This is a genomic window from Hyunsoonleella flava, from assembly GCF_004310325.1.
Lineage (GTDB): Bacteria > Bacteroidota > Bacteroidia > Flavobacteriales > Flavobacteriaceae > Jejuia > Jejuia flava.
In genome coordinates this window covers 1-57,671 of the sequence record NZ_SIRT01000015.1, presented here as the reverse complement: position 1 = coordinate 57,671, position 57,671 = coordinate 1, and the positions used below count along the sequence as shown (strand labels likewise).

General features: G+C 33.4%; 48 protein-coding genes and 1 tRNA gene. 38 read left to right on the top strand and 11 right to left on the bottom strand.

Features of this window, described 5'->3' with window-relative positions; all coding sequences use genetic code 11:
* Positions 1-59: 59 nt before the first annotated feature.
* Complete coding sequence (gene tatA, locus EYD45_RS14775; RefSeq protein WP_130965334.1) at positions 60-242, bottom strand: twin-arginine translocase TatA/TatE family subunit; 183 nt, start codon at positions 240-242, stop codon at positions 60-62.
* Positions 243-369: 127 nt separating this feature from the next.
* Between tatA and EYD45_RS14770 the strand changes: the two genes are divergently transcribed.
* The 25 genes from EYD45_RS14770 to EYD45_RS14650 all read left to right on the top strand — a co-directional run bounded on the left by EYD45_RS14770 (position 370) and on the right by EYD45_RS14650 (position 28,630).
* Positions 370-1,233 (top strand): M23 family metallopeptidase, encoded by an 864-nt coding sequence (locus tag EYD45_RS14770; protein WP_130965333.1) that lies wholly within the window; start codon positions 370-372, stop codon positions 1,231-1,233.
* Entirely contained in the window at positions 1,234-2,730 is a 1,497-nt protein-coding gene (locus EYD45_RS14765; RefSeq protein ID WP_130965332.1) for a GH3 auxin-responsive promoter family protein, read from the top strand. It begins immediately after the preceding gene.
* A gap of 62 nt (positions 2,731-2,792) precedes the next feature.
* Positions 2,793-3,911 (top strand): GDP-mannose 4,6-dehydratase, encoded by a 1,119-nt coding sequence (gene gmd / locus EYD45_RS14760; RefSeq protein ID WP_130965331.1) that lies wholly within the window; start codon positions 2,793-2,795, stop codon positions 3,909-3,911.
* 3 nt (positions 3,912-3,914) lie between these two features.
* A complete protein-coding gene (locus EYD45_RS14755; RefSeq protein ID WP_130965330.1) occupies positions 3,915-4,964 on the top strand; it encodes a GDP-L-fucose synthase family protein in 1,050 nt (349 codons plus the stop codon).
* Between the two features lie 57 nt (positions 4,965-5,021).
* Positions 5,022-6,710 (top strand): DUF6909 family protein, encoded by a 1,689-nt coding sequence (locus EYD45_RS14750; protein ID WP_130965329.1) that lies wholly within the window; start codon positions 5,022-5,024, stop codon positions 6,708-6,710.
* Between the two features lie 13 nt (positions 6,711-6,723).
* On the top strand, positions 6,724-7,812 hold the full coding sequence (locus EYD45_RS14745) for a hypothetical protein (RefSeq protein WP_165453947.1): 1,089 nt from the start codon (positions 6,724-6,726) through the stop codon (positions 7,810-7,812).
* Entirely contained in the window at positions 7,809-8,855 is a 1,047-nt protein-coding gene (rfbB, locus tag EYD45_RS14740; protein ID WP_130965327.1) for a dTDP-glucose 4,6-dehydratase, read from the top strand. Before EYD45_RS14745 ends, rfbB begins: the two co-directional genes overlap by 4 nt.
* Before the next feature lie 3 nt (positions 8,856-8,858).
* The gene (rfbA, locus tag EYD45_RS14735; protein WP_130965326.1) at positions 8,859-9,728 is read left to right on the top strand and encodes a glucose-1-phosphate thymidylyltransferase RfbA; all 870 of its coding nucleotides are present in this window, start codon (positions 8,859-8,861) and stop codon (positions 9,726-9,728) included.
* On the top strand, positions 9,725-10,270 hold the full coding sequence (rfbC, locus tag EYD45_RS14730) for a dTDP-4-dehydrorhamnose 3,5-epimerase (protein ID WP_130965325.1): 546 nt from the start codon (positions 9,725-9,727) through the stop codon (positions 10,268-10,270). The genes rfbA and rfbC overlap by 4 nt, the downstream gene beginning before the upstream one ends.
* On the top strand, positions 10,264-11,142 hold the full coding sequence (gene rfbD / locus EYD45_RS14725; RefSeq protein ID WP_130965324.1) for a dTDP-4-dehydrorhamnose reductase: 879 nt from the start codon (positions 10,264-10,266) through the stop codon (positions 11,140-11,142). Before rfbC ends, rfbD begins: the two co-directional genes overlap by 7 nt.
* A gap of 53 nt (positions 11,143-11,195) precedes the next feature.
* Entirely contained in the window at positions 11,196-11,744 is a 549-nt protein-coding gene (locus tag EYD45_RS14720) for a hypothetical protein (protein ID WP_130965323.1), read from the top strand.
* Between the two features lie 2 nt (positions 11,745-11,746).
* Positions 11,747-13,381, top strand: coding sequence for a cytidylyltransferase domain-containing protein (locus EYD45_RS14715; RefSeq protein WP_130965322.1), 1,635 nt, complete (start codon positions 11,747-11,749; stop codon positions 13,379-13,381).
* Positions 13,381-14,439, top strand: coding sequence for an N-acetylneuraminate synthase family protein (locus EYD45_RS14710; RefSeq protein WP_130965321.1), 1,059 nt, complete (start codon positions 13,381-13,383; stop codon positions 14,437-14,439). Before EYD45_RS14715 ends, EYD45_RS14710 begins: the two co-directional genes overlap by 1 nt.
* Positions 14,440-14,454: 15 nt before the next feature.
* Positions 14,455-15,483 carry a polysaccharide pyruvyl transferase family protein gene (locus tag EYD45_RS14705; protein WP_130965320.1) on the top strand — a complete coding sequence of 343 codons (1,029 nt, stop codon included), beginning with the start codon at positions 14,455-14,457 and terminating at the stop codon, positions 15,481-15,483.
* Between the two features lie 10 nt (positions 15,484-15,493).
* Complete coding sequence (locus tag EYD45_RS17090; RefSeq protein ID WP_130965319.1) at positions 15,494-16,099, top strand: CatB-related O-acetyltransferase; 606 nt, start codon at positions 15,494-15,496, stop codon at positions 16,097-16,099.
* Entirely contained in the window at positions 16,083-17,345 is a 1,263-nt protein-coding gene (locus EYD45_RS14695; RefSeq protein ID WP_130965318.1) for a lipopolysaccharide biosynthesis protein, read from the top strand. Before EYD45_RS17090 ends, EYD45_RS14695 begins: the two co-directional genes overlap by 17 nt.
* A gap of 1 nt (position 17,346) precedes the next feature.
* A complete protein-coding gene (locus EYD45_RS14690) occupies positions 17,347-18,666 on the top strand; it encodes a CDP-glycerol glycerophosphotransferase family protein (RefSeq protein ID WP_130965317.1) in 1,320 nt (439 codons plus the stop codon).
* 2 nt (positions 18,667-18,668) lie between these two features.
* On the top strand, positions 18,669-19,925 hold the full coding sequence (locus EYD45_RS14685) for an O-antigen polymerase (protein ID WP_130965316.1): 1,257 nt from the start codon (positions 18,669-18,671) through the stop codon (positions 19,923-19,925).
* Positions 19,922-21,391, top strand: coding sequence for an O-antigen ligase family protein (locus EYD45_RS14680; protein WP_130965315.1), 1,470 nt, complete (start codon positions 19,922-19,924; stop codon positions 21,389-21,391). The genes EYD45_RS14685 and EYD45_RS14680 overlap by 4 nt, the downstream gene beginning before the upstream one ends.
* Positions 21,388-22,791 carry a Kelch repeat-containing protein gene (locus EYD45_RS14675; RefSeq protein ID WP_130965314.1) on the top strand — a complete coding sequence of 468 codons (1,404 nt, stop codon included), beginning with the start codon at positions 21,388-21,390 and terminating at the stop codon, positions 22,789-22,791. Before EYD45_RS14680 ends, EYD45_RS14675 begins: the two co-directional genes overlap by 4 nt.
* 306 nt (positions 22,792-23,097) lie before the next feature.
* Positions 23,098-24,192: a DUF1972 domain-containing protein gene (locus EYD45_RS14670; RefSeq protein WP_130965313.1), complete on the top strand. Its 1,095-nt coding sequence runs from the start codon at positions 23,098-23,100 to the stop codon at positions 24,190-24,192.
* On the top strand, positions 24,171-25,379 hold the full coding sequence (locus tag EYD45_RS14665) for an O-antigen ligase family protein (protein WP_130965312.1): 1,209 nt from the start codon (positions 24,171-24,173) through the stop codon (positions 25,377-25,379). The genes EYD45_RS14670 and EYD45_RS14665 overlap by 22 nt, the downstream gene beginning before the upstream one ends.
* Positions 25,380-25,507: 128 nt before the next feature.
* Entirely contained in the window at positions 25,508-26,494 is a 987-nt protein-coding gene (locus EYD45_RS14660) for a UDP-glucuronic acid decarboxylase family protein (RefSeq protein WP_130965311.1), read from the top strand.
* A gap of 64 nt (positions 26,495-26,558) precedes the next feature.
* Positions 26,559-27,851 (top strand): undecaprenyl-phosphate glucose phosphotransferase, encoded by a 1,293-nt coding sequence (locus tag EYD45_RS14655; RefSeq protein WP_130965380.1) that lies wholly within the window; start codon positions 26,559-26,561, stop codon positions 27,849-27,851.
* On the top strand, positions 27,851-28,630 hold the full coding sequence (locus tag EYD45_RS14650; RefSeq protein WP_130965310.1) for a glycosyltransferase family 2 protein: 780 nt from the start codon (positions 27,851-27,853) through the stop codon (positions 28,628-28,630). Before EYD45_RS14655 ends, EYD45_RS14650 begins: the two co-directional genes overlap by 1 nt.
* On the opposite strand, the gene EYD45_RS14645 is transcribed toward EYD45_RS14650, so the two are convergent.
* On the bottom strand, positions 28,611-29,900 hold the full coding sequence (locus EYD45_RS14645) for a phenylacetate--CoA ligase family protein (RefSeq protein WP_317127941.1): 1,290 nt from the start codon (positions 29,898-29,900) through the stop codon (positions 28,611-28,613). The genes EYD45_RS14650 and EYD45_RS14645 overlap by 20 nt on opposite strands.
* Before the next feature lie 106 nt (positions 29,901-30,006).
* Here EYD45_RS14645 and purD point away from each other — a divergent pair, with 106 nt between their 5' ends.
* Positions 30,007-31,278, top strand: a complete 1,272-nt coding sequence (gene purD, locus EYD45_RS14640) for a phosphoribosylamine--glycine ligase (protein ID WP_130965309.1) — start codon at positions 30,007-30,009, stop codon at positions 31,276-31,278.
* Here the strand turns inward: purD and EYD45_RS14635 are convergent.
* On the bottom strand, positions 31,273-31,500 hold the full coding sequence (locus EYD45_RS14635) for a DUF6341 family protein (RefSeq protein ID WP_130965308.1): 228 nt from the start codon (positions 31,498-31,500) through the stop codon (positions 31,273-31,275). The two genes, purD and EYD45_RS14635, sit on opposite strands and share 6 nt — an antisense overlap.
* Positions 31,501-31,541: 41 nt before the next feature.
* On the opposite strand from EYD45_RS14635, the gene EYD45_RS14630 reads away from it, so the two are divergent.
* Complete coding sequence (locus EYD45_RS14630; protein ID WP_233702667.1) at positions 31,542-32,465, top strand: DUF6427 family protein; 924 nt, start codon at positions 31,542-31,544, stop codon at positions 32,463-32,465.
* Here EYD45_RS14630 and upp read toward each other — a convergent pair.
* Positions 32,454-33,113, bottom strand: a complete 660-nt coding sequence (gene upp / locus EYD45_RS14625) for a uracil phosphoribosyltransferase (RefSeq protein WP_130965306.1) — start codon at positions 33,111-33,113, stop codon at positions 32,454-32,456. The two genes, EYD45_RS14630 and upp, sit on opposite strands and share 12 nt — an antisense overlap.
* 70 nt (positions 33,114-33,183) lie before the next feature.
* Here upp and EYD45_RS14620 point away from each other — a divergent pair, with 70 nt between their 5' ends.
* Together EYD45_RS14620 and EYD45_RS14615 are read left to right on the top strand one after the other, a co-directional pair.
* Positions 33,184-33,789, top strand: coding sequence for a DUF4254 domain-containing protein (locus EYD45_RS14620; protein ID WP_130965305.1), 606 nt, complete (start codon positions 33,184-33,186; stop codon positions 33,787-33,789).
* 121 nt (positions 33,790-33,910) lie between these two features.
* A complete protein-coding gene (locus tag EYD45_RS14615; RefSeq protein WP_130965304.1) occupies positions 33,911-34,948 on the top strand; it encodes a glycosyltransferase family 9 protein in 1,038 nt (345 codons plus the stop codon).
* On the opposite strand, the gene EYD45_RS14610 is transcribed toward EYD45_RS14615, so the two are convergent.
* Positions 34,945-36,009, bottom strand: a complete 1,065-nt coding sequence (locus EYD45_RS14610; protein WP_130965303.1) for a ferredoxin--NADP reductase — start codon at positions 36,007-36,009, stop codon at positions 34,945-34,947. The genes EYD45_RS14615 and EYD45_RS14610 overlap by 4 nt on opposite strands.
* 113 nt (positions 36,010-36,122) lie before the next feature.
* On the opposite strand from EYD45_RS14610, the gene EYD45_RS14605 reads away from it, so the two are divergent.
* The 6 genes from EYD45_RS14605 (at position 36,123) to EYD45_RS14580 (ending at position 41,952) form a co-directional block, all read left to right on the top strand.
* Complete coding sequence (locus EYD45_RS14605; protein ID WP_130965302.1) at positions 36,123-36,464, top strand: PadR family transcriptional regulator; 342 nt, start codon at positions 36,123-36,125, stop codon at positions 36,462-36,464.
* 116 nt (positions 36,465-36,580) lie between these two features.
* Positions 36,581-36,982, top strand: a complete 402-nt coding sequence (locus EYD45_RS14600; RefSeq protein WP_130965301.1) for a DUF2059 domain-containing protein — start codon at positions 36,581-36,583, stop codon at positions 36,980-36,982.
* A gap of 13 nt (positions 36,983-36,995) precedes the next feature.
* Positions 36,996-38,477 carry a DUF5687 family protein gene (locus tag EYD45_RS14595; protein WP_130965300.1) on the top strand — a complete coding sequence of 494 codons (1,482 nt, stop codon included), beginning with the start codon at positions 36,996-36,998 and terminating at the stop codon, positions 38,475-38,477.
* A 9-nt stretch (positions 38,478-38,486) separates the two neighbouring features.
* A complete protein-coding gene (locus tag EYD45_RS14590) occupies positions 38,487-39,182 on the top strand; it encodes an ABC transporter ATP-binding protein (protein WP_130965299.1) in 696 nt (231 codons plus the stop codon).
* 221 nt (positions 39,183-39,403) lie between these two features.
* Positions 39,404-41,353 carry a YgiQ family radical SAM protein gene (locus EYD45_RS14585; protein WP_130965298.1) on the top strand — a complete coding sequence of 650 codons (1,950 nt, stop codon included), beginning with the start codon at positions 39,404-39,406 and terminating at the stop codon, positions 41,351-41,353.
* 71 nt (positions 41,354-41,424) lie between these two features.
* Positions 41,425-41,952, top strand: coding sequence for a hypothetical protein (locus EYD45_RS14580; RefSeq protein WP_130965297.1), 528 nt, complete (start codon positions 41,425-41,427; stop codon positions 41,950-41,952).
* Between the two features lie 297 nt (positions 41,953-42,249).
* On the opposite strand, the gene EYD45_RS14575 is transcribed toward EYD45_RS14580, so the two are convergent.
* The 4 genes from EYD45_RS14575 to EYD45_RS14560 all read right to left on the bottom strand — a co-directional run bounded on the left by EYD45_RS14575 (position 42,250) and on the right by EYD45_RS14560 (position 50,960).
* Positions 42,250-43,404, bottom strand: coding sequence for an iron-containing alcohol dehydrogenase (locus tag EYD45_RS14575; RefSeq protein ID WP_130965296.1), 1,155 nt, complete (start codon positions 43,402-43,404; stop codon positions 42,250-42,252).
* Between the two features lie 103 nt (positions 43,405-43,507).
* Positions 43,508-46,297, bottom strand: a complete 2,790-nt coding sequence (locus EYD45_RS14570) for an alpha/beta hydrolase family protein (protein WP_130965295.1) — start codon at positions 46,295-46,297, stop codon at positions 43,508-43,510.
* A 77-nt stretch (positions 46,298-46,374) separates the two neighbouring features.
* Positions 46,375-49,224 carry a DNA polymerase I gene (polA, locus tag EYD45_RS14565; RefSeq protein ID WP_130965294.1) on the bottom strand — a complete coding sequence of 950 codons (2,850 nt, stop codon included), beginning with the start codon at positions 49,222-49,224 and terminating at the stop codon, positions 46,375-46,377.
* 65 nt (positions 49,225-49,289) lie between these two features.
* Positions 49,290-50,960, bottom strand: coding sequence for an MFS transporter (locus EYD45_RS14560; protein ID WP_130965293.1), 1,671 nt, complete (start codon positions 50,958-50,960; stop codon positions 49,290-49,292).
* 162 nt (positions 50,961-51,122) lie between these two features.
* Between EYD45_RS14560 and EYD45_RS14555 the strand changes: the two genes are divergently transcribed.
* Positions 51,123-52,355: a metallophosphoesterase gene (locus EYD45_RS14555; protein ID WP_130965292.1), complete on the top strand. Its 1,233-nt coding sequence runs from the start codon at positions 51,123-51,125 to the stop codon at positions 52,353-52,355.
* Positions 52,356-52,497: 142 nt separating this feature from the next.
* Positions 52,498-52,794, top strand: coding sequence for a thioredoxin family protein (locus tag EYD45_RS14550; protein WP_130965291.1), 297 nt, complete (start codon positions 52,498-52,500; stop codon positions 52,792-52,794).
* Positions 52,795-53,078: 284 nt separating this feature from the next.
* Here EYD45_RS14550 and EYD45_RS14545 read toward each other — a convergent pair whose 3' ends face one another.
* Both EYD45_RS14545 and EYD45_RS14540 read right to left on the bottom strand, forming a co-directional pair.
* Positions 53,079-53,768, bottom strand: coding sequence for a polysaccharide deacetylase family protein (locus EYD45_RS14545; RefSeq protein WP_317127940.1), 690 nt, complete (start codon positions 53,766-53,768; stop codon positions 53,079-53,081).
* Between the two features lie 3 nt (positions 53,769-53,771).
* On the bottom strand, positions 53,772-57,179 hold the full coding sequence (locus EYD45_RS14540; protein WP_130965290.1) for a DUF2723 domain-containing protein: 3,408 nt from the start codon (positions 57,177-57,179) through the stop codon (positions 53,772-53,774).
* Positions 57,180-57,385: 206 nt separating this feature from the next.
* Here EYD45_RS14540 and EYD45_RS14535 point away from each other — a divergent pair.
* Positions 57,386-57,458: transfer RNA gene (locus EYD45_RS14535), tRNA-Gln, on the top strand.
* Positions 57,459-57,671 lie beyond the last annotated feature (213 nt).

Here is a 57,671-nt window from a genome sequence, read left to right as displayed (position 1 = left end):
AAAACAAAAAACCAACACATATCGTGTTGGTTTTTTAATTTTTTATAAAGATCTAAAGCTTATTCAGCTTTATCCTTTTTTGGCTCGTCTTCTTTACTTGCGTCTTTAAATTCTTTAATCCCGCTTCCTAAACCACGCATTAATTCAGGAATTTTTCGTCCACCAAACAACAGTAATACCACAACTACAATTAAAATAATTTGTGGGGCACCTATAGCCAATGGTAATGTGAATAAACTCATAACAAACATATTTAGGATACAAAGTTAATAATTAAAGTTTAATAAAACCGTTTTTAACACTATTACTAAGTGTTTCCTGAAGAGAAAACCAAAACCTTGAAATTATTTAACTAATTTTGCGTGCAATATGGCGGATAAAAAACCCAAAAAGATAAAAAAAAGACTGCTGGACAAATACCGTTTGGTAATACTTAATGAAAATACTTTTGAGGAAAGGTTATCATTAAAACTTACCAGATTAAACGTATTTGTTATAGTTACCCTTTCTAGTATTTTATTGGTAGGATTTACCATTTTGCTCATCGCCTATTCGCCTTTAAAGGAATATATTCCAGGGTATTCATCAACGGCACTAAAGAAAAAAGCAACGAATTTGAGCTTTAAAACAGACTCTCTGCAGCAAGTCTTGATAGCAAACGAGCGCTATTTTGCATCAATAAAAAAGGTGTTAAAGGGTGATGTAAGTTCAGAGGAGTTAAATAGAGATTCAATAGTTGAAGCAACTAAACTGGAGATTAGTGAAGTAGATTTAAACCCTACTAGAGAAGATTCTTTATTACGCGCAAAAGTGGAAAAAGAGGATAAATACAATTTATTTGAATCTGCCACATCCGTTACTAATTTCGTGCTTTTTCCACCAGCAACGGGCACTATTAGTGAACCTTACAACGTCAAAGAAAAGCACTACGCTGTAGACATTGTTGTGCCAAAAGACACACCTATTAAAGCTACCGCTGATGGTATTGTAATTTTTGCAGAATGGACTGCGGGTACAGGACATGTTATTATATTAGAACACAGTTACGGGCTAATTTCGGTATATAAGCATAACGCAACATTAACTAAAAGCCAAGGTGATTTGGTAAAAGCAGGAGAGGTAATTGCCACTTCTGGAAATACGGGAGAATTATCTACCGGTCCGCATTTGCATTTTGAACTTTGGAGTGATGGCTATCCAATCAACCCTACTAATTTTATAGATTTCGAATAAATGATTTCATTAAAATCGCTATTGGCAATTCCGTTTGCCAAACGAGTTTATAAAAAAACACAGAAATGGGCAAATAACCCCATTGAAACCCAAGAAAAAGTTTTTCAAAACCTTATTAAAAAAGCAAGTAAAACGGCGTTTGGGAAAGACCATCATTTTGATGAAATTTCTTCACATTCAGATTTTATAAAGCATGTGCCGATAAGAGATTACGAAGCCTTAAAACATTATGTTGAAAGAGTTGTGTCGGGAGAAGAAAATGTGCTTTGGAAGGGGAAGCCCATTTATTTTGCTAAAACTTCTGGAACCACTTCGGGTTCAAAATATATTCCAATAACCAAAGATAGCATGCCAACACATGTTGAGGCTGCAAGAAACGCTATTTTACTCTACATTAATGAAACTGGGAATTCTAAATTTGTTAATGGTAAGATGATTTTCCTTCAGGGTAGCCCTATTTTGAATGAACAAAATGGCATTCAATTGGGAAGGCTCTCCGGAATTGTAGCACACTATGTGCCAAAATATCTTCAAAAAAACAGATTGCCGTCATGGGAAACCAATTGCATTGAAGATTGGGAAACTAAAGTAGATGCGATTGTTGAGGAAACTCTCAAGGAGGATATGACGGTTATTTCTGGAATACCATCTTGGGTACAAATGTATTTTGAAAGGCTTCAGCAAAAAACAGGAAAAAAGGTTGGAGATATTTTTAAGAATTTCAACTTGTTTATTTTTGGTGGCGTTAATTATGAGCCCTACAGAGCAAAATTTGAAAACTTAATTGGTCGCAAGGTAGATAGTATTGAACTTTACCCTGCAAGTGAAGGATTTTTTGCATTTCAGGATAAGCAGGATGATAAAGGAATGCTACTGCAGTTAAATTCAGGCATTTTTTATGAGTTTGTAAAAGCAGAAGAGTTTTTTGACGAAAATCCTAAGCGTATCACTATAAAGGATGTTACCATTGGTGTAAATTATGTAATGATAATTTCAACAAACGCTGGTTTGTGGGCGTACAATATTGGAGATACGGTTCAGTTTACTTCAACAAAACCTTACCGCGTTATAGTTTCAGGCAGAATCAAACATTTTATTTCAGCATTTGGTGAACATGTTATTGGCAAAGAAGTAGAACAGGCTATGCAGGAGGCTACAGAAGGGACTGATATTCAAATTTCAGAATTTACCGTGGCGCCACAAATTAATCCAGAGAAAGGATTACCCTATCATGAATGGTTTATTGAATTTGAAAATGAACCTAAAAATATAGGAGCACTAGCCTCTAAAATAGACCAATCTTTACAAAATCAAAACTCATACTATTTCGATTTGATAGAAGGCAAGGTACTACAACCTTTAAAAATCACCCAAGTAACCAAAAATGGTTTTCAAGAGCACATGAAATCTTTGGGAAAATTGGGAGGTCAAAATAAAATACCACGGCTTTCAAACGATAGGAAGATTGCTGATTTATTAGCAAACCATTTGGTTTAGTTGATTAAAAAGCGCACAATTGTATTACATTTGTTGATAATTATTCAAATAGTTATAAAAAAATGCCAAAAAAAGTTGCATTAATTACTGGAGTTACGGGGCAAGACGGCGCTTATCTTAGTGAATTTTTGTTAAAAAAAGGGTATGAAGTTCATGGTATAAAACGAAGAGCATCATTGTTTAATACTGATAGAATAGACCATCTTTATCAAGATCCGCATGAGGAAAACAGAAACTTTGTCTTGCATTATGGAGATTTAACCGATAGCACTAACTTAACAAGAATTATTCAACAAGTGCAACCAGATGAAATTTATAATTTAGCTGCGATGAGCCATGTTCATGTGTCGTTTGAAATGGCTGAATACACAGCAGACACTGACGGTATTGGTGCGTTAAGGATATTAGAAGCAGTTAGGTTGTTGGGTTTAACCAAAAAAACTAAAGTATATCAAGCATCAACTTCAGAATTATATGGGAAGGTTCAAGAAATTCCACAAACAGAGAAAACTCCATTTTATCCTCGAAGTCCATATGCTGTAGCTAAGTTGTATGCCTATTGGGCAACAGTAAATTATAGAGAGGCCTATGGTATTTTTGCTTGTAACGGAATTTTGTTTAACCATGAATCACCTGTACGGGGAGAAACCTTTGTCACTAGAAAAATAACACGTGCTACGGCGCGAATTGCCTTAGGGCTTCAAGATAAAGTGTACTTAGGAAATTTAGATGCACAAAGAGATTGGGGACATGCTAAAGATTATGTAAGAATGATGTGGATGGTTTTACAAACAGACATTCCGGAAGATTGGGTAATTGCAACAGGAAAAACAACTTCCATTAGAGATTTTGTAAAAAAATGTTTTGCACATATTGGAGTGCAGCTAGAGTTTGAAGGAAGAGGAGTCAATGAAAAAGGAATTATAAAAAAATGTAATAACCAACAATATCAAATTAAAATAGGAAAAGAAGTAGTAGCAGTTGATGAAAGATACTATCGCCCAACTGAAGTAGACCTTTTAGTAGGTGACGCCACAAAAGCCAAAGAGAAACTAGGGTGGGAACCAAAATATCAATTGGTAGATTTGGTGAACGACATGATGCAAAGCGATTTGAAATTGATGCAGAAAGAACAGTATTTAAAAGAGGGTGGTTACACAATAAATAATTATTTTGAATAACGGTTGAACACAAATTCTAAAATATATCTAGCGGGTCATAACGGTTTGGTGGGATCTGCAATTTTAAAATGCCTACGTAAAAAAGGTTACAATAATATTTTAACCAAATCTCATATTGAGTTAGACTTAAGTCAACAAGCCTCTGTTGCAAGTTTTTTTGCTGAACAACAACCAGAATATGTGTTTTTAGCCGCTGCAAAAGTTGGTGGTATAATGGCAAACAATACTTACCGAGCAGATTTTATTTACGAAAATTTAATGATTCAAAATAACATCATACACCATAGTTATTTGAATAACGTAAAAAAGCTTTTGTTTTTAGGCAGTACCTGTATTTATCCCCAAAACGCAGATCAACCCATAAAAGAAGAGTACTTGTTGACAGACACTTTAGAGTACACCAATGAGCCTTATGCCATCGCAAAAATAGCAGGAATAAAATTGTGTGAAAGTTATAATTTGCAGTATAATACTAACTTTATTGCCGTTATGCCAACGAATCTATATGGGCCAAATGATAATTTTGATTTAGAAAAATCACATGTATTACCAGCATTAATTAGAAAAATCCATTTAGCTAAATTATTAGCCGAATCTAAACACGAAGCTATTTTAAAAGATTTGAATTTGAAATATATTGAAGAAGCTAAAAGGTATTTATCAAAATTAGGAGTAACAGCAAAAAGCGTTGAAATTTGGGGGACGGGTAAACCAATGCGTGAATTTTTATGGAGTGAAGATATGGCCGATGCTTGTGTTTTTATTATGGAGAATACAAATTTTAAAGAGATATCTTCAAAACTGAAAAAGGAAATTAGAAACACCCATATAAATATCGGTACAGGAAAGGATATCTCAATTCGGGAGTTAGCAGAATTGATCAAAAAAGTGGTTGATTATCAAGGTAGTTTTGTTTTCAATACATCCAAGCCAGATGGAACTTTAAAAAAGTTAACAGATACCTCGAAAATTAATAACTTAGGTTGGTACCATAAAGTTGATTTAGAAGAAGGAGTGACTAAACTTTATAATTGGTACTTAAACAGTTTGTAAAAAGAAATGCACAGATTTACTAAATAGTATTATCTTTGGCGAGATTTTAACTACACTATGCCCACTATAAAGAATCATGTTAGAACAAGAGCTCAAGAAAGTTCTAGTGCTATAGAACGCATGTATATTACCATGCGTCATTTGTTCAATCGTGGATTTTATAAACCAATGGGGGTTTCGGGGGAAACCCTAAGGCAATCATTACTCCAACTAAGACCAGAAATTTATGGGTCTATCGCCGAAGGAAAAGTAGAGTTGGATGGTTTATTGTATGTTACAGATCGATTGCCTCAAGGTATTGAAGAGTGTTATGTTATAAATTTAACTAGTGACGAGGGGTATTCAGACTCTCATTTCAAACCTATCATTCCAAAAAAGCGAAGAAGGAATTGTTACAGGATAGATGAGGAACAAATGAATATTGAAATAACCAGAGGTCGCTCAGAGATTTATGATATATTAACTCATTTGACATTCCTATTTATTGAATCTCATAAAATAAGTAAAAGTGCTCTAATTGATGATGAAGGAAAAACTACAAGAGATTGGGGGAAACTTGAAAATGTAGTAAAAAAAGGAAAAAAACTATCACAAAAAGAACGTGAAATAGCGATTACTCATGCAGCAAACATATTGGGAAGAACATTTAGTGAGATTACTACAATATATACAGAATTCTCCATTCCATCGCAACCAGAGCGTTTGTTACATCTAGTGTATTGGTTAGGCAAACTAGCTATCGAAGAGCAAATAACAAACAATAAAAGAGCTATTAAGTTTAGTCCGGTCCTAAGAGAGAAAATAGGCCATCACATTCATGGCGAAATTTGGGCAAACGAAATCAAATCAGTTTTACACAAGAATAATTTGATAAATAGACCTTTGCATGTTATTAGCGCAAATATGCATGGTATTATGAATGTTTTATTTGCACCACCAGCTCTAAAAACTCAAATATCTAAACATGACATTTTTGATGTTTACCGAATGTTAAGTAAAAACGATAATGTTGGTCTAAGAAATAAAGTACAGAGTGAAGCGTTTAAGTACGGTATGTTGTATATTGATGACAAATCAGGGGCCAATATAGACGTTCAAATATTCGATTTAGAAAAAATAGATATTTCAAAGCTTGATATTAAGGTAGACGAAATTACGTTAAAATCGAAAAAACCTGTTATCTTGGTCATGGATTATGCTTTTGGAGAGCAAGCCTATGAAACTATAGATGAATTACTCAAACCTTTCAATAATAAAAATGAAAAAACCCATTTGAATGTTGAATCCATATCTATTATGGGTAAAGCAGGTATTTTAGAAGGAGAAAAAGGTGATATTATGATTCCTTCAGCTCATATTTTTGAAGGAACCGCAGACAATTATCCATTTAAAAATGAGCTAAAAAAAGAAGATTTAGAAAGTGGAGGGGTAGATGTATATGAAGGGTCTATGATAACAGTTTTGGGGACCTCACTCCAAAATAAAGATATTTTGAAATTTTTTTTCAAATCTACATGGAGTGTTATAGGGTTGGAGATGGAAGGCGCCCATTACCAAAAGGCCATTCAGGCGGCATCAAGAGTAAGAGGTAATATTAGAGAAGATGTGAAAGTCAGGTATGCCTATTATGCTAGTGACAATCCTTTAAAAACGGGAAGTACACTTGCGTCAGGGGGGTTGGGCACTTCAGGTGTGCGCCCCACATATTTAATTACAAGGACGATATTAGAACAAATATTAAATTAATTTAAAGTTTATCATGAGTATGGATTTGCCTCAGAAAACTAGACAATCAGAGGAAGTAGATTTAGGGCAATTGTTTAACCTAATAGGAAAAGCATTTGACCGGTTTTTCAATTTTGTTGGTAAGGTTTTTGTCAAAATTTTCGATCTATTTTTATTATTATTAATACACTTTTTTAAAAGGTTAAAGTGGTATGTATTGGCCATAGTTTTAGGACTGTTTATAGGATATTTTATTGATAAATCGGCTCCTTACCTTTACAGTGCATCTATGCAAATACAAACTAATTACGGATCCTCCAAACAAGTATATGAGAACATAAATTATCTAAATCAATTAGCAGGGATTGATAAAGATTCTATCGAATTAGCTAAGAGACTAAAGATTGATGTATCAAAAGCAGCTTCGATAAGAGGCTTTTCAATAAGCCCAAATATTGATGAGAATGATAAAATGAAGCTCTTTTCTGATTTTAGAGCTGAACTTGATTCATTAACCAAAAGTACATTTACTTATAATGATTATTTGGATGGATTAACTTCATATAGCTTTAGAACACATCAAATAGAAGTAATATCTGTTGATAAGTTTATATTTCCAGAATTAAATTCAAGTTTATTAGATGAGTTATCAACAAACACTTTTCTAAATGAACTAAGAGATACTGAGATTAGTAACATTAACAAAGAACAAGCTGTATTGGAAAGACAGAAATCTTTACTAGATTCTTTAAATAATTTTTATTTAACAATTCGTAAAAATGAGTCTGAAAAGGGATATAAAAAATCTGGCGATGGAACAAATTTTTTTCTAGGAGAAGTTCAAGAAAAAAATTTAGTTGTTGACGAGACTAAAATCTCAGAAAGAATTTTGGCTTTAGATAGAGAAATAATTGATTTGTCTTTAGATGTCGTTGAAAGAAAATATATAGTTAATGCTATCTCTTTATTCCCGGCAGCAGGTTATAATATTAGTAACTGGACAGAAAAGGCAAAAGTCAGGGTTCCAATAGTGTTTGCATTAATTTTACTAAGTTTTTTCCTGCTATTGGGGCTAAAGAAATATTTGGATAAAGAGGAAAAGAGAATATTTGAGGTAAAATGAGAAAAATTTTGATAACTGGTGGGGCAGGATTTATTGGCTCTCATGTAATAAGACGTTTTGTTAATAAATATTCGAATTATTCAATATATAACTTAGACAACCTTACCTATGCAGGGAACTTGGAAAACTTGGCGGATATAATAAATAGCAACCATACGTTTGTAAAAGGTGATATTTCAAATGAAAATTTTGTAAATTCATTTTTTGATAAGTACAAGTTTGATGCCGTTATCCATTTAGCGGCTGAATCTCACGTCGATCGCTCAATAACGGATCCTCTAGAGTTCGTTAAAACAAACGTTATAGGAACAGTTAATCTACTAAACGCATTTAAGCGAATAAATAAAGGGAATTTTATAGGTAAGTTATTTTACCATGTTAGCACTGATGAAGTTTATGGCTCTTTAGGCAATAAGGGTTTATTTACTGAATCCACGGCTTATAGTCCTAATTCTCCATATTCAGCATCAAAAGCTAGTAGTGATCATTTTGTAAGAGCATATGGTGAAACCTATAATTTACCATACGTAATTACCAATTGCTCCAATAATTATGGACCTAACCAGTTTCCAGAGAAATTAATACCTCTTTTCATCAATAATATAATACATAATAAACCATTACCAGTTTATGGAGATGGAAATTATACAAGAGATTGGTTATATGTAAAAGATCATGCAAAAGCAATAGATTTAGTTTTTCATAATGGTAGGCTAGGAAACACCTATAATATTGGCGGTTTTAATGAGTGGAAAAACATAGATTTGGTTCAATTGTTGTGTGATTTAATGGATAAAAAACTTGGCAGGAGGCAAAATACATCTTCAAAGCTAATCACATATGTTAAAGATAGGCCAGGGCACGATTTGAGATATGCTATTGATGCTACTAAAATTAAAAACGACTTAGGCTGGGAGCCCTCAGTTACATTTGAGGAAGGTTTAGAAAAAACAATTGACTGGTATTTGAACAATTCAGAATGGCTAGAAAATATAATTAATGAAGAATATAAAAACTTTTATAATAAGTATTATAGCTCTTAATATATGAAAGGTATTATTTTAGCTGGCGGTTCAGGCACAAGATTGCATCCACTAACACTATCAGTTAGTAAACAGTTAATGCCTATATATGATAAACCAATGATTTATTACCCTTTATCTACTCTTATGTATTCTGGGATAAGGGAGGTATTAATAATTTCAACACCTAAAGATTTACCATTGTTCAAGGACTTATTAGGAGATGGAGAGAAGTATGGCTGTAAGTTTGATTATTCAGTTCAAGAGCAACCCAATGGACTCGCTGAAGCATTTATTATTGGAGAAGAATTTATAGGTAAGGATAAGGTTGCCCTAATTTTAGGGGATAATATTTTTTATGGGACAGGGCTTTCCAAACTTTTGCAGGCTAATAACAATCCTGAAGGAGGAATTATATATGCGTATCGCGTTCATGACCCTGAGCGTTATGGCGTGGTTGAGTTTAACAAGGAAGGTAAGGTTATTTCAATAGAGGAGAAACCAACCAAGCCTAAATCATCTTATGCGGTTCCCGGTATCTATTTTTATGATAATTCTGTTGTGGAAATTGCAAAAAATATTCAACCAAGTAATCGTGGTGAGCTTGAAATAACAGATATAAATAAAGTTTATCTTGAAAAAGATAAATTAAATGTTAGTATTCTAGATCGTGGAACCGCATGGTTAGATACAGGGACTTTTCAGTCATTAATGCAAGCTTCACAATTTGTTGAAGTTATAGAGGAGCGCCAAGGACTTAAAATTGGAGCCATAGAAGGAGCCGCATTTGAAATGGGTTATATAAGCGAATTACAATTTAAAAATTTAGCTCAACCTTTATTGAAAAGTGGATATGGAAAGAATTTGCTAGGGTTGATAAATAAAAAACAATGATAGTAGAAAAAACTGAACTAAAAGATTGCTTTATTATAAAACCTAAAATTTTCCAAGACCAAAGAGGCTATTTCTTTGAAAGTTTTAATAAAGAACTGTTTAAGCTAACCATTGGTAAGGAGATTAATTTTGTACAGGACAACGAGTCTTTTTCTTCTAAAGGAGTGCTAAGAGGTTTGCATTTTCAAAAAGGTGAATTTGCACAGGCAAAATTAGTTCGTGTAGTTAAAGGTAAAGTCTTGGATGTAGCAGTAGATATTAGAGAAAATTCCCCCACTTTTGGAATGCATATTTCTGAAGAACTATCAGAAGACAATAAAAAACAATTGTTTATACCAAGAGGTTTTGCCCATGGCTTTATCGTTTTAAGTGAAAACGCGGTGTTCTCATACAAATGTGACAACTATTACAATAAAGACTCTGAGAGTGGAATTATCTATAATGACAAAGACCTAAATATTGATTGGAAGTTAGATCATAAGGATTTTATAATCTCTGAAAAAGATTTGCAACTACAAAGTTTAGAAAAATCACTATGTTAAAAGTCCTTATTACTGGAGCATATGGTCAATTAGGATGTTGTATAAGAGATGTTGCACCGTTATGCAAAGAGTCAATAACTTTCGTTTACACTGATTTTTTGGAACTAGATATAACCAACTATGAAAAAACTAATGTATATTTCAAAGAGAATGAATTTGATTATTGCATTAATTGCGCTGCATATACAGCTGTAGATAAAGCTGAAGAAGAAATTGATAAAGCATTTAGTATAAATGCTGAAGGGGTAAAGCATTTAGCAGAATCTTGTCTTGCTTATGATGTGATATTAATACATGTCTCTACAGATTTTGTTTTTGATGGACTAAAATTAGGAGTATATACGGAAAAAGATAAACCTAATCCAATCAACACATATGGTGCTTCAAAGCTTAAAGGAGAACAGTACGTGCAAGATATGTTAGATAAATATTTTATAGTTAGGACCTCATGGGTTTACTCAGAATATGGACAAAATTTTGTAAAAACAATGCTTCGATTATCAAACGAAAGAGATGAAATAAATGTAGTAAGTGATCAAGTTGGATCCCCAACATACGCAGGTGATTTAGCAAACTTTTTAGTTAGTTTAGTTTTTAACAAGAGCAAAGATTTTGGATTGTATCATTATAGTAACCTAGGTGAAATAAGTTGGTGTGAGTTTGCTGCTGAAATTTTTAAGCAAGCTAATAATACTTCAATCAATATAAATTCAATTAAATCAAAAGCGTACCCAACTCCTGCAATTCGACCTAAAAATAGCTGTATGAGTAAAGAACTAACACAGCAAACGTTTAAATTAGAGATTCCTTATTGGACTGATAGCTTGAGCAAGGTCTTAGTTAAGTTAATTGGAGGAACGAATTTGATTTAATTAAATTTTTAATTTAAAAAAGATATTAATTCAAAACCTAACATTAAATAAAAATGAAAAATATACTGTTTACATTCCTAATTATCATAGCATTATTTTCATGCAAAGACAATACAAAAGAGAAAACCAAAAATGAGAATGGTTATAATGAAAACACAGAATTAAAGGAAGATCCGAAACTGCAAGTGCTCATTAACGCTATAATTTTAGAAAACGATGTCTTTGAAGTTTATTATTATGAACTTGGACAGGATACTTTTCACCCAAAGGATTTTGTTTTTACAAAAGTTATTGGTAAGCCAGAAAGCCAAGATATAATTTTCATACTACCGGAGAAAACATACCCAGAAAGGTTAAGATTAGATTTTGGAAAAATAAAAACTCAAAAACCTATCAAATTAAACCATATAAAAATACTTTATGGTAATAAAGAATATACTTTCTCTGAAGATGAAATAAGGAATGAGTTTAAGGCCAGCAAGTATTTAGATTTTAATAAAAATAAATTCCTTTTATCACCAAGAGAGATAGAAGGAAGATATGACCCCTATTTGTATACTAAAAAAGTTTCGAATATAGTAAACTACCTAATTGAGGATTAGAAATGACTAAAGAAATTTTAGTAGTTATACCGGCAAGGGGAGGGTCTAAAGGCATACCTAGGAAAAACCTTAGAGTCTTAGGGGGCAAACCTTTAATATATTACTCCATTCAAAATGCCCTTTCTATAAAAAATTACAAGGTTGATACTTACGTTTCTAGTGATGATGATGAGATTTTATTGATGGCTTCTAAATTTGGTGCAAAGACACTTTTGAGAGACAATACAATATCTGAAGATAATACAACCCTAGACCCGGTGATTTTTGACGCCTACCAAAGAATATCAAAACTTGAGAATAAAAAATATGATTTAGTAGTTACTTTACAAGCCACTTCACCCCTTCTTAAGAGTGAATCTCTGGAAAAAGCAATTAAAAAGATGTATCAGAATAGTCTTGATACTATTATTTCAGGCGTTTATGATACCCACTTAACATGGAAAAAAGAAGGGAGTGAGTTTTTACCCAATTATGCAGAAAGGCTTAACAGGCAATATCTACCTGAAATTTACAAAGAAACGGGTGGTTTTGTTATCACTCAAAGCGGTTTTGTAAATAAATCATCTAGATTTGGTAAAAAAGTTGAGGTTTATCCACTTTCTAAGAAAGAAGCTATTGATATTGATGATTTTGATGATTGGAATCTATGCGAGTACTACTTAAACATAAAGGTTGTCCTATTTGTTGTTACAGGTAATCCTATTATAGGAATGGGGCATGTATACAATACTTTAAGTATTGCAAATGAAATTTTAAATCACAGAATAATTTTTTTGGTAGATAATACCAGTGAATTAGCTTTTGAGAAAATTTCAGAATCTAATTATGAAGTGCACAAACAAAAAAAAACTAATATAATTGAGGATATTAAAGGATTTAAACCAGATGTAATCATTAATGATATTCTAGATACCTCAGCAGAGTATATCTTGGAACTTAAAAAACTTGATTGTAAATTAATAAATTTTGAAGATTTGGGAGAGGGAACCAAGTATGCAGACGTCGTAATAAATGCAATGTACCCAGAAAAGAAAATAATTTTAAATCATTATTATGGAGCGAAGTATTTTATTTTGAGAGATGAGTTTCTATATACATCAGAAAAAAACAATATATCAAATAAAGTTGAAAATGTTTTAATATCCTTTGGAGGTGTAGATCCAAACGACTTTACGTTTAGAGTTTTGGACATCATACATAATTACTGTTCCAATAATGATATCAAAATCACAGTTATAACAGGATTGGGATATAAAAATAGTGAGAATTTAAAGAAATCTTTTCAAAATGCAGAGATAAAAAGGAATATCAATAATATATCCGATGAAATATTAAATGCAGATATTGTTTTTACATCTGCAGGTAGAACAACTTTTGAGGTTGCCGCAATAGGTGTTCCAGCCATAGTTTTATGTCAAAATGATAGGGAAACCACACATTTTTTTGCTTCTCAGAAAAATGGATTTTATAACCTAGGTCTTGGCTCCAGCGTAGAAGATCAAGAAATAGAGGATGCATTTCGAGATGTGTTAGATGTAGGGTTAAGGAAACAAATGAATAAGAAAATGCTAGATAACAAATTAAAAAAAGGTAAAGCAAGGGTGTTAAAACTTATAAATGATTCAATACAGAAATAATGAAAATAAAAGACTTACTAATAGATTATAATTTTATTAAAAAAGGCTATAAAGAGCCCTATATAATTGCTGAAGCTGGAGTTAACCATGAAGGATCTATGGATTTGGCTAAAAGGTTAATTGATGAAGCAAAAGAGGGTGGTGCTCATGCAATAAAATTTCAGACGTATAAAGCTAATACTATTGCTTCTAGGGATAGCCCATCTTATTGGGATACTACAAAAGAATCAACCACAAGTCAATTTGAATTGTTTCAGAAATATGATAATTTTTGGAAATCCGAGTATGAACAACTTAAGGATTATTGTGATGAAGTGGAAATAGAGTTTTTATCTACTCCTTTTGATGCTGAATCTGCTCATTTCTTAAATGAAATGATGGATGTATTTAAAGTATCCTCTTCAGATATAACTAATTTACCTTTTTTAGAGTTAATATGTTCATTCGGTAAACCAATAATTTTATCTACTGGAGCTTCATATTTATGGGAGGTTCAACAAGCTCTTGAAACTATAAATAAGTATAATTTGCCTGTATGCTTAATGCATTGTATTCTGAACTACCCAACTTTGAATGAAAATGCTAATCTTGGTATGATTGCTGATTTAATAGAAAAATTCCCTAATACTATACCTGGATATTCAGATCATACGTTGCCAGAGGATATGGAGACTATAAAGATAGCTAGTCTGCTTGGCGCTGTTGTTATAGAGAAGCATTTCACACATGATAAAACTTTACCAGGAAATGATCATTATCACGCCATGGATAAAGAGGATTTAAAACTGTTTTTTCAGAAGATTAATAGGGTTACTGAACTAATTGGAGCGAAAGATAAAACTTCATTACCATCTGAGGAAAAATCTAGACTTAATGCCAGGAGAAGTTTAGTGGCTTTAGAGAAAATAGAAAAGGGGCAGATTGTATCTGAAGATGTTTTAACATGGAAGAGACCTGCCAAAGGCATTTCTCCGAAGAATATTAACGATTTAATTGGGAAAAAGGCTACGGTTGTTATACATGAAGATACTGTGCTTCAATGGAAAATGTTTGACTAAAGACAAAATAAACAGATGATAATACTACTTTCAGGACAAATTAAAAATATAGGAGATTTTTTAATTACAGATAGGGCTAAGAGTCTATTTGAAGAATTTGTAGACAAAGATGTCGTTATATTAGATAGGACTAAGGACTTAAGTGATCAATTAGATTTAATAAATAAATCTAGGTTTGTAGTGCTTTGTGGAGGACCAGCATACGCATCAAATATCTATAAAGGAATCTATCCCTTAGTTGATGATTTGTCGCTCATCAAAGTTCCTATAATTCCATTTGGATTAGGATGGTGCGGTAGACCTGCAGGTTCACCGTTGTCGTTTTCATTTAATGAGGAATCAGACTCTTTTCTAAGAAAGGTTCACAATGAAATAAAATCATCAAGTTGCCGATGTAATGTAACTGAAAAGGTTTTAAAGAATAATGGTTTCGATAACGTAACTATGACCGGTTGTCCAGTTTGGTATCATTTGCCATCTATTGGCAAGAAATTTAATAAAATTGAAACAGTAAAACATGTTGTCTTTACCACTGCTGCCGACCCTAAATTAATAAAACAAACGGTTTCATTAATAAAAGTGATTTCAAAACAGTTTCCTGAGGCTAAAATCACTATGACTTATCATAGGGGAATATTTCCAGATAAACATACAACCATTAGGGCTACAATGGGATATTTGGCAATGGCATTAGGTGCAAAGTTTGTTGACTCTAAAATTTCAATAAAAGATGTAGCCTATGATTTGAAAAAATTAAACTTCTATGATGATTGTGATTTTCATATTGGTTATAGGGTGCATGCGCATTTATACTTTTTAAGTAAAAGACTTCCTTCTTTATTAATAAATGAAGATGGAAGAGGAAAAGGTATGGTAGAGACAATGAACCTACCTGTTTTTAACATTGAAGATATGGATATTATTTCTAGAGTAGATAATACTTTAGCAGAATACAAAGAAAATAACTTTAGTTCATTTAGTGAGATAGGAAACTATATTGACAATCAATTTATTATTATGAAGAATTTTCTTACAAATCTCTAGAATATTATTTATGATACTTTCGGCTTTATTAAAAAAATACAGGAAACTATTTAAAAAAAATAACTCTATTAGATTTGGAGCAGAGGTAAAAAACTCTATTTTGGGTTATAATATTAATATTTCAAGATATTCATTTTTAAACAACTCTAAAATTGACAATTATAGTTCTGTAGGCAGGAATACAACAATTTTAAATGCTAAAATCGGTAAATTTTGTTCGATTTCTTGGAATGTTACTATTGGAGCGACGAGCCATGATTTAAATCGTTTGTCTACCCATGCATTTTCTTATATCAGCTATTATGGATTCACAAAGCAGGACAAACGATTTGTTGAACAAACTATAATTGGACACGATGTTTGGATTGGAGCGAATGCCATAATAATGCCAGGTGTTAAAATTGGAGACGGTGCGGTTATTGGAGCTGCTTCCGTTGTAACAAAAGATGTTCAAGATTTTGAAATTGTTTATGGTATCCCGGCCAAACATCGCGGTTATAGGTTTAGCGAAGAAGCAATAAGTAAAATTAAAGCTATGAAGTGGTGGGATTGGAGTGACAGTGAATTAAGAAGAAAAATAGAAATTTTTAAGATTCCATTTGAAGTTAAAGCATAAATTTAAAAACACTTTTTCAAGTAAAAAGGCCTATATATATTATCTTTTAGGTGAAGGCTGTTCTAAAGGAGTCGTTTTTTTGCTACTTGCATTTTATACTAATAATCTTACAAAGCCAGAGTTTGGTACATTATCCTTATTTTGGGTTGCCGTTCCTTTATTTTCGGTATTAGTAGATTTTTCGCAAAGAAGTTACGTAAAATATTATTCCATACACAATGATAAGAGAACTTCTGAGTTGCTGTATTCACTCCAAGTATTCAGTATATTTATAGCTTTAACTTACCTAATAGTTTTTGCTTTAAAAGACATGGCTAATATTTATATCATTGGTAGAGTGCCAGATTATTATATTGTAACCACAGCTGCATTATTTGCTATTATTGAATTGCATTTATCGTTTTTCCAAATTAAAGGCAATTATATAAAATATAATATTGTTTTTGTTCTCCGAAATGCCTTTCCATATATTCTGGGGGCCTTATGGTTTTTTTGTTTTTCAAATTCCATTCACGCGTTTATGGCTATTCAATGTTTATTGCTTTTTGGATTATCTTGTTATTTGTTTTTTAGTTTAAATATAAAATTCCCTAAATTTAAAACTATTAGAGAAGATATAGTAAACGGTTTGGTATTTAGTTTTCCATTTATACCTGCTATGATTTCTGTTCTTGCCTTAAGTTTTTCTGATAGGTTCATTATCAACTATTTTTATTCCGAAGTTGAGGTTGCTGATTATACAGTTGCCTATACAATTAGTTCTGTTTTTATTGCTTTTTTTATGGCGACTAATAAAATGTGGCAAAAGTATATTCTTGAAAATTTGAAATTAGGAAATACTAACAAAATATCAGCAGCCTCAAAGAAGTATATATTACTTGTTGCTTCTATCGGTGTTCTAGTATATCTTTTCAGAAGTATCTTATTGAAATTTATGTCTAATGAATCATATGCGGGGGTAGCTGAAATGATTCCTATTTTACTATTAGGAATGTTTTTCTATTTTCTATACACAGTTTTATCAAATATCCCTTTTTATCATAAAAACACTTATCTGATGGTGGTTCCAGCTATTATTGCTGCTGTTATAAATATTATTTTGAATTTTTTATTATTACCTGATTTTGGCTATAAAATTGCCGCCGTTACAACAACAATTAGCTATGGTATTGAATTTGTAATAATATATTTTATTTGCTTGTCAAAGTATAAAACAGATATTCTTCTTAATATAAAAATAGGATAGTTTGCTCAAAAAAGTACAAAAGTTAAATTCATATAAAATTGATTATAAAGGGATAAATTTAATTTCTTTATCACAAATTTACGTTTTCGAATTAAGTTTAAATAGATTTGATAGGAGTAAATTTATAGACCTACTAAAAATATTTAGCCTTGATAGTTATTTGAAAGCACTATTTAGTATAAGCTTTAACAAGAAAACTAAACCAAGTAGAATTGAATATCTTTTTGTAAATGATATTTATAATTATAGTATGATAAATACTTTAAGAACTGTAGAAGCATCTTTTCCGAAACCGTATATAGAGGTTATTTGTGATAAAAGAATCAAAAAAGCAAAAAGTAATAATCTATTCAACTATTGGAACTTCTTTCTTATTTGTCAAAATTATTTTAGGGTTTTTATGTTATTAGTCAGAAATTTTAAAATTGTAAGGGCATTGTCTAGAGAATTTAATATTAATGTTAACTTGATATTTTTGAACTTATTAGAATCTGCATTTATCATAAGTTGCGTTGAAAAGATGTTTCGAGATAATCAGAAATTGAAGAAAGTAATTTTAAACTCTGATGTACATAAGGTCTCAAGAACTATTAATTTGATTGCTCAAAAATTTAATATTAAAACATATGTCTTACAACATGGATCAACAGTTTTGGAGTATGGCTACTTGCCTGTTTCTGCAAACAAAATGTTAACATGGGGGAGCTTATCTAGTAAGTGGTTTGAAGAAAGAGGTGTTAACAAAAAAAAATTACAAGTTACGGGTACCCCAAAAACTGATCTTATACATAAATATCCAATTGAAAAGGTTAGCGAAAAGAAAGTTTCAAATATTTTGGTTGTTTTAAATCCAATAGGTGAAAGTAAAGTTGAAGAATTTATAAGGTTGATTTATAATGCCAAATTAATTCCAAATTATAAAATTACTTTTAAATTGCATCCAGGGTCGGTGGATAACAATAACCTTGTTTATAAGTATTTTGATAAATCTGAAATTAAAGTTTGTAAGCATGAAAGCATTCATGATTTAATATTTAATGGAGATTTAGTAATTACCACCACTTCAACTGTTGGAAACGAAGCAATAGCATTCCACAAGCCACTAATAAAAATTGATATATTAAAAACAGATAGCAAGATGGAGTATGAACAATTTGATTGCTGCTTCAATATTGATGATGCAAGTGAGCTAAATAGTCTAATTAAAAACACTTCAAAACTTCATAGTAAAATAAAAAACTATAAAAATTTTATTGAGAAGTATTTTTACAAGTTAGACGGAAAGTCAACTAAAAGAATTATTAAACTAATAACGGCGTAAAAATGAGTTGGGATATTATTTTTATTGCAATAATAATGCTTGCCTTAGTAAATAAGTTTTTTGATCTAAGAAACTTGCTTAATCCTTTTGTGTTTTTTTATCTATATCAAACAGCTTTTTGTTTTATTGCTTTAGCCTATTGTGAAAGTTGGTATCCTTGGATTCCAATTTCACCTGAATTAAGATTTTATATAATACTAGCTTACATATTAACTTTTTTGGGAGCAATGATTTCAAGAGTTCTTTTTGCAAGGAACGGGGTGGAATATGTCAAAATAAATGAAATTGAAATAGAAAAGAAGCCCTCTAGAGCATTCCAAATAAGTGGCGTACTTATATTTATCGCAGGGGTAGTCTTCTTTTTGATATTCACCTATAAAACAGGCGGGGTTATAATATTTGCCGAAGATATTGAGAACGATAGGATATCTAGAAAAGTAGGAGCTGGTTTGTATAATTTATTATTTCTATCTTTTTTATTATATGGTTACATGATAATCCTTTTACTAAAAGATAAAACTTACTTTTTTAAAATATTGTTTTTTTTGTTTACTGCATTTGCCCTAGTTTCTTATGGTAGTAGAGCTCCTCTTTTAAAATTATTAATAGCCAGTTTTTTAATGATAACTATTTTGAATTCGAAAAAACTATCTTTAAAGAAATATCTAAAAATAGGCATGGGACTCTTTCTTTTCCTGGTAGCTGCGGGTGCTATCAGGTCTAATTTCGAAGATGACAGAGTAACATTTTTAAGACTGATGAAATTTAGAGCTGGCTGGAGACCATTCGTTAATCTTCAAAACCTTCAAAAGATATATGATTTTTTTCCTACAGAGCACAATTATTTACTAGGTGAGAGTTATTGGATTGATTTTAAGTTATTTTTTCCAGGATCAAATCCAAACTTTGGAACATATTTAAAAGAGTTGATGAACTGGGATTTTGATGGAGGAAGTGTAACAACAACATTCATAGGATTGGGCTATTTGAACTTTGGTAAAATTGCTTTTATAGTTTATCCTCTAGTTTACGGCTTTCTTTTTAATAGCGTCTACCAAATATTAGTCTTAAAAGGTAAAATAAAAAATATAAGTTTATTATTTCTTATGTTTTTTTCGATTGGTGTTTCTGGCTCAGTTAGTACAGGTTTATTCGGCACTTTAATCAATAATATTTTGTTTTTACTTTTAGTATTGGTAGTACATTTAGTGTTAAAACAACTTATGTTAAAAAGACCGTTTAAACTTAACCTAGAATGATATATAAAGAATGGACTTTAAGTGTTAAGTTATGCATCCTTATTTTAGCTTGCGTTTATTTGTTTACGTTTTTTTTATGTTTCGCAAATTACAACAACCCTGAATTTGTTTATTACTTATCACCAAATAATTTAAATAATCTATCTCTACTTTTTTTTGTGATAATTACTATTATTGCATTGAGGTCATTAAAGTTTTATGCCTTTTTGTTGGTGTTAATGATTTTATCTTTTCCCTCTAACATTGATAATTACTTACCTAGTGTATTAATTAGCGCTCCCTTTGACTTTAGAAAAGTGTTTTTTCCTTTGATTACACGCATTGATATTTTTTTATTGCTTGGAGTTATAAAGTTTAAGACTGCTCAAAATAAACCATTATATAGCCATACAAATAGAATAATCATCATCATTTGTTTATTATTATTCTTGAGTTCTTTTTTTAACTCTATTATTTCAAATAATCTTACAGATATAACATTAATTTCTGCCGGGTCATACCATTTAAGGTATATTATTCTGTTGTTCTTATTAGTTAAAACTACAGACATAATGAAATATAAAACTCAGCTGTATTACGGTTTAATCTTTGCACTAATAATATTGATTGTAGAATCGCTTATTTATACTTTTTTTGTAGCCAATAGTCAAAGATTTATTAGCGGATCATTGAGAGCAAACAGTTTTGGGAATATTTTAGCGGCCTTAACTTCCTATTTCTTATTTCTCACGTTAAGAAAAAAAATATCAGGGATTTATATTTTTGTGGTTATTTTGCTTTCAATATTAATATACTTTAATGGTACTAGGTCGGCCATATTTTTTTTTTCAGGGTATCTTCTCTCTGAATTTTTGATTTTTCTATTTCGTAGGGCTAAAAAAATCACTAACAAAATTATAGCTCTGTGTATAGGCTTGACTGTAGTTTCAATGTTTGTTTTTTCAATAACTAGATCCAATAGATTAAACATTACAAATTTTAAGATTGAAAAAATTGATTTAACCCAAAGAAACTTAAATGAAATTATAGTTTTAGAACAAAATGATTTTACTGCTTCTTTACTTTTAAGGTTGGAACATTATCAAACCTCTTTAAATATGATAAAAGCCAGACCTTACTGGGGCATTGGGGCTGGAAGATGGAATAAGATTAAACAAAATTATGGATCTAATGAACGAAACTTAATGGATTCACATAATGACTTTTTAGCCTTTGCTTCTCAATATGGAATTCTTGTAGGTTGTATCGTTTGTGTTTGTTTTTATTTTTTACCTTATTTCGTTTTCATAAAGCAGAAAAACAACTTTAAAGCGGACAATATTGATTACCTTTATTTAGTGAGCTTCATGATGGCATTTGCTGGTTTAACAAATGCTGGACTTTTTAAGCATCAGATTTTTGGATTTCTTACACTCGTTTTAATGTTTAGCCTATGCGATTATCAAAATAATACTAATAAAAAATGAGAGAAAAAGGACTAAGTAAAAATTATAACTTTATTTGCAAGTACTATAACTGTCTTAGACTCTTCTTGATAAAAAAAACTATAATCTCATTTTTAGGAATACTTGTTTTTCTTTTTGGTGTCATTTCCATAATAATAAGTTGCGATGTAAATAATAGAAATGAAGTTCCCAGAGATTTTGAAATAGTTCAGGTTGGCGAATTTACAGATAAGTTATTACTTAGATGGACAGAATCTACAGATCCTGAAAATTCTATTGTTACTTATGATATTTTTATCAAAGAAGATATTGAAGGGACTACCTATCTATTAGAAAAAGGTGGGCTTATAGATTCAAGCTTCGGATCGAATGGAAATTATGGAGGTTTTAGTATAAATAAACCTTCTACAAGATTTATATTTTCCTATCCAATTCTTAATTTGGAAGATGGTAAAAACTGGAAAGTTAAAATTACCGCAACAGACCAAGAAGGCAATAGAAAAGAAATTGTTATTAAAGCCACCACAAAGGTAATTGTTCAAATTGAGCCTTTGGAAATTAATTATACCATAATAAAACAGCCATTTCCTGAGTTTTCTAGAGTCGGTCATACAGTGATAGAATTTAAAAATAAGTTATGGATGATTGGTGGGCGAAATGGTTTTAATATTTATAATGATGTTTGGTCTAGTGAAGATGGTATTACATGGGTACAGATAACAGAGCAAGCACCATTTGGAGTTAGATACGCACATGGATCATTTGTTCATAATAATAAATTATGGGTAATTGGAGGTTTAGATTTTTCTAATACTTCAGGTGGAGTTCTTAAAGATATTTGGTCAAGTGAAGATGGAATAAGTTGGGAAAATGTCAGTGAAAAATTACCAAATTATGCTGGAGAGCATGTAGTAGCATTCAATGATAAAATTTGGCTTATCGCTGCAAAAGGCTTTGAATATTATGAAGGGATACTATATGAAAGTTCAGATGGCATTTCATGGGCCAAAAACACTTCTTTCGGAGTAAACGGATATAGTTATCCCGAGGACTTAAAAGTTTATGATAATAAAATTTGGATTGCGAATAACATAGATGCAAATAAGACCTTGACCGTTTTAAATCCTCTTATTAACGAAAGAAAAACATATAAACTACCTCAAGGTTATTTTAATAGATCTTCTCAACAAATAAATCTTATTCAAGATAGATTAGTTGTATTATTTGGATACCAAAATCAAACCCCTTTAAAAGATGTTTGGTCTTCTGTTGATGGAATTTGGGTACAGGAAAAAAGTTTTGATTACGGAATTTATAACCACAAATCGGTTTCTTTTAATAAAAAATTATTCATTTTTGGCGGAGTTACATCTTCAATTTATAATCGCGTGTTTAATGAAAATATAATAATTATTGAGTAAATTTAAACAAATAAAGATTTTTAATTCCTTAGACTCATTAATTAATTATTTAAAAATCACTATTCTTTTGATTCAGAGTATCATAATGATTCCTTGTATAGAACTGTTAGATTCTTGTTTCTCATATAATTACCTTTGGAGAAAAGTAATATTTGTTCATAATTGTTGAATAACACTTCTTATTTGTGATTAAAATACATTTTAAAAACACGTATTAATTGGATAATAAAAGTTAATATATGTATTTCACGGATTAGCTAACCTAAAAATATAATTATCTTTACCCCCAAAGTGTTAAAGAAGTTTATGAAAATAGCGATATTAGGAACAAGGGGCGTGCCTAATAACCATGGTGGGTTTGAACAGTTCGCAGAGTACCTTTCAATGTATTTAAAGAATCGAGGACATGAAGTCTATGTCTACAATTCACATAATCACCCCTATCAAGATAAGTTGTGGAATGGTGTTCAAATAATTCATAAATATGATCCTGAAGAAAAAATCGGTACAATAGGTCAATTTGTTTATGATTTTAATTGTGTTTTGGATTCTAAAAGAAGAAATTTTGATGCTATTTTACAATTAGGATATACAAGCAGTTCGGTCTGGGGCTGGATGCTTCCTTCGAAGTCAGTAATTATAACAAACATGGATGGATTAGAATGGAAGAGAAGTAAATATTCGAAATTGGTTCAAAAGTTCTTAAGATATGCAGAAAAATTGGCTGTTAGAACAAGCGATTATTTTATTTCTGACTCAGTAGGAATCAAGAGTTACTTAAAGGAAAAGTACAAAATAGATTCTAAGTATATTGCTTATGGCGCTAAAGTTTTTGATACACCTGATTTAAATATTTTAGAGTCTTATAAAGTAAAGAGACACAGTTATAATATGCTGATAGCAAGATTAGAACCAGAAAACAATATAGAAGCTATTCTAGATGGTGTAGTTAAACATTCTGGAAAGACTATGTTTTTGGTTGTTGGGAAGCATAATACAAAGTTTGGGGAGTATTTAAAAAGTAAGTTTTCTAGATATAAAAATATTAGATTCTTAGGTGGTATATATAATCAAACCCATTTGAATAATTTAAGATACTATTCTAATTTATATTTCCATGGGCACTCAGTCGGGGGAACTAACCCTTCTTTGTTAGAGGCAATGGCATCGAACGCTTTGATAGTTGCAAACAAAAATATTTTTAATAAAAGTATCTTAGAAGATAGTGCTTTTTATTTTGAAACGGTTGATGATATAAAAAGGCATTTAGATATTAAAAAGGATGATTATGCCAAAATGTTACAAAAAAACAAATTAAAGATTATTAATCAGTTCGATTGGGATATAATAAATCATGAATATGAAAAATATCTTCTTCAATGCTTGGCAAAATGGCTTTAGAATATAAAGGTATTTATTTTAAATACTCAGTCTACTTATTGTGTGTGTCAATTTTTCTTGGTAATGCAGCCCTGTCTATAGTTACTGCAGGATTTTATGTTAATTTATTTTTTTTATCTTATAACAGGTCCGATATTTACAGCTTTTTTTCGAGAAAAACATTAGTCTTATTAGGTCTTTATTTTTTTATAATAATAACAATTCTATTTTTAGTGTTAGATGATTACGAAGATCTAGTACCTATTAAAGATTATTTTCCTTTCCTTTTATTTCCGGTAATAATTTTTTCATTTCAAAAAATAGTTAAGGATACCAAATTCAATTATAATGTGCGCAAAGTTTATGTTTTGTCTGCTTTGAGCTCCTTTATTATTAGTTTTTTTTATGGCCTATGGAGAACGTTTTTTTTCGAAAAAAATTTTAATCCAATTTACTTGTCATATAAATTTCTTTCAGAGCCTTTTGGAGTCCATCATATTTATATGTCTATATTCTACATATTAGCTATTTTATTTTGTATCGATTTGCTGATTTTGAAAAGGCATAAGGTAAGTCCCAAAATGTATCTCATTTCCGCTTTTGTGCTTTTTTTTGGTGTAGTATTATTGTCATCAAGAACAGCAATCTTTGGGGGAGCAATAGTGTTTTTACTTAAGGTATGGTATTTAAAGGTTTTTAGGATTAAAACTATTATCGTTTGTATTTCATCCCTGCTTTTAATTGGATTGACATTAACTGTTAGTATTCCAACTCTTGGTAAAAGAGCCTTTAATATTAATCAAAATATATCTTCTTATTCAGGAGCTTCATTTAGAATGAAAATTTGGGATAACGCATTGGAATTATTCAAAAATTCACCTATTTATGGTTATGGTATAAAAAAATCACAAAAGGAACTAGAAGGGCAGTATAAAAAAGTTAATTTTAGAAGGGCTTATTTGGGAAATTTCAATGTTCATAATCAATACATTCAATCTTTAATTGATTCTGGTATTACTGGATTGGTAGTTTTATTAATAATGTTATTTTCTCCATTTTTGTGCGAAGAAAAGAATATTAATGTTAGGCTATTCAGTTTATTAGTTATTATTTGTTCTATTACCGAATCATTTCTTGTTAGGCAAAATGGCATTGTTTTTTACTGTCTGTTTTTATCCATATTTATAGTTGAGTATTTAAAAGAATAAATCTATTCAAAATAACAAATTAGTTAAAAATTGAAGTTGAAAAATATTAATTACCATATTTAAGATTAAATTATTTAAATTAAAGTTTAGCTCGATCTATTGTTATATCTGCTAAGAAAAAGATTATCATGAAAAAAATATTAATAACAGGAGCAGCGGGATTCTTAGGTTCACACTTATGTGATAGATTTATGAAAGAAGGCTATCATGTAATTGGAATGGATAACTTTATTACTGGGGATAAAAAAAACATTCAGCATTTACTGGGCTTAGAAAATTTTGAGTTTGTTGCACACGATGTAACAAATTTTATAGAACTTAGAGGACGGTTAGATTATATACTTCACTTTGCCTCACCAGCTAGCCCTATAGATTATCTAAAAATTCCTATTCAAACCCTAAAGGTGGGAGCTTTAGGTACGCACAATTTATTAGGCCTTGCCAAAGCTAAAGGTTCTAGAATATTAATTGCGTCTACTTCCGAGATTTATGGAGATCCACTTGTACACCCGCAAACCGAAGATTATTATGGTAATGTAAATACTATTGGCCCTAGGGGGGTTTATGATGAAGCAAAGCGTTTTCAGGAAGCCATTACAATGGCATATAACAGGTTTCACGGATTGGAAACCAGAATAGTGCGTATTTTTAATACTTATGGACCCAGAATGCGCTTAAATGATGGACGAGTAATCCCTGCGTTTATGGGGCAAGCACTTCGTGGAGAAGATTTAACAGTTTTTGGAGATGGCTCTCAAACACGATCTTTTTGTTATGTAGAGGACCAAATTGAAGGTATATATAGGCTTTTATTGAGTGATTATGAATATCCGGTCAATATAGGAAACCCACATGAAATTACAATAAAGGATTTTGCAGAAGAGATTATAAAGCTAACAGGAACAAAACAGAAAATAGTTTATAAAGATTTGCCAGTTAATGACCCACTTCAGAGACAGCCAGATATTTCGTTAGCCAAAAAAATACTAAATTGGGAGCCTAAAGTAAGTAGAGAAAAGGGGATGAAAATCACTTTTGATTATTTTAAAAGTTTGTCAAGCGAAGAGCTCTATAAAGCCGAACATAAAAACTTTAAAGAACATATAAAAAAGTAAATTGAAGAAATTTAAACAAGGTAGATATTCGGGGTTTATTAAGCCAATCTCTTTTTTGGTTGATATGTTGATTATCATCGGCTCTGTTTTTCTATTTGAAATTAATTTAACAGACAGGTTGTTGTTTTTAGCTTACATAGTCGTGTTATGGAGTATTATATCTTTTTATAATCGATTTTATGAAGTACAGCGTAATACCAGAATTGTGCAAGTCTCGACTTTATTGTGCAAACAAATAGTTCTATTTGCCGTAGTTCTTTACGCTTTTATTGGGTTCTTTAAGCAGCCTAACGTTAGCAGGTTAAATATGGGGAACTATTTAATCTTTACTTTCATACTATTAACGTTCTTTAAGTTTTTAATCTATTTTTTATTAAATAAATATAGAAGTGCTTTAGGAGGAAACATTAGGCTCGTTGTTGTAATTGGTAAAAACTCAAAAACAAGTCAACTCATAAAAACATTCAACAAACGACTTGATTTTGGGTATAAATTCATGAATCAATTTAGCCCAAAGGATGAATCCTTTTCCCTTAGCAAATGTTTTGATTATATTATTGATAATGATATTGATGAAATATTCTTTTCGGTAGCGGAGTTATCTAACATGCAAATAAATGAATTAATTGACTTTGCAGATAATAACTTAAGAGAGCTCAAATTTATTCCCGATAATAAAGAGATTTTCTCAAAAAAATTAAAATATGAATATTACGATTACATTCCAGTTTTATCATTAAGAAGTATACCTTTAAAAGAACCGATTAATAAAGTAATTAAACGGTTCTTCGATATTTTATTATCTCTCTTTATAATAGTATTTCTTCTGTCTTGGTTAACCCCTATTTTGGCAATTATAATAAAACTAGAATCAAGAGGCCCTGTATTTTTCAAACAATCTAGAAATGGATTCAATTACCTTGAGTTTGATTGTTACAAGTTTCGATCTATGACACCAAATAAAAATGCTCATTTGCATCAAGCTACAAAAGGTGATGATAGAGTAACAAAGGTTGGAGCGTTTATAAGAAAGACTAGTATCGACGAACTCCCACAGTTTTTTAATGTCCTTTTTGGTGACATGTCAGTTGTAGGTCCACGACCTCATATGGTGAGCCATACTAATATGTATGCACGGAAAGTAGATAAATTTATGGTAAGGCATTTTGTAAAACCAGGTATAACGGGTCTAGCGCAAATAAGTGGTTTTCGAGGTGAGATAGAGACAGATAAGGATATTATTAATCGTGTGAAGTATGATATTTTTTATGTTGAAAACTGGTCACTTTTATTAGATATAAAAATCATTTTACAAACATTTATAAATGCACTAAAAGGAGAAAAGAAAGCATATTAATGAACCAAAAGGTTTCTATAATAACCCCAACGTACAATTCCGAACGTTTTATAAAAGCAACCATACAAAGTGTTTTAAGTCAAACATATACTAATTGGGAACTTTTAATTATTGATGATGCTTCTACTGATGGCACCTTGGAGATTATAAATGGATTTATTTCAAAACAGAAGAACATTAACGTTCTGCAAAATCAGGTAAATCAAGGAGCCGCAGTATCTAGAAACCTTGGCATCAAAAAGGCTTCGGGAGACTTCATAGCTTTTTTAGATTCGGACGATCTTTGGAAACCATCTAAGCTTGAAAAGCAGGTAGAATTTATGATAAAGCACAATATTGACGTTTGCTTCTCCAGTTATGATTTAATGGATGAAAATGGCAAATTATTGTATAAAACTGTAAAAGCATTGCCCAAACTAACCTATAAAAAATTTTTGAAATGTAATTACATTGGTAACCTAACAGGAATGTATAATGCAGGAACTTTAGGTAAAGTATACTCACCTAATCTTCTCAAGCGTCAAGATTGGCTTATTTGGTTAAAAGCAGTGGAAAAAAGTAAGAAGCCCACTATGGGGATTGAAGAACCACTAGCCATTTACAGGGTTAGAAAAAAATCAATATCCTCTAATAAAATCAATATGCTGAAATATAATTACTTGGTGTATCGTAAAGGTTTAGGGTTTTCAGTTCCAAAATCGATTTCCAGTTTAATGGTTTTTTTATATGAATACTTTTTTGTGAAGTCGAAACAAACCGTTACTTCACAAATGAAGTAAATTGTCTGATTTTCCCTCCTTTGGTTCGTTTTAACTCTTTTTTTCTTTCAAAGTTTACAACTAAACTTGGCTCTAAATAAGTTTCAATACTATTTTCTATGGCTTTAATTTTTGATTCTGATAGTGGAGCGGTGCTTGTGTAGATTATCTTGAATACATCCAACGCGTGCTGTTCAATAATAAACTCCTTCACATTACCATCATCTTCAATTACAGTTTTTGTAATATAGTAAAACGTTAATCCAGCAGCTTGCCTGCCACTAGGAAGTACAGCGATGTCACTTGTTCTTCCAATAACATTTTTTAATAGAGGTTTTTTAGGAGTGCTAGCTTCCTGAAGAGCTCCAATGTCTCCCAAATCATATCTAATAAATGGATGGGCAAAATTATAAAGCGAGGTCACCACAATGCGTCCTTCTTTCCCGTTTTGAAGCGGTTTGCCATTTTCGTCCAAAATCTCAATAAACAAATCCTCAGTATTTATAAGCCACTCATCATCAAGGTTATTAAAAGCAATTAGACTTAGCTCTGCAGAACCATATTCATTTGCTACAGGAACTCCAAGTTGTTTTTGCAATAAAACTTTATCATCATCAAAAAGCATTTCAGCAGTTACTATACATAGTTTTAAGGTAGGACAAATGTCTTTCAAAACGATATCTTTTTCCTTTAAAAACTTTGCTAGTTGAACGATAGCACTTGTATATCCGTTAATATATTCGAATGCGGTTGATTTAAATTTTTTCACATTCCACTCCAATTGTTTCTCACTTAAGTCAAACACTGAAAAACGAAACCTATTCCCCAAAACATCTTTAAAACGCTCTTTGTAATAATCTGTACAATTAAGAGGAATACCATAAAAACGAGCTTGTTTTGAGGTTGCTGCATTAATGCCATACCAGTTATATCTGTCCATAAAATTTGCCCAAGACATGGCGTGCGTGTATTTATCTTTTGCGAAAATTAAAGGCGTCCCTGAAGAACCAGAAGTTTTATGAATATGGCAGTTTTTTGTGGTAAAACCATCCGACAATCTATCTTTTAACGGAATTTGTAAATCACTTTTTTTAATTACAGGAAGTGCGTTCCAATCGGCTGTATCAATGCCTTTAGTTAGCCCTTTATAAAAGTTATTATACATCAAGTGATGTTCAACAATTGCTTTTTTTCTTGAATTTAAGTAAGCATCATACTCAGCATCAGTTTTGGATTGAATTTTTGCCAAGTCGCGTTTAGCTCTCTCAATAGGAAAGCCCTTTAATTTCAATGTTAGATTAAATAGGTTCACAAAAACAAGATATCGTTGTAAAGTAAATAAAAAATATTCGTGTAATACGACCATTAATTTTATTTTTGCGGAAACAATACAAACTATGAATATACTAATACTTGGTTCTGGTGGAAGAGAGCACACTTTTGCGTGGAAAATTGCGCAGAGCGATAAATGTGAAAACCTTTATGTAGCACCTGGAAATTCTGGAACAGCAGAGGTAGCAATCAATGTAAATATTGGTGTTAATGACTTTGAAGCTATAAAAAACCTAGTATTGGATAAAAACATAGATATGGTTGTTGTCGGGCCTGAAGACCCACTGGTAAATGGTGTTCATGATTATTTTCTGAACGACGATACTATTAAACATGTTTCAGTTATTGGGCCACAAAAAGTTGCAGCCGAACTTGAAGGAAGTAAAGAGTTTGCTAAAGAGTTTTTGTATCGCCATAATATCCCCACTGCTGCTTACGAAAGTTTTACAAAAGACACAGTTGAAAAAGGATATGCATTTTTAGAAACCTTAAAACCTCCTTATGTTTTAAAAGCAGACGGACTAGCAGCTGGAAAAGGCGTTGTGATTTTAAATGATTTAAATGAAGCCAAAGCAGAACTAAAAAGTATGCTGGTTGACGCCAAATTTGGCGATGCAAGTACAAAAGTGGTAATCGAAGAGTTTTTAGATGGAATTGAGTTGAGCTGTTTTGTGTTAACTGATGGAACAAACTATAAAATTTTACCTACTGCTAAGGACTATAAGCGTATTGGAGAAGGTGATACGGGCTTAAATACTGGCGGTATGGGAGCAGTTTCTCCAGTGCCGTTTGCAACTGAAGCATTTTTAAATAAGATTGAAAAGCGTATTGTAAAACCAACTGTCGACGGATTAAAGAAAGATAATTTGCCTTATGTGGGCTTCATTTTTATTGGGTTGATAAAAGTAGGAGACGATCCAAAAGTAATTGAATACAATGTGCGTATGGGCGACCCTGAAACTGAGGTGGTTTTCCCTAGATTGAATAATGATTTAGTCGAGATTCTGCAAGCCATGTCAAATGGCACACTCGATAACATTAATATAGAAATTGATGAGCGTGCAGCAACAACCATTGTGTTAGTTTCAGGTGGTTACCCAGAAGCCTATGAAAAAGGAAAGGAAATTACAGGAATAGACACTATTACAGACTCTATTCCGTTTCATGCGGGAGCACAACTAAAGGATGATAAAATAGTAACATCGGGAGGTAGAGTAATGGCCATTACGTCATACGGAGATACGTATCAAGAGGCCATAAAAAAATCTTACCAAAGCATAGAACAACTACATTTTGATAAGATGAATTATCGTAAGGATATTGGATTTGACCTATAAAAAAGAGTGAGAAGAAATACTTTTATCCTCTTCATTATTATTGTCAAATATGTTGAGTTGCTTCATCCAGTATATGATAGCTAGGAAACAAATAATTGTGAAAATCCATGACACAATATTGGCTAACCACCAATTATCCAATTCCAATGCTCTTAACGCATCGTAAGGTGCAAAAAGCACGTCAACAAATAAATCTTGTATTGCGTAAAAGAAGTCTTTCATATGATTAGTATATTTACGAAGCAAAAATACAAAAACAGTTAATGATTACAAGCATTTTTAGTAAATCTAAGCCAATTAATTTTGTTGTTGTATTTTTTATTATAAGTCTGGCTTGCCTTATTTCATTTTTTGAAGGTGACAGGAACACTTTAAGTCTTAATACTTTTTTAATTGTAACAGTTTTGTTTCTGGGAAGCTATTTCTCAATTTTGGTTTTAAATTTTGTATCATCCAAAAACCATCTAACGCAAACAAGTAATTTCGAAATCATCCTTTACGGGTGCTTTTTACTAATGGTGCCCCAAACCACCGAAAGTTTAAAACTAATTTTGGCAAACATCTTTTTGCTATTCAGTTTAAGACGACTCATCAGTTTACGGTCTCAAAAAAACGTAAAAAAGAAACTGTTTGATGCTGCTTTTTGGATTGCCATTGCTACCCTTTGCTATTCTTGGGCGGCGTTATTTTTTTTGTTGATACCTATCGCTATTTTTTTATATACTGACAATAAACTCAGGAATTGGCTTATTCCCATCACAGCACTTATCGCAGTTATGCTTATTGCATTCAGCGTTTGCTTTTTTTTGAAATATGATTTAATAGCTCATATTTTGAACGGTTTTCAAATGAGTTTTGATTTTAGTGTTTATAACACTGTTCAATTTTTGGTGGTTTTAACAGTACTGCTATCCTTTGGTTTTTGGTCCCTACTGTTTTATATCAAAAACATTAATTTTCAGAAAAAAGCATTGCGTCCAGCTTTCTATATCATAATCTGGACGACAGTTTTGTCTTTTTGTTTATTGATAATAGCACCAAAAAAGACAGGAGGAGAATTTCTATTTATGTTTGCACCTTTGTCCATTATTATTTCAACTTACATCGAAATTATTAGGGAAAAATGGTTTAAGGAAGTCTTCTTTTCTATACTCCTGCTTGTGCCTGTTGTTCTTTTATTTTTGTAGTTTTTCTCCAAAAGATAAATCACCAGCATCACCCAAACCAGGAACGATATACCCCTTTGCATTCAATGTTTTATCAATAGCACCAATCCAAAGATGTGTGCTTTCTGGAAATTTAGAAGCCACAAAGTCAACACCTTCTTGAGAACCTATTACACTTATTAAGTGCAATGATTCTGGAGTGCCAAAGGACTGTAAAGCCTCAAAAGTTGCAATCATAGATTGTCCTGTGGCCAGCATTGGGTCTGCCAAAATCAAGGTTTTATTATTTAAATCAGGGCATGCTAAATATTCAACAATAATTTCGAAACTTTCAGGGTTTTCCTTGTGATGCCTGTAGGCAGAAATAAAGGCATTTTCGGCAGTATCAAAATAATTTAATAGTCCATTGTGCAATGGTATACCTGCCCTTAAAATAGAGCAAAGCACAACTTCATTATTATAAACATCCATTTCACATAGCCCCAATGGTGTGGTAATGGTTTTAGTTTGAAAATTAAGAGTCTTACTTAGTTCGTAGCCCAACACCTCTCCAATACGCTCTATATTGCGTCTAAAACGCATACCGCCCTTTTGTTTTGTTACATCACGTATTTCAGAAATGAAACTGTTTAGTATTGAATTTTCTTTTGAAAGGTTATGAATATACATGTTTTAAGAGTGGGTTTAGAATGCTAAAGTTAACTAATATAAGTATATTTGTGCTTTAATATTTACAACTATGTTTACCGATAAAGCTAATAAGATATTTCAAGACGTTATTGAAAAATACCATGTGATTAATACCGTTGACCAACCCTTTGAAAATCCTTATACAAAGGACAATTTAATAGAACATTTATTATACAGAAAGTGTTGGATTGATACCGTGCAATGGCATTATGAAGATATTATTCGCGACCCTAATATTGACCCAGTTGCTGCTTTAAAATTAAAGCGTCAAATCGATGCATCCAATCAAGATAGAACGGATATGGTAGAATATATTGATAGTTATTTTCTTGAAAAGTATAAGAATGTTACCCCAAAACAAGACGCCACTATTAATACTGAGAGTCCGGCTTGGGGTATTGATAGACTTTCAATTTTGGCACTAAAAATTTATCACATGGATGAAGAGGCGACACGCACAGACGCTTCAGATGCTCATAGAGCCGCATGCCAAAAAAAATTAGACGTTTTACTTGAGCAACGTATAGATTTGTCCACTGCTATTGATACGCTTTTAAGTGATATTGAGAAAGGCGATAAATACATGAAGGTTTACAAGCAGATGAAGATGTATAATGATGATGAACTAAACCCTGTATTGCGCTCTCAAAAATAATACTGTCATCCTGAGCATTGCATGAATGAAAGCATACTTTCATGAAGGCATCCTGCGAAGCAGTGAAGAAACCATTTTCACTACGTTTCGACTAGGCTCAACGTGACATAAGGTTTTAGTTATGTCAACATCAAAAAAAAATATTTTGGTTATACGTCTTTCAGCTATGGGAGATGTTGCGATGACGGTTCCAGTTTTAAGAGCACTTACCAAACAACATGATGAATTAAGAATAAAGGTTTTAACTAAAACATTATATAAACCTTTTTATAGAGATATTCAAAACGTCGAAGTAATTACCGCTGATGTTAAGGGTGAACATAAAGGTGCTTTCGGGTTATATAAATTAGCGAGAACCATTAATGAATCGCATAGTTTTTATGCCATAGCCGATTTGCATAGCGTTTTAAGGAGCAAAATTTTAAAAAAATTTATTAGGTGCAGAAGATTTGTTTCCATTGATAAAGGGCGCACTGAAAAAAAGGCATTAACATCAGGTAAAATATTTAAGCCTTTAAAAACTACACATCAAAGATATGCTGATGTGTTTAGCACATTAGGGTATGAGGTAAATCTATCAAATCCAATATTTCCTAATTCTATTCTACTAAATGATAAACTGAAGGACATTCTGGGTGATAAACTTTTGGCAGTAATAGGTATTGCTCCCTTCGCCGCACATGATGGTAAAATGTACCCATTAAACCTAATGGAAGAAGTATTAGCCGCTTTATCTTCAAAATATAAAATTGTGCTATTTGGCGGTGGCAAAAATGAAATTGCTATCCTAAATCGATGGGCAAAGTTTAATAAAAACACTGTTTCGGTTGCTGGGAAACTGTCGTTGGACGAAGAATTAGACATTATCTCCAACCTTGATGTGATGTTATCTATGGATTCAGGAAATGCACACCTAGCCGCCATGTTGGGCGTTAAAACAGTTACTATTTGGGGCGTCACTCACCCTTATGCCGGTTTTGCGCCTTTTAATCAACCAAACGATTACACGTTACTTTCAAATAGAGAAAAATTCCCTTTAATTCCGACTTCAGTTTACGGCAATAAGACACCAAAAGGGTATGAGAAAGTAAGTGGTTCAATCCTGCCGGAAACGATTATTAATAAAATTGAGTCTGTTGTTTCGCAAAAGAACGATTAAACATCATCATAATCGATAACAATAGATGGCGTTGTTGGATGTGCTTGACAAGTAAGCACCAAACCATCTGCCACTTCACTTTCAGTTAATATATTATTTTGGACCATAGTAGCTGCGCCTTCTTTAATTTTTGCTAAGCAGCTACTGCAAATACCACCTTGACAAGAATATGGCGCATCCAGGTCTTCATCAAGTGCAGCCTCAAGAATGGTTTGTTTAGTAGACATTTCAAAAGTAGTTTCTTCATCATCTACTATTACCGTTATTTTAGTGTTACCTGATCCTGTTGTTGGCAGTGTTGTATCGTCAGACTCTTCCGACTTGGCTGCTTTAAATAGTTCAAAATGCACACGCTCATCGTCGATATCGTGTTCCGCTAATACATTTTTAACGGTGTGAATCATACCCTCTGGACCGCAAATATATAAGGCATCAACATCAACATGTTTGTATTTGTTTTTCATCACGTAGTTCACGGTACTTTTTTCAATACGTCCGAAAATGGCATCGTCTTCATCGGCTTGACTGAATACAAATTCAATGGAAAAACGCTCACTGTACTCATGTTGAAGATCTAAAAGCACATTTAAAAACATGGTGTCTTTTGTGGACTTATTACCATAGACCAAAATCACTTTACTGTTCACTTCTTCTTCCAGAGCACATTTTACAATGCTCATAATTGGCGTTATACCGCTTCCAGCTGCGAACAATGCAATATTTTTTGTTTTATTATCATTAGGTTCAAAAACAAAACGCCCTTTTGGAGCTGCAACCTCTAGCGTGTCTCCAACTTTTAATTTGGTGTTGGCATAGGCAGAAAATGTACCATCTTCAACTTCTTTTACCGCCACTTTTAAATCGCCACTTTTTGGAGAAACACACAACGAATAGTCACGCCTCACCTCGTTATTATCAATCTGCGTTTTTAGGGTAATATATTGGCCTGCTTTAAACTGAAACTCTTCTTTAAGATTTTCAGGAACATTAAAGCTAATACTTACCGATTTTTCAGTAACTCTTGTTATATTTTTAATTGAAAGCTTGTGAAATCCAGACATGAAAATTTTTTTAGCAAAAATAATGAAGCACTAACGTTTTATCGATGTTTTTAGTCGAAAATTTAATACATAGAAATTATATGCATAAGAAAATTATGTATATTTGAAACACTATGAAAACTAATAATTTATATAAAGGAAGTTTAACAACCATTATCTTAAAGCTTTTAAACGAGCACGATAAAATGTATGGCTATGAAATTACGCAAAAAGTAAAAGAAATTACAAAAGGCGAACTCAATATTACCGAGGGCGCCTTGTATCCGTCCTTACATAAATTAGAGGCTGACGGTTTAGTTGACGTAGAGTTTAGAAAAGTAAACAACAGAATGCGCAAATATTACATGCTTACGGAGTTGGGCACACAAGAAACGGTTAACAAACTGGCTCAATTAGAAGATTATATTAGAAATATGCGTGCTTTGGTAAACCCTAAATTCCGAACACTGGATTAAAGTTTATACATTAGACGTGTTTATCAAAATTTTTATGAGACGATAATTATTGTAACATTTCATGATATTTTTATACTAACATCAAAAATTCACATTAACCACAAAAAAATTCACGAATGAAAAAAATTCTACTAGTATTCGCTTTGTTAGCGACGGTCACAACTCATGCTCAAGAAGATGACACTTTTAAAGCAGAAACCATTGAGTTTCTTAAACTAACTGGTGCAACAAAGGCCTTTGATGATGTTATTGATCAAATTGGGAATATGGTGTCTCAAGAAAATAAAGAAGCCTATAAAAAGGAAGCCAATGGTACTTTAGGCGCTTTGTATGAGGAGATGGCAGACTTGTACATGACTGAGTTTACAAGGGATGAAATACAGGAAATTGTAAAATTTTACAAATCAGAAATAGGAAAAAAACTAGCGACAAAACAAGTGTCATTAGCACAAAAAGGCATGATGATGGGGCAAAGTTGGGGCATGAAAGTACAAGGGATTTCGCAGAAGTATAACTAAAAACGTTTTAGCGATGATTAAGCATTTTTTGAATTTAGAATGGAAGGCGTTTTTTAGGTCGGCTAGTTTTGGAAAAAGTCTTGGTATCAAGATTTTTATGGGCTTTATGGCATTATACTTTATGGTGTGCTTTCTGGTTATTGGATTGCTTATGGATAAAATTTTAGAAAAGGTTTATCCCGATACAGATGTTTTAGTTTCCTTTAATTCACTTCTATTCTATTGGATTTTAGGTGATTTAGTATTTCGGTTTTTCTTTCAGAAGTTACCGGTAATGAGCGTAAAACCATTATTAACACTACCTATCAGTAGGAGTAAGGTTGTTAATTTTGTTTTGGGTAAATCAGCATTATCTTTTTTTAATTTCTTACCCTTGTTTGCAATTGTTCCGTTTGCTTTTAAATTAATCTTTTTTAAAGATTATCCTTCGGGGTCAGTTTTAATTTGGGTGCTGGCAATAATTATTACCACTTTAATAATTAATTTTATAAATTTTATTATTGAAAGCTTTTCGGCAGAAACCGAATTGTCATTTCTTCCTGTAATTTTAATTACAGGAGGTCTATTCGCATTAGATTATTTCAACATTGTATCTTTTAAGGGTTTAGTGGGCGGTGCATATAATACTATTTACGAATCTCCCTTTCTGGTATTAGCCTTGGTTTTAATTTTAGGCATAGCGTATTTTTTAAATTTCAAATTGCTGCATAAAAAACTCTTTCTAGATAGTGGATTAAAAACCGAAGTAAAAGAGGTTAATGCATCTAATTTGGAGTGGACCAAAAATTTTGGAGATATTGCGCCCTTTATGCAATTAGATTTAAAACTGATTTGGCGAAACAAACGCACTAAATCTTCAGTGTGGATGCTAGCTCTAGGCTTATTGTATGGGTTATTTTTCTATCCACAGCCTGCTTACCAGGATAAAACCTTCTTTTTCATCTTTATAGGTATTTTTTCAACAGGTATTTTTTTAATAAACTTTGGGCAATTTGTACCAGCATGGGATAGTGGCTATTACAAACTGCTAATGAGTCAAAATATCAAATACGAGCAGTATTTAAAGTCTAAGTTTACTTTAATGGCATTAAGTGTTTTAGTGTTGTTTGTTTTGGGCATCCCTTATGTGTATTTCGGTTGGAAAATTCTATTTGCCCACTTTGCAGCAGCAATTTATAATATAGGTGTTAATACACATGTGATACTTTGGGGAGGATCCTACAATAGGAAAAAGATAGATTTAAGCCAAAAAGCAGCCTTTAATTATCAAGGTACAGGAGCAGTACAGTGGCTTATCGGTATTCCACTATTATTATTCCCAATGATAATTTTTGCATTACTCAATTGGTTATTAAGTTTTGAAATTGCATGTATCACGCTTATTGCAATGGGGGTTTTAGGCATTGTATTTCATCAAAAGTTAATGCGATTTATAACAGGAAAATATTTAGAGTCAAAATATAAAATGATTGATGCATTCGATCAAGAAAATTAAAATAAAGTCATGATAGCAACATCAAATTTATCAAAGAAATATAGCGGAAATCAGGTGTTACACATTGAAAATCTTGATATCCCAAAAGGACAGAGTTTTGGTTTAGTTGGAAACAACGGAGCCGGAAAAACTACGTATTTTAGTTTATTACTAGATTTAATTCAACCAACAACAGGGCATATCATATCACATGATATTCAAGTGAATAAAAGTGAGGCGTGGAAACCTTTTACTTCGGCTTTTATAGATGAAAGTTTTTTAATAGGCTATTTAACACCTGAAGAGTATTTCTACTTTGTAGGGGAGCTTCGCGGACAAAATAAAGCTACTGTAGATGCCTTTGTAAGTCAGTTTGAAGATTTTTTCCATGGAGAGATTTTAGGAAAAAAGAAATACTTGCGGGATTTAAGTAAAGGAAACCAGAAAAAAGCTGGTATTGTAGCTGCACTTATTGGAAATCCTGAAGTGGTTATTTTAGACGAGCCCTTTGCAAACCTTGATCCTACCACACAAATCAGATTAAAAGGTATTGTAAAGGATTTAGCTGAAACAAAGGGCGTTACAGTGCTTATTTCAAGTCATGATTTACTGCACGTAACAGATGTTTGTGAGCGTATTGTAGTGCTTGAAAAAGGAGAAGTTGTAAAGGATTTGGTAACCAATGAAGCAACGTTAAAGGAATTGGAAGCGCATTTTGCAAACTAGACTAATATGGCTAGATAGAAGATTAAGCAAATAGTAAATATTGTTTGGTTTTTGATAATAAGCTCGCAGATAGTTGCGTTAGGGATTGAACGGTGTGTTTGAAATCCCCGACGAAGGAGGGATTGAGTAGTGAAAGCCCGACCACGCTTTAAGCGGGGTAACGCCCAAATAAAAAAACGCTTCCAATACAAGCGTTAAATTTTGTGTACTTTTGCAAGGCTATGCAGGAGTTAAAACTTTCTAGTTGGTTGCCTACCACAAATAAAGAGGTCAAAATTCGCGGATGGGATGCACTTGATGTTATTCTTTTCAGCGGTGATGCCTATGTGGACCACCCAACGTTTGGACCTGCGGTTATTGGCCGTTTGTTGGAAAGTTTTGGGTTGCGTGTGGCTATTGTGCCGCAACCTAACGTGAATGATAATCTTCAAGATTTTGTAAAATTGGGTGCTCCAAAATTGTTTTTTGGGGTAACGGGTGGGTGCATGGACCCAATGATTAGCAACTACAATGCGAATAAAAAACGCCGAAAAAAGGATGCGTATACGCCCAATGGCGATATTGGATTTCGCCCTGATTATGCCACTACGGTTTACACAAATATTTTAAAAGAAAAATGGCCCGATGTGCCCGTTTTAATTGGCGGTATTGAGGCTTCTTTGCGTCGTGTAACGCATTACGATTATTGGAGTGATAGGTTGATGCCTACGATTTTAGAGAGCTCTAAAGCAGATATGTTGGTCTATGGAATGGGAGAGCAGCCACTCAGAGAGGTGGTGCGTTTGGTGCAAAAAGGGGTGCCGTTTAGCAGTATTACTACTGTTAAGCAGACAGCGGTGTTATTGGATGAAGGCGCAAAAATCCCCAAAAACAGTAATTGGGAAGATGTTGAGATTGAGTCGCATGAGGTGTGTTTGAAAAACAAGAAAGCCTATGCCTCTAACTTTAAAATAATAGAGCAGGAGAGCAATAAGCTAGCGGCACGAAGAATTTTTCAGAAGGTTGGAGATAAAACGTTGATGATTAATCCGCCATATCCAACAATGACTGAAGCTGAAATTGACGCATCTTTTGAATTGCCTTATACAAGATTGCCTCATCCTAAATACAATAAACGCGGACCGATACCTGCGTATGAGATGATTAAGTTTTCCATAAACATTCATCGTGGCTGTTTTGGAGGCTGTAGTTTTTGTACTATTTCTGCGCATCAAGGAAAGTTTATTGCGTCTCGAAGTCACGAATCTGTACTGCGAGAGGTAGATACGGTAGCGAATATGCCTGATTTTAAGGGTTATTTGTCTGATATTGGAGGTCCTAGTGCCAATATGTATAAGATGAAAGGTAAAGTACAGGAGATTTGTGATAAGTGTGTAGCGCCGTCGTGTATTTCGCCTGTAATTTGTAGTAATCTAGATACGTCTCATAAGCCTTTAACTGATTTGTATCAAGCTGTGGACAGCCATCCAAAAGTAAAAAAATCGTTTATTGGTAGTGGCATTCGCCATGATATGCTAGTACCAGAATTCAATAAAAATGCCGACCCGAAAGAGTTAGACGATTATACAGAAGAGGTGATGACGAAGCACGTTTCTGGGCGATTGAAGGTAGCACCAGAGCATACTAGTGATCCTGTTTTAAAATTGATGCGAAAACCATCTTTTAGTTATTTTCATAAGTTTAAAGAACGGTTTGATAGAATTAATATGAAGAAAGGATTGAAGTTACAGTTGATTCCTTACTTTATATCAAATCACCCAGCTTGTGAAGCCGAGGATATGGCTAATTTAGCTGCAGAAACCAAAGATATGGGCTTTCAGTTAGAGCAAGTACAAGGCTTTACACCAACACCTATGACGGTAGCTACTGTTATTTACTATAGCGGTTACCACCCTTATACGCTTAAAAAAGTAAAAACGCCTAAAACACAAAAAGAAAAAGATGAGCAGCATCGATTTTTCTTCTGGTATAAAGATGAAAACAAGGCTTGGATAAAAAATACGCTTAATAAACTAGGGCGTCAAGATTTATTAGATGTGTTGCTTCCTAAAAAAGAAGAAAAATGGCGTAAAAATAAACCAGGAAAGCCTAAGCATACGTTTGATGATGCGGTACCTTTTAATCAGCGGAAGAATAAAGCTAAGTTTAGGAGCAAAAAGAAACGGAGGTAAGTTTTTTTAATTTTAATTGATGACAATCGTTTCATATGTCGATGTGTAATAAAACACATTAATCAATTCATATGAAAACCACCAGAATTTTTTCGGCATTATTAGCATTACTATTTATTGTATCATGTTCTACATCTTCAGATGATGAAGAAATACAAGACAAAGAAGCAGCCATTGAACGTATTTGGCAGCTAAGGGATATTACTAATATTAATTTAGAGGGTAGTGCTGTTCCAGTTGAAGTGTCTCAAGAAATACGTACTATTGTTAACTTAATAGTGAATGAGGGTTGCGAATTAATGGCTTTTGAATTTAAACCCGATCAATCATTTACTTTAGAACAATATGATGTGAGTGATTTTAACCCTTCTACAGAAGAAGTAGAGTATGTTGTAAGATGTGAAAATATAGACACATTTGATGGTACATGGGATTTAAAAGAAGGTCAACTTATTATTTCTGGGGAAGACGATGAGTTTAGCGCATTTTCCATTAGATTAGAATCTAGCCTAATGATTTTAGAAGATGTTCCACTTGGAGCAATTTTACCTGTAGATGGAGAAGGAGATTTTGTTTTTGAAAAGCTGGGTAATGGGTAAATAAATTTGTTATTAAAGAATCTCCATTTTAATTAAACATTAAAAAAGGAGATTCTATAGAATTTAATGCGCCTCCAATCGGTTATCACCTATATCCAGATCTTACATCTTTAGGGACTTCTAATTTACAAGCATTTTAGTTCCAAAATTACCTTCTGAAAGCTTTAGATGTATATTGATCATTGTACTTTTAATGATAAACACCGTTTGACCAGCGAAAAAAAAGAGAAGTTTATATCAAAAAAATAGCCTTCAGAATATAAAACTCCGAAGGCTAAATAAAATCTGTTTTTATTGTTACATGGCGGCTTCGTAAATACTAATGGTATCTTCTAAGTTTACCTCTCTAGGATTTCCACCAGTACAAACATCATCTAATGCGTTTTTAGACATGAGTTCGAAATCTTCCTCCTTAACACCTAATTCTTTCAATCCAGAAGGAATGCCAACAGCTTTGGATAAATTTTTTATAGCTTCAATTGCGGCATAGGCGCCTTCATTGTCATCCATATTTGAAACATCTACGCCCATGACCTCTGCCACTTTTTTTAATTTCGGTGCACATTCTGGAATATTGAACTGCTCTACATGTGGTAATAAAACAGCATTTGCAACACCGTGAGGCATGTCATAAACACCGCCTAACTGATGTGCCATAGAGTGTACATAGCCTAAACCGGCATTTGAAAATGCTTGTCCTGCAATAAATTGTCCCCAAGCCATTTGATTTCTAGCTTCTAGATCCTGTCCGTTTTTTACGGCTTTTTCTAAACTTGAAGAAATGAGCTTAATAGCTTCTAAAGCTAACGTATCAGACCACTCAAAAGCGCCTTTGGTGACATAAGTTTCTATGGCATGGGTTAAAGCGTCCATTCCAGTAGCTGCCGTTAAATCGGCAGGTTTGCCCAACATTAGTTCAGGGTCGTTCACAGCAATTGATACCAAACAATTTTTGTCTACCATCACCATTTTTTTATGTAGCTTTTCATCCGTAATTACATAGTTTATGGTGACTTCACTAGCGGTACCAGCAGTTGTGTTTATAGCTATTATGGGAAGAGAGACATTTTTTGACATGTGTATACCTTCATAATCTTCTATGTCGCCTCCATTAGTTGCCAAAATACCAATGGCTTTACCGCAATCCTGAGGCGACCCTCCGCCTAAGGTGATAATAAAATCACAATTGTTTTCTTTTAATACCTCAAGTCCATTATTAACATTTTTAACTGTAGGGTTGGGCTTTACATCATTAAAAACAACTGTTTCTATATTTGAAGATTTTAGAATGTTTAGAACTGTTTCGGCAACGCCAATTTTCACCAGTACATCATCGGTTACAAAAAGCGCTTTCTTATAAGGAAGCTCTTTGAGTTCTTCTGCGAGGTCATTTAACGCACCTGGACCTATCATACTTAAAGGTGGCAGGTATATTCTTCGATTTTGTAACATTTTTCTAATATTTAGAAGTTAAATTTATTTGCTACAAAATTCTCAAATAGTTGCTTCTTATTTAATGACTTTTGTCACATAAAACATAGCAATCTTTGTTTTTTTAATCTTTGGTTGGCTTTAAAAGCTCATATCCTTGATTAATGCCTTTTTCAACAGCGGGAACACCACGCTCCATCCATACTGGTTTTGCTGCTCCTTTCAAATAATAATCAAAAAATTGAGCCATCCTGATATTAAAATCTTTTCTATTTTGATATTGTAAAGGCCAGTGCGGTTCGCCATTATAGTTTAAAAACCAGGAGGGTTTACCCAAACGCCGTAAGCTTACAAAAAACTCTATACCTTGATACCACGGTACATGGCCATCAGCATCGTTATGCATAATGAGAAGTGGCGTATTGATTTTGTCGATATTAAAAACAGGAGAGTTTTCAATGTAGCGCATGGGGTATTCCCAAGGTGTACCACCAATTCTACTTTGCGTGTGCTCATATTGAAACTGTCTGCTTAACCCTGTCCACCATCTAATACCGCCATAGGCGCTAATCATATTTGGTACTGGAGCTCCGCTTTCCGCCGCTTTAAAAATATTTGTTTTAGTTACCAAATACGCTATTTGATAACCGCCCCAGCTATGGCCTTGAACCCCAATATTATCTTTATAAATAAACCCTTGGTTTATTAAATGTGTGACCCCAGGAATCACACAGTTATAGGCGCTTTCACCAGGGTAACCGATACGATAGGCTATATCAGGATTAAAAATGACGTAACCACGGCTTGTATAAAAACTGTAATTTATTGTTGATCGTCCAAAGGATGGTGCACGGTGATTGTGCAATCTATCTGAATTGCGTTCATAGAAATTAACGATCATCGGGTATTTTTTATTCGGATCGAAATTTTCAGGTTTTGCTAATAAACCTTTAAGTTTTTTCCCATCCAGAGACGTCCATTCTACAAGTTCAATTGTGCCCCAGTTAAACTCCTTTTGTTGTGGATTGGCATCACTTAATAAGGCTTGTCCTTTAAAATTTAAATTGCTGAATCTTAAATTAGGGAATTCTTTAAAAGATTCTCTAGTAAATATGAGCGCATTTGAAAGTGCAGCTTTATCAGAAACACGATATCTGTAAGGTCCTTTTTCTAACTGTTTTAGCTTGTTGTTTTTTGGATTAAAAGATGCAAAACCAGCTTCTTTGGTAGTTTCATTAAATGTGGATAGTAGCCAGTCAGAATCAGAACTAATAAAATCAATCTCTTTATCTAATTTGAGATAGCGATATACCGTTTTTGAGTTACGACCATTTGTTAAATTAGTAGACTCACCAGTATCTGGATTAAATTTCCAAATATCATAACGGTCATATAAAAGGATATCCTTGTCTGATGCTGTCCATCCAGCTAAACCGTATGAATTGGGATGTTTTGGAGAATCGTTTAATTCATCATAGAATAATTTGTTTGTTGTGATTGCATTGAATTTTTTAGCAGCTATGTTGTAGGTAAACCAGGTGCTATCGTTCATTTTATAACCATAAGCATATTTCCCTTTTGGGCTAAGATTCACATTTCTTACGCCTTTAACGGCAATCTGTTGTTCGCCTGTTTTAAGGTTTACTGTAGCAAAATCCCTGATGCGCATCCCTGTCCACTGACTTTCTAGTTCATAAGGTTTTTTGGTGCTTACCAAAGCAATATTAGCGTTCCCTTTATCAGTTAATTTACCATCAGGGAATTCAGTTGTCTCTATTTGAATTGTTTGTTTTGTTTTATAATCATAAACAGTTTCGTAGGCTTTTATGGTATCGTTTTTCATTTGCAATTCCTGAACTGTGTAAAGCGTTGGTTCGTCATAGGTCCAAATCTCAACATTTACAATTTCGTCTTTAAGTAATGTTGTATCCTTTACAATTGGAGGCGTTCGCAATCCAAAGAAGAGTTTACTTTCATCCTGAGAAAAATGTAATTCACCATGAGGCGATACAATATAGCCTTTGGGAGTAGAAGTATTATTATGGAGTTTGACTGCCAAATCGTTCCCCTCTTCCCATGTGTATAATGCGTTGGGACGTATTTGTATTTTAGTGGTATCGGTGTCCACTACAAAAGCAAAACGTTTACCGGTTTCGCTTAATTTGAGTTGGGTATATTTTGCCTTTATAGATGTAAAGGTCTGTGTCAGTTTATTTTTTGAGAAATCATAAATATACACACCTTCATTCTTGTGATCTTGTTCACCAGTAGTTGAAAATGCTAGTTTTTGTCCTTTTTTCGCAAAAGTATATTTGGTTACAAATTTGAAAGTATCCTGGGCTTTAGTAGTTAAATTTCGAACAATTAAATGACATCCGTTTTTCTTACTAACCTTTTTCGCTTTCTTGTCTTTTTTTGTTTTGGAGCTGTCGGTTTCTTTTTGTTTTGCCTCTTTTTTCACGTCCTCTAAATAGTAGGCTAAGTAACCAGCCCATTTTTCTGGAAGGCTGTATGATTTTACATTTGGAATTTTTGATAGTGCTTTGGTGCTGAGGTTGTAAATGGCTAAGGTGTCCTTTGGGAGCTTGTCTTTTTTTACTTTTTTACGCTTCAAATTATCAATAGCCTCTTTTAAAGGTTTTATTTTGAAGATTAAAAATTTTGAATCGTATGAAAATGTTCCATTTGTAGCACGATGATATTCCAAAAGGGTTTCTCCTTTTTTTGATTTTAAAATGAGGTGACTATCGGAGTTGTCAACTTCCAAATCGTAAACTATAAAGTTTCCATTAGGAGAAATATGGTCATTATCTATAGATTTCCATTTTGCTACATCGTCATGGGTTAAAATCTTTTTCTGCGCAGTAGAAATTAGTGAGACAAACAGGAACACATATGCTAGTGAAAATTGCATAAACTAATATTTTAAGATGTATATAAATTTATAATAAACTCTAAGCAAGCTCGAGACAAGTTTACTTATGTTAAAATCTAATGCGCCTCCAACCAGTTATCACCTATATCCAGGTCTACATCCAAAGGCACCTCCAATTTATAAGCATTTTCCATTTCGGTTTTTACTAAAGATTTGATGGCGTCCAATTCTGGTTTGTACACATCAAAAACCAATTCATCATGTACTTGTAATAGCATTTTAGTTTTAAAACTATCTTCTGAAAGCCTTTGATGTATATTAATCATGGCAATTTTAATGATGTCGGCAGCACTACCTTGTATTGGCGCATTTACAGCGTTACGCTCTGCGGCACCACGCACCACGGCATTTCTGGAATTAATATCCTTTAAATAACGACGACGCCCTAAAACTGTTTGTACATAGCCATTATCACGCGCAAAATCTACTTGTTCGCTAATGTGATTTCTAAGTTTAGGATAGGTTGCATAATAGGTATCAATCAATTCTTTAGATTCAGCTCTCGATAGATTTGTTTGATTACTCAACCCAAAAGCTGAAACGCCATAAATTATTCCGAAGTTCACTGTTTTGGCATTGCTTCGTTGTTCGCGAGTTACGCTTTCAATTGGGACATTAAATACTTTTGAAGCCGTAGAGGCATGAATGTCTTCCCCATTTTTAAACGCCATAATCATGGTTTCTTCTTTACTTAAAGCCGCAATAATACGCAGTTCTATTTGAGAATAATCTGCCGCTAAAAGTGTGTAATCTTCGCTTCGCGGAATAAATGCTTTACGTACTTGACGACCACGTTCTGTCCTAATAGGAATGCTTTGAAGGTTTGGATTATTACTACTTAAACGCCCTGTAGCAGCTACGGTTTGCATATAATCGGTGTGCACATGCCCGGTGTTTTCATCAACCTGAGTAGGTAAGGCATCTACATAGGTGCTTTTTAGTTTTGAAAGCCCTCTAAAGTCCAATATATTTTGAATGATATCATGGTCTTTAGCCAAATAACTCAATACATCTTCGGCAGTGGAATATTGCCCTGATTTTGTCTTTTTAGGCTTATCAACCAACTTCATTTTTTCAAAAAGAATGACACCCAGCTGTTTTGGTGATGCAATATTGAATTCCTCACCAGCTTTCTCATATATCTTTTGCTCTAGAGATTTGATGTCATTATCCAAAGCTTCAGACAATGAATTCAAAAATGCTATATCCAAATTAATACCCTCCAGCTCCATATCTGCCAAAACTCGTAACAAGGGAATTTCAATCTCATCAAATAGTTTTTGTGTATTCGCTTCGCCTAATTCATTTTGAAAATGTTCTTTAAGTTGCAGTGTGATATCGGCATCTTCAACCGCATATTCGGTTTGTTTTTCCAAGGGCACTTCGCGCATGGATAGTTGGTTCTTTCCTTTTTTGCCAATTAAGGTTTCAATGGAAATAGGCGTATAATTCAAATAGGTCTCGGCTAGCACATCCATATTATGGCGCATGTCTGGATTGATCAGATAGTGTGCCAACATGGTGTCAAAGAGCTTCCCTTTGACGCTAACATTATATTTTGCTAAAACCTTAATGTCGTATTTTAAGTTCTGACCAATTTTCTCAATGGTTTCACTTTCAAAAAACGGACGTAGTTGCTCAATCAATTCTTGAGCTTCATCTTTTCTTTCAGGAAATGGTACGTAAAACCCTTTGCCTGCTTCCCAAGAAAATGCAATCCCAACTAATTCTGCGGTGAGTGGATTCAATCCAGTAGTTTCTGTATCAAAACATACCGAAGTTTGACGCATTAAATTTTTAATGAACAATTTAGTAGCCGTTCCAGAAGCCACACTTTGGTAAAAATGAGGCGTAGTTTCTGCTGTTTTTCTCGTGTATTCCGAAATAGTCTCAGTATCGTTTGAAGGATCTGCTCCAAATAATGAAAACTGACCAGCTCCAGCAGATTTTTTTTCTTGTGGTGTGGGTTTACTTTCTGTTTTGGACGACGTAGCAGCTGGTGCACTAGAGGCTGTAGAGCTTTCGTCAGCAAACGTTTTTAGGAAATTTTCAGTTAAGCGTCTAAACTCTAGGTCTTGAAAAATTTGCTTTACCTTTTCAACGTCTGGATGGTCTAGTTCAAAATCTTTGGCATTAAATTCAACAGGTACATCTAGCATTATGGTGGCTAGTTTTTTTGAAAGTAACCCAAGTTCTCCATTAGCTTCTACCTTCTCTTTCATTTTGCCTTTTAGCTGATCGGTATTTGCCAAAAGCCCTTCCATACTGCCAAATTGTGCAATAAATTTTTTAGCGGTTTTTTCACCAACTCCTGGTAAACCAGGGATATTATCACTAGAATCTCCCATCATCCCTAAAAAATCAATCACTTGCATTGGGTCTTCCACTTCAAACTTTTTCTGGACTTCAGGAATTCCCCAAGTTTCATAACCACCTCCAAACACGGGACGGTACATAAAGATATTTTCAGTAACCAATTGCGCAAAATCCTTATCTGGAGTTACCATATAGGTTTTGTAACCTTCTTTTTCTGCTTGTCTCGAAAGTGTTCCTATAACATCATCTGCCTCATACCCTTCTTTAACCATGATTGGGATATGCATCGCTTCCAAAATATTGCAGATATGAGGAATTGCAGTGCGAATCCCCTCAGGCGTTTCATCTCGGTTGGCTTTATAGGCTTCATACATTTCAACACGATCCACGCTGCCGCCTTTATCAAAACAAACGGCTAAATGATCAGGACGTTCGCGTTTAATCACATCCAAAAGAGAATTCATAAACCCCATAATGGCCGAGGTGTCTTCCCCTTTTGAATTAATTCTAGGGTTTTTTATAAAAGCATAATACCCACGGAAAATTAAAGCATAAGCATCAACTAAAAAAAGGCGTTTTTGGTCTGACATTTTGAATGTTTTGATAGAAAACCAAAGCTACGAAAAGTTGACTTTAATTTTATTGAAACAAAAATTTAATACGTTACTTTTTGTTTGTCTAGTACTGTTTTAGTTCTGTATGCATAAAACAATAAGTAAACAAAACATGCTACAGCAATCCAGTAAGAGGATTGAATGTCAAAAACATCGGCCAGTTTTCCTTGTACTGGCGGTATGATGGCACCGCCAAGAATCATCATAATTAAAAAAGCAGATCCTTGTGATGTGTATTTTCCCAATCCGGCGATACTTAACGTGAAAATACATGGCCACATAATAGAGCAGAACAATCCTCCTGATAAAAATGCAAACAAAGCAATATTTCCAGATGAAAACAATCCGATTAGCATACCGATAACGCCTAACAAACTAAAGATCTTTAAGGTAGCCACAGGGTTATCTTTAGCCAAGAAAAACCCTAAAATTTGTACTGCAATACAAATGGCAAAAAATAAAATTTCGTTTGTGGTAAAGCTGTATTTTATGGAATTTACCAAAATAATGACTCCAAAAGCAATGTAAGGCACAATGATGAGCAATGCTTTTTTTAACCCTTTACTCGGATTAAATACGGTTATGGAACCAACCCATCTCCCAATCATCAAACCGCCCCAATACAGTGATATGTAAGACCCCAACTCAGAATCATTAAGCACTGGCAACCCAAGAGCGTTGAGCCCAGAATTGGCAACCCCTTTTTTAAGTAGTTCGCCTAAATTACTTCCAATGGTTACTTCAACGCCCACGTAGGTAAAAATGGCCAGCATTCCCAAAACAAGTTGTGGATACTTCATGGCGCCCCAACCTTCGTCTTTTTTTGACGCACTGGAATATGCAAAAAATACGGCAGCAATTACAGCAAATAGCGCTACAAAAAGAATAATGAGACGTGTTTGTTCTAAATCTTCTGAAGCAGTTGCATAACCAGAATAAGTACTAAAGATGTAGCCAAAGCAGCTTATGATTACAAGCGTTAACAAAATTAATAAATTTCGAGCTTTATTGGCGGGTTCAAAAGCGGTTTCAGACTTTAGGGCAGGTAATTTTTTTGAAAAATGGAATAGAGCAGCGGCCGCTAAAAATAAAACACCTACACCTACATAAAGCCACTGTACGGTTATTAATGTAATTTCGTTATGGGCAATCATATTTGCCAATTCATTGGTAGACCAAGACGCAGACCCAAATATGACAAGACTAACCACTACTGGACCAATAGTGGTCCCAAAGGAGTTGATGCCGCCTGCCAAATTCAAACGGTGCGAGCCCGTTTTAGGGTCGCCAAGAGCAATAGCAAATGGGTTTGCCGCTGTTTGCTGAAGCGAAAACCCTAAACCAACAATAAACAAAACAATGAGTACAAAATAGAATACTGCGGTCTGTCCTTGTTCTGCACCTGACGTAGCAGGAAATATTATAAAGGCACCAATAGCCGATAGTAATAAGCCATAAACAATGCCGTTTTTATATCCCCAATTATTCAGAATATCTCTTTTTATGGCACTGGAAAGAATAAACAGCAATAAAGCCCCTATATAATATGCACCATAAAAAGCAAAATCCACTAATTGCGATTGAAATTGATCAATATTAAAATAGGTTTTGCAAAATGGGATAAACACGCCATTTGAGGCAGCAATAAATCCCCAAAAAAAGAAAACCGTCACCAAGGTGGCTAAAGCAGATTTGTTGTTTTTATGTTCCATAAGTTAGTTAAGTTGTTACAGGTTGCCTAATATACTAAAATGTATAGTAACTCTTTTTCTGCTATTCAGTCTTTTTAATAATAGTACTATGGCGAAAATCATTAACAATATTATAAGATTAGCTACGTGCTATAATCATTATATTTACAAAAAAAGAAAACTATGCTGCGCTGGGTTATTTTCTTGCTCATATTTATAATAATTGATGTTTATGCTTTTCAAGCATTTCGTACAGTGTCAAAAACTATTTGGCTAAATGTAGTGTACTGGGTTATTACCTTATTAGTTGTTGGTAACCTTATTTATCAATTTTATGGTTTAACTCGCAAGGATTTTGGTAATCCGCAAGCCTTTGCTTTTGGATTTTTCTTGGCTATTTTAATACCTAAAGTAATCATTCTGGGAATCATGTTTGCCGAGGATATCTTTAGGGTACCTCAAGCAGCATTCCGTTATTTTACCGAGGGTTCAAATGCTGATGTAAAATATTTACCCTCCCGTAGAGCCTTTATTTCTAAAATAGCTTTAGGGATTGCTGCCATTCCTTTTGGTGCTGTGCTTTATGGAATGTACAGAGGAAAATACAACTTTAAAGTACTAAATTATACATTGACTTTTGAAGATCTGCCCGAGGCTTTTGATGGTTATAAATTAACACAAATTAGTGATGTACACTCCGGTAGTTTTGATAATATTGAGAAGGTAGAATACGCCATTAATTTAATAAATGAGCAAAAAAGCGATGTCATTTTATTTACTGGAGACATGGTGAATAATGAAACAAAGGAAATGCTACCGTACGTAGACATTTTTAAAAAGCTCAAGGCTAAAGATGGCATGTATTCAGTTTTAGGAAACCATGATTATGGTGATTATTTAAGATGGGAATCCGCGGAGGCTAAAGCCCAAAATTTAGAGGATTTAAAGGACTTACAAAAGCAAATCGGTTTTGATTTGCTGTTGAATGAAAGCAGGTACGTTGAAAAAAATGGAGAGAAGATAGCCTTAATTGGTGTAGAAAACTGGGGAGCTGGAGGCTTTAAAAAAGCGGGAGACTTGAAAAAAGCCTCTGAAAAAGTCGATAAAAACGATTTTAAGATACTGCTAAGTCATGACCCTTCACATTGGGAAAAGCAAGTGATCCATGATGATTATCATTATCACTTAACGCTCAGTGGGCATACGCACGGGATGCAGTTTGGTGTCGAAATACCAGGATTGTTTAAATGGAGCCCTGTAAAATGGCGCTACAAGTATTGGGCAGGTATCTATAAAGAATTGGGGCAGTATATAAATGTAAACAGAGGTTTTGGCTATTTAGGATTCCCAGGTCGCGTTGGTATTTGGCCAGAAATAACTGTGATAGAGCTTAAAAAAGGCTCACATAATGCGTAATTGCATGTAAATGTTATATTTACTCTAAAAATTTACTATTTTTATAAATAAGTCAGAGTGAACCCGCACAAAAAAGAATTTTAGGTATCGTCAAAAAAATATGTGGGTTTGTGTAAGATGTTTTAACTAAAACATTAAAAATATGTCAAAATTTGGGGAATTAATTGATGTTGAAGTCCCAGTACTGTTTGATTTTTATGCAGAATGGAACGAACAATCTACAGCAATGCATCCTGTGCTTCGTGATGTTGCTGCTGCCCTTGGCGATAAAGCTAAAGTCATTAAAATTGATATTGAAAAAAACCAAGAACTCGCCGATGCACTTCGTGTTAAAGGCTTACCAACATTAATTATTTACAAAGATGGCGAAATGAAATGGCGCCAAAGTGGCGAACAAGATGCCGATACCCTTATTGAAGTCATTCAAGAGTATATTTAATTTCTGAATTTTTATTTTTTGGGCGTTACCCCACCCTTCGAGTACCTCAGGGTAAAAAGGGTCGGGCTTTCGCGAGTCGCTCTCTGTGAGGAGCTCCAACAATCGCTCAATCCCTAACGCACTTACTTGCTAGAGTTTGGTTTTTGACCAAAAGCTGTTTTGTTATTGGGAAGTTCGTTTAACGGTTAGATTTGGTTCCGTTATAATGAACTATATCGGATGTTAAACGAAGTTATCGTTTTTTTCTGACAAAGTCAAGAGGGTTTTTAATAGTTTACCTTCTATTAAAGACTATTCAACCCCCTAAATTCATACTCCGATTTACTATAATGCTCTAAAACTTTTGGCAACGCATATTGCATATTTTTTGAAGCTTTTACACTATCATGAAATACAATGATACTCCCGTTTTTTGCTTTTGAAACGACGTTGTTATAGCATTCCTCCTTTGAAACATTTTTATCCCAATCAAAAGACAACACATCCCACATAACAATACTGTAGCCTTTTTCTATGAGCGATTTACCTTGTTTGGGCGTGATTTTTCCGTAAGGCGGACGGAAGAAATTAGCGATTAACGATTTTTGATTAACGATTTCGGAATTGGAACTTCGCATTTGCGATTTATAAACGGTTTCGCAAGCTTCAACATCTTTCAGATAGGCTTTGTTTTTAACTTTCCAGCCTTTAATATGGTGTTGTGTGTGGTTACCAATGCTATGACCAGCATCTAGAATTTTTTTAAAAATCTCGGGATGTTTTTCAACATTTGCGCCAATACAAAAAAAGGTTGCTTTGGCTTGGTATTGTTCCAAAATATTTAACGTCCATTCCGTGATTTCTGGTGTAGGGCCATCATCAAACGTTAGATAAATCTCCTTTTCTAAAGTGTCAATATTCCAGACATAATTCGGGAATAGCGACTTAACAACTTTAGGTGTCTTTACGGGTGTTAACGGCATATTTTCTGCCAATATTTAATCTACGGCTTCAATAGGCGTAGTGCTATCTGAAGGGATATCCACATCGGTGTTTTCTACATCAGCTGCATCTTCTTCACCATAGAAATATTTAAACAACTTTAGATAATTATTAAAAGTAGTACTTTCTTTCTCTGCAAGTTCCATATCGTAATTGGCAAGCACGTCAATTAAACCTTTGTAACGCTGGATATCAACATAAATATCCTCAAACAAACGTTCTTGGTTCTGTTCTGATAAACCGCTGTAATAGGTTAGGTTTTCTTGGTACTTTTTGCTCACTTTAAAATATAGGTCCCTTGCTTTTTCCTTAGAGCCTACTTCATAATAGGCACCAATGTATGGTTCTAGTAATGTGTAATATCCAAAATACTCTACCGGCATATTTTCCATTGCTATATCTGCAATTTCCTCGGCCTTTTCAAGTTTATCTTCATTAATTAATTCTTCAACCAAACGCGCTAAGTTGCCTCTATAGGTTATAGAGTTTTTGCGTGTTTCAGGGTCGTGATATATATCTGGACTTCCGCTATTACCCCAATCCCATGTTTTTACTTTTTCATACATAAGATCTGTGTCTATACGCCCCATATCAAAAGGGTTTGCCCTGTCAACTTCAGTTTTAATTGGCACAAGCTTATAGCACATGCCATCCAGTTGAAGGTAATCTTTCATCCAGATATAATCGTCATCGCCAAAGCTTCCTCCAGTGAAATAAATAGGGCGTTTCCATTCGTTATTGGCAACCACATCTAGCATTAACAAACGGTTTTTGTATATAGCGCCTCCTTTAATAGTGATATCAATATGTGGTACTATTTTATCGGCATCTTCAGGTTTTACAATGCCACTTTTTAGAGCATTTTCTTTGTTAACGTCAATGCGGATGTTGCGGGTGTATAAATAGTTAGCATTCAGGTCTTGATTTCTAATACCAGAAATATCATAACCCTGTTGCTGCATTAAATATTTGTACTTGGATTTTGGACTATCACTTTGAATGAAGTCTAAAGCCTTTTTTAAGCTTATGGTGTCTTGAGTAAGTGGCTCAATCCTAACATAATCGTTTGTACCATATAGATAGTCTTTATGATCGAGTTGCGATGGAATAGGATCACTTTCGTAAGCCTTTCGCTTCATTTGGTCTATATACCAATCTGTTTGGAACAAGCTGGTGTTTACTACTCTAACATCTGTACGATAGCCTTCAATTTCCTGAGCATACCAAAGGGCAAAAGTATCATTATCACCAATGGTAAATAGTATGGCATTTTCGGCACAGGAATCTAAATATTTTCTGGCCATAGCTTGTGCGGTGTATTTATCAGAACGGTCATGATCGTCCCAGTTATTGGCTACCATGATACCAGGCACCAATATCAAGCATGCTACGGTAATTACGGGTACGGCCAGGGATTTGGGCAATTTATCTTTTAATGTATGGTAAATAGCATACACCCCAAAGCCAATCCATAAGGCAAACACATAAAACGAACCAACAACCGAATAATCACGCTCACGAGGTTCAAATGGTCTCACATTGGTATACACTTGGATGGCTAATCCTGTAAAAAGGAAAAATACTAGCATTACCCAAAAGCGTTTTCTATCTGTATTCAACAGGAAAAACATCCCAATAAGCCCCAGAATAAGAGGTAAAAAGTAATAGGTGTTTCTCGCCTTGTTGTTTTTTACATCGCTTGGTAAATTATCTTGGGAATACCCTAGATGCCACTCGTCAATGGGTTTGATGCCACTTATCCAATTGCCATTATTATCCAATTTACCCTGTATGTCATCTTGTCTTCCAGTAAAATTCCACATAAAATAGCGCCAGTACATATAGCCTAATTGATATTCAAATAAGTACCTAATATTACTTGCTAAACTGGGTTTTTCAATATTTAAATTACTTTGTTCCTTTTTCAAGAAATTGTTGTAATCTTCATAATCCACATTACCCTGGGCAACTTGGTTTCTAAAGTCGTTTATTTGTCTTTTGTATTGGGTTACTTCATTAATCGCATAAGTATTGGCCTGTTCTTCACTTGCCCCTGCATTAATGGCAGCCCTGTAATATGATTTGTAAAGGTCTTTACTTACAGTAAAGTTTAAAAACCCTGTAAACATCATATAGTTTTCGGCATGTTCACCGCTCCACATTCTTGGTAAAATAGAAGCATGCTCTGAGTTATAATTTTGTTTGGCATCTTTATACTCGTTTACAATAACATATTCTCCTTTTTCCTCATCTTTCTCATATTTAGGTTTATCGTCTACATACGGATTGTTTTTATCCAAATAGGCATACATATCGGTAAACTGCGGACCGAAAAACAAGTGTGTTTCAGGATATTGCTCTAAATTATAATACGCTAACAGCTCCCGTGCACTTGATGGATTATTTTCATTAATCACCACGTTTGCATTGGCACGAATAGGTAGCATTAACCATGTTGAAAACCCAATAATGATAAAAGTTAAACACAAAATACCTGTGTTTAAATGCACATAATTTTTTTGCCTTGTATACCTCAAAGCATACAAAATAACGCCAACTAAAAATAGACCAGCAATGATGGAACCAGAGTTAAAAGGTAAACCAATACTGTTCACAAAGAAAATCTCAAAAGCACTAAAAATCTTGAGAATATTTGGTGCCAATAGTTTGAACACAAACAACAGAATTGCCACCGACACCACATTTGCAATAATAAAGTTTTGTACGGTAACCGTTTTGTAGTTTTTAAAGTAATAAATAAGCCCAATTACGGGAATGGTTAATAAACCCATAAAGTGCACCCCAAAGGACAGTCCAATTACAAAAGCAATTAAAATCAACCAGCGATTACCGCGGGGTTTGTCCATATCCTGCTCCCATCTTAGTGCTAACCAGAATAGCGCAGACATAATTAAGGTAGCCATTGCATAAACCTCAGTTTCTACGGCGTTAAACCAAAACGAATCACTAAAGGTAAAAGCTAAACTACCTACTAAGCCACTTCCTAAAATGGCCTGTAATTGTTGTTTGGTTAAATCTACGTTCCCTTTGTTTTCTGCGTTTTCAGAATTTAGATGCCTTACAAGTTTGGTAAGTAGCAATGTAATGGTCCAAAACATGAATAAAATGGTAAAAGCACTAGCTACGGCGCTCATCATGTTCATCATCCATCCGATAAGCTCATTATTGCCAAAAGTAAACGTTGAGAAAAAAGCCCCAAGCATTTGGAACAAAGGCGCCCCTGGCGGATGCCCTACTTGTAGTTTTGATGAGGTTAAAATATACTCTCCTGCATCCCAAAAGCTTACCGTGGGTTCAACCGTTAAACTGTAGGTAATTAAAGCAATTAAAAAAGAGAACCAGCCCAAAATGGTGTTCCATTTTTTAAAATTAAAATCCATCATCTAGAATCTGTGTTTGTTAGCTGTGGCGAATTTAACAATAAATATCAAACGAGAATAAATATTATATTCCCGTTAACATTAACGTTTTCACATCGTGCAGATTATGGATCACGAACTCTTTTTTTAACACAAACGGTTTCATAGCGCGTATTTTTCTAAAAAAAATCTTGTGCAAATAAAACTTTGTGCTAAATTTGCACCCGCATTGGCCTATGGTGTAACTGGCAACACGTCTGGTTTTGGTCCAGAAGAGTCTAGGTTCGAGCCCTAGTAGGCCAACTGTAATAAATCCTCATTTAGTTTTTAAATGGGGATTTTTGTTTTTTTGGCGTTACCCGCAAGGGGTCGGGCTTTTCACTATATCTTTTTCTCGTGCCTCAAAAAAGGATGCCGTTTCTATCCCTAACCTTTAGATTAGCAAATACTATTAATTGTTATTACATTTAAAAAGGACAGAGTGAACTTATATCCCTAACTAGCTAAAAAGAGCTA

Bases quoted from the DNA above. Each gene is read 5' to 3' on its own strand.
- tatA (WP_130965334.1), bottom strand. From the start codon at position 242: ATGAGTTTATTCACATTACCATTGGCTATAGGTGCCCCACAAATTATT.
- EYD45_RS14770 (WP_130965333.1), top strand. From the start codon at position 370: ATGGCGGATAAAAAACCCAAAAAGATAAAAAAAAGACTGCTGGACAAA.
- EYD45_RS14765 (WP_130965332.1), top strand. From the start codon at position 1,234: ATGATTTCATTAAAATCGCTATTGGCAATTCCGTTTGCCAAACGAGTT.
- gmd (WP_130965331.1), top strand. From the start codon at position 2,793: ATGCCAAAAAAAGTTGCATTAATTACTGGAGTTACGGGGCAAGACGGC.
- EYD45_RS14750 (WP_130965329.1), top strand. From the start codon at position 5,022: ATGCCCACTATAAAGAATCATGTTAGAACAAGAGCTCAAGAAAGTTCT.
- EYD45_RS14745 (WP_165453947.1), top strand. From the start codon at position 6,724: ATGAGTATGGATTTGCCTCAGAAAACTAGACAATCAGAGGAAGTAGAT.
- rfbB (WP_130965327.1), top strand. From the start codon at position 7,809: ATGAGAAAAATTTTGATAACTGGTGGGGCAGGATTTATTGGCTCTCAT.
- rfbA (WP_130965326.1), top strand. From the start codon at position 8,859: ATGAAAGGTATTATTTTAGCTGGCGGTTCAGGCACAAGATTGCATCCA.
- rfbC (WP_130965325.1), top strand. From the start codon at position 9,725: ATGATAGTAGAAAAAACTGAACTAAAAGATTGCTTTATTATAAAACCT.
- rfbD (WP_130965324.1), top strand. From the start codon at position 10,264: ATGTTAAAAGTCCTTATTACTGGAGCATATGGTCAATTAGGATGTTGT.
- EYD45_RS14720 (WP_130965323.1), top strand. From the start codon at position 11,196: ATGAAAAATATACTGTTTACATTCCTAATTATCATAGCATTATTTTCA.
- EYD45_RS14715 (WP_130965322.1), top strand. From the start codon at position 11,747: ATGACTAAAGAAATTTTAGTAGTTATACCGGCAAGGGGAGGGTCTAAA.
- EYD45_RS14710 (WP_130965321.1), top strand. From the start codon at position 13,381: ATGAAAATAAAAGACTTACTAATAGATTATAATTTTATTAAAAAAGGC.
- EYD45_RS14705 (WP_130965320.1), top strand. From the start codon at position 14,455: ATGATAATACTACTTTCAGGACAAATTAAAAATATAGGAGATTTTTTA.
- EYD45_RS17090 (WP_130965319.1), top strand. From the start codon at position 15,494: ATGATACTTTCGGCTTTATTAAAAAAATACAGGAAACTATTTAAAAAA.
- EYD45_RS14685 (WP_130965316.1), top strand. From the start codon at position 18,669: ATGAGTTGGGATATTATTTTTATTGCAATAATAATGCTTGCCTTAGTA.
- EYD45_RS14680 (WP_130965315.1), top strand. From the start codon at position 19,922: ATGATATATAAAGAATGGACTTTAAGTGTTAAGTTATGCATCCTTATT.
- EYD45_RS14675 (WP_130965314.1), top strand. From the start codon at position 21,388: ATGAGAGAAAAAGGACTAAGTAAAAATTATAACTTTATTTGCAAGTAC.
- EYD45_RS14670 (WP_130965313.1), top strand. From the start codon at position 23,098: ATGAAAATAGCGATATTAGGAACAAGGGGCGTGCCTAATAACCATGGT.
- EYD45_RS14665 (WP_130965312.1), top strand. From the start codon at position 24,171: ATGCTTGGCAAAATGGCTTTAGAATATAAAGGTATTTATTTTAAATAC.
- EYD45_RS14660 (WP_130965311.1), top strand. From the start codon at position 25,508: ATGAAAAAAATATTAATAACAGGAGCAGCGGGATTCTTAGGTTCACAC.
- EYD45_RS14655 (WP_130965380.1), top strand. From the start codon at position 26,559: ATGTTGATTATCATCGGCTCTGTTTTTCTATTTGAAATTAATTTAACA.
- EYD45_RS14650 (WP_130965310.1), top strand. From the start codon at position 27,851: ATGAACCAAAAGGTTTCTATAATAACCCCAACGTACAATTCCGAACGT.
- purD (WP_130965309.1), top strand. From the start codon at position 30,007: ATGAATATACTAATACTTGGTTCTGGTGGAAGAGAGCACACTTTTGCG.
- EYD45_RS14635 (WP_130965308.1), bottom strand. From the start codon at position 31,500: ATGAAAGACTTCTTTTACGCAATACAAGATTTATTTGTTGACGTGCTT.
- EYD45_RS14630 (WP_233702667.1), top strand. From the start codon at position 31,542: ATGATTACAAGCATTTTTAGTAAATCTAAGCCAATTAATTTTGTTGTT.
- upp (WP_130965306.1), bottom strand. From the start codon at position 33,113: ATGTATATTCATAACCTTTCAAAAGAAAATTCAATACTAAACAGTTTC.
- EYD45_RS14620 (WP_130965305.1), top strand. From the start codon at position 33,184: ATGTTTACCGATAAAGCTAATAAGATATTTCAAGACGTTATTGAAAAA.
- EYD45_RS14615 (WP_130965304.1), top strand. From the start codon at position 33,911: ATGTCAACATCAAAAAAAAATATTTTGGTTATACGTCTTTCAGCTATG.
- EYD45_RS14610 (WP_130965303.1), bottom strand. From the start codon at position 36,009: ATGTCTGGATTTCACAAGCTTTCAATTAAAAATATAACAAGAGTTACT.
- EYD45_RS14605 (WP_130965302.1), top strand. From the start codon at position 36,123: ATGAAAACTAATAATTTATATAAAGGAAGTTTAACAACCATTATCTTA.
- EYD45_RS14600 (WP_130965301.1), top strand. From the start codon at position 36,581: ATGAAAAAAATTCTACTAGTATTCGCTTTGTTAGCGACGGTCACAACT.
- EYD45_RS14595 (WP_130965300.1), top strand. From the start codon at position 36,996: ATGATTAAGCATTTTTTGAATTTAGAATGGAAGGCGTTTTTTAGGTCG.
- EYD45_RS14590 (WP_130965299.1), top strand. From the start codon at position 38,487: ATGATAGCAACATCAAATTTATCAAAGAAATATAGCGGAAATCAGGTG.
- EYD45_RS14585 (WP_130965298.1), top strand. From the start codon at position 39,404: ATGCAGGAGTTAAAACTTTCTAGTTGGTTGCCTACCACAAATAAAGAG.
- EYD45_RS14580 (WP_130965297.1), top strand. From the start codon at position 41,425: ATGAAAACCACCAGAATTTTTTCGGCATTATTAGCATTACTATTTATT.
- EYD45_RS14575 (WP_130965296.1), bottom strand. From the start codon at position 43,404: ATGTTACAAAATCGAAGAATATACCTGCCACCTTTAAGTATGATAGGT.
- EYD45_RS14570 (WP_130965295.1), bottom strand. From the start codon at position 46,297: ATGCAATTTTCACTAGCATATGTGTTCCTGTTTGTCTCACTAATTTCT.
- polA (WP_130965294.1), bottom strand. From the start codon at position 49,224: ATGTCAGACCAAAAACGCCTTTTTTTAGTTGATGCTTATGCTTTAATT.
- EYD45_RS14560 (WP_130965293.1), bottom strand. From the start codon at position 50,960: ATGGAACATAAAAACAACAAATCTGCTTTAGCCACCTTGGTGACGGTT.
- EYD45_RS14555 (WP_130965292.1), top strand. From the start codon at position 51,123: ATGCTGCGCTGGGTTATTTTCTTGCTCATATTTATAATAATTGATGTT.
- EYD45_RS14550 (WP_130965291.1), top strand. From the start codon at position 52,498: ATGTCAAAATTTGGGGAATTAATTGATGTTGAAGTCCCAGTACTGTTT.
- EYD45_RS14540 (WP_130965290.1), bottom strand. From the start codon at position 57,179: ATGATGGATTTTAATTTTAAAAAATGGAACACCATTTTGGGCTGGTTC.